Here is a 57,671-nt window from a genome sequence, read left to right as displayed (position 1 = left end):
CGGCGGCGCGGCCGAAATGCCCCTCATCGGCGATGGCCACGACGTATTCGAGGTCGCGAAGCGAGAGACCGGACAGGTTCATAGGCTCTGTCTATCACGGTCTTTGTGACGATGCATTTGCCAATGGGTCATTGGCGGGTCATACCTTCGAGCCAGAATGGTTCCATGCAACGGGCCGCCCTACCGGGCCGGTCGCCTGCGCCGTTGGATTTCCAGGAGAGAGTACCGCATGAGCGAGAACCGCCCGATTCTGACGACCCGCCAGGGCCATCCGGTCCGTGACAACCAGAGCACGCGCACGGTCGGCGAGCGGGGACCCGCGACGCTCGAGAACTACCAGTTCATCGAGAAGATCACCCATTTCGACCGCGAGCGGATTCCCGAGCGCGTGGTGCATGCCCGCGGCGCCGGCGCCCACGGCTATTTCGAGGCCTACGGCAAGATCGGCAACGAGCCGGCCTCGACCTATACCCGCGCCCGCGTGCTGAACGAGACCGGCGTGAAGACCCCGGTCTTCGTACGCTTCTCCACCGTGGCCGGCGCCAAGGAATCGCCCGAGACCGAGCGCGATCCGCGCGGCTTCGCGATCAAGTTCAAGACCGTCGACGGCAACTGGGACCTCGTGGGCAACAACCTCAAGGTCTTCTTCATCCGCGACGCGATCAAGTTCCCCGACATGATCCACGCGTTCAAGCCGGATCCGGTGACGAACCGCCAGGAGGCGTGGCGCTTCTTCGACTTCGTGGCCCAGCACCCCGAGTCGATCCACATGGTGACGCACCTGAAGTCGCCCTGGGGCATCCCGGCCAATTACCGCGAGATGGAAGGCTCGGGCGTCAACACCTACAAGCTCGTCAACGACCAGGGCGAGGCGGTGCTGTGCAAGTTCCACTTCGAGCCCAAGCTCGGTGTGCGCAACCTGACCTCGCAGCAGGCGTCGGAGATCCAGGCCAAGGATGTCGGCCACGCCACCCGTGACCTCTACGACAACATCCAGGCGGGCAACTTCCCCGAGTGGGAGTTCTGCGTGCAGATCATGCCCGACGGCCCGAACGACCATCTGTCGTTCGATCCGCTCGACGACACCAAGCTGTGGCCGGTCGAGGACTTCCCCCTGCTGCCCGTCGGTCGCTTGGTGCTCGACCGGGTGCCGGACAACTTCTTCGCGGAAGTCGAGCAATCGGCCTTCGGGACGGGCGTGCTCGTGGACGGCATCGACTTCTCGGACGACAAGATGCTCCAGGGGCGCACGCTGTCCTACTCGGACACGCAGCGCTACCGCGTCGGCGCCAACTACCTCCAGCTGCCGATCAACGCGCCGCAGCCCGGCGTGAAGGTCTACTCGAACCAGCGCGACGGCCAGATGGCCTATGCGGTGGACGGCACGGGCCCGAACAAGCACATCAACTACGAGCCTTCGACCCTCGGTGAAGGCCTGCGCGAGGCGCCCAAGCCCGCGAAGGATTATCACCAGCCGGTCGAGGGGCGGCTCGGCCGTTATCAGGCCTCGCGCACCGAGGACGACTACACCCAGGCCGGCGTGCGCTACCGTTCCTTCCAGGATTGGGAGCGTGACGACCTGATCGCCAATCTCGTCGCCGACATGAAGCAGTGCCCGGAGCCGATTCAGCTGCGGATGGTCTGGCACTTCTGGCACGCCGACGAGGATTACGGCCGCCGCGTCGCGGAAGGCGCCGGGATCGATCTGGAGAAGGCCAAGGCCCTGCCGCCGCTGCCGGGCCGCGCCGCTCCGGGCAAGCGCCTCCAGGCCGAAACCTACACCGACGGCTCGCAGGCCCATAAGGTCGCCGCCGAGTAAGGCCAACCGACACCCTCGGGCGGTTCGTCCCGCCCGAGGCACCGAGCACCGGCCTGAAAGGGGAGTCACCGTTCGGGCCGATGCGGCACAACACTCTCGTCCAAACGAAAACCCCGCCGGACCGTGAGGTCGGCGGGGTTTTCGTTTGGACAGGAGGCCGGGATCGACCGGCCTCCCGATTTGCCTGTTACGGGCAGGAGCGGCGGACGCCGCCCTTGCCGATATAGGTGCCGGTCGCCGGGTCGTAGGTCTTGAAGCGGCGGGCGCAGTACTCGTCATCGCGCGCGGGCGCGGCTTCCACCACGGTCTCGGTGCCGTAATAGCCGGCCGGAGCGTAGTAGCCGTTGTCGTAGTAGCCACCGTAACCGTAGCCCGGATAGCCGTAGCCGCCGCCGTAATAGGAGCCGCCGGCGAGGCCGAGCCCGAGGCCGAGACCCAGGCCGCCGTAACCGTAGCCATAGCCACGACCGCGGTTCCAGCCGTAGCGGTTGCCGTAGCCTGGGCGGCCGTAGCCGTAGCCGTAACCTGGGCGGCCGCCACCGATGACGCCGTTGCCATTGCCGTAGCCGGGGCGTCCGTCGTAGCCGCCGCCGTAGCTGGGACGACCGACACCGACGCCGTTGGCCGGAATGCCCAGCGCACCAGCTTGGCCGAGGCCGATGCCGACACGGCCCGGACCGCCGACACCCACGCCGGCGCTGCGTGCGAAGCCTGCGTTACCCTGGAAACCGCCGCCGCCGATTCCGCCGCCGCCGATCGCGCCACCGCCAACCCGGCCCCCGCCTCCGCTGAAGCCGCCACCGCCGCCGCCGCCGCCCGAAATTCCAAGGGCGCCGGCACGGCCGAGGCCGATCCCCTGTGCATCCGCGCTCGCCGGTACGAAGGCCAGCGCGCCGACTATGGCTGCTGAGGCCATGAGAATACGCTTCATTGATGTGATTCCCGTTCTCGGAGGCCACGTGGTGCGGTCACGTGACCGTCCGCGCCTCTCTTCAACGACGAGAACGTCTGAGACTGCAATGGGCTCCGACGGCTAAGTGTCTCAGTCGATTGATGAGTGTTGGGATTAAAACCGGGGCTGCCTCAATTTCCGGATCGTCTTGTCAAACTCGGCGAAAACGCCCGATGAGAGCGGCCGCGAAGGCGGCGAGCCACATCAGGGCGAAAGGCAGGTCGCCGAAACGGGCGTAGAAGGTGCGGCCCGGGAGCCGCTGCGGCAGGGCGGAATCGAGCACGCCCTCGGTGCCGAGCGGCAGGCTCGCCAGGATGCGGCCGTGGCCGTCCACCACCGCCGAGATGCCGGAATTGGCGTCCCGCACCAGCGGCAGACCCTCCTCCACCGCGCGCAGGCGCGCCTGGGCGAAGTGCTGGCGCGGCCCCGGCGTGTCGCCGAACCACGCGTCGTTGGTGAGGTTCAGGATCAGGCCCGGCACCGCGGGCGCGGCATCGTCCGGGACGGGCGGCAGGATCGCGCCGGGAAAGATCGCCTCGTAGCAGATCGTCGCCGCCACCGGCGGCAGACCCGGCACGGTGAGGATGCGCTGGCCCTCGCGGCTGCCTGCGGTGAAGCCGCCCGGCACCGCCACGAACTGGCGCAGCCCCACCGCCCGCAAGGCGGCGTCGAGCGGCCCCGGCAGGTACTCCCCGAAGGGCACCAGATGGACCTTGTCGTAGACCTCGCCGATCCGGCCGCCGGGGCCGATCGTCAGGATGGAATTGTGGAACACCGCGTTCTCGCGGGTCAGCGGCTCGCGCCCCCGCGCCGCGCCGGTGACGAGCTGCTTGCCCTCGGGAAGCGCCGCGCCGATCCGCCCGAGCGCCTGCGGGTCGCGCTGGATCAGGAAGGGAAAGGCCGATTCCGGCCAGATCAGGTGGGTCACGTCGCTGATGCCGGTGCGCTCCGGCGAGAGCGCCCGGTCGCTCATCTCCAGATACTTGCCGACGATCTCGTCGCGCATGTCGGCGCGGAAGCGCGCGTCCTGGGGCACGTTCGGCTGGATCAGCCGCAGGCGCACCCCCGCCACGGTCGGGTCCGGGCTTGAGGGAATCCGCGCGGCGCCGTAGCCGGCGAGCAGCGCCAGAGTTGCCAGCGCCGCGAGGGCGGGGGCGAAGCGTCCGCGCACGGTGGTGCCGGTGGCGAGGGTCGCGGGGGCGGCGGCGATCGCCACCGCCAGGAGCGTCAGGCCGTAGAGGCCGACGAGGGAAGCCGCCTGCATCGTCCACAGGTTGCTCCCGAGCGCCATGCCCAGCGTGTTCCACGGAAACCCGGTGAACAGGTGTCCGCGCAGCCACTCGGCGGAGGCGAGAGCGACGGCGAGGGCGGCGATCCGGCCGGAGCCGCGCGACCAGATCAGCCGCGCGGCGGCGAAGCCGGCGGCGAAGAACAGGGCCAGCACGGCGGGCAGGCCGAGCACGCCGAGCGGCATCGCCCAGGCGAACTGGTCCGCCTCCACCAGGAAGGCGGCGCCGAGCCACCACAGGCCGGCAGTGAAGTACCCGAAGCCCCAGGCCCAGCCGATGCCCGCGCAGCTCAGCAAGGTACGCCGGAGCGAACCGCCGACACCCGCGCCGTCGATCAGCCAGACGGCGAGGGCGAGCGAAACGACGAGGGCCGGGAACAACCCGTAGGGCGGCATCGCCACAGCGCCGAGGGCGCCCGCCGCCACCGCCCAGGCGAACCGGCCCCAGCCGTGGCTGAGGATGACCCGATGGGCCAGGGCGTCGAGGAGGCCGGTGCGCGCCGCGGCCGGGCGCGTGCCGTCGTCGGCCGTGCCGACGGAGGCCGTTCTCATAGGCGTCCTCTGGTCGTCCTCGTGGGCCGGGTCATGCCCGGCGGGATCGTCGCGGGGTCAATGACCCGATTCGGCGGCCTGAGGTCCCTCCGGCGGGGACGGCACGCGGGGCGGCGGCAGGGCGAGGGGTACGACGGTGCCGATCTTGGCCGGCGCCCGCTGGAGCTTGATCCGCTTCACCCGACGGGGATCGGCGTCGAGTACCTCGAACTCGATATCGCCGGGGCCGGCGATCACCTCGCCGCGGGACGGCACGCGGCCGGCGAGCGTCACGATCAGGCCGCCGATCGTGTCGATCTCCTCGGCCATCTCGCCCACCGCCGCCACGAGATCGACGCCCGTGGTCTCGGCCACCTCGGCGAGGCCGGCGCGGGCATCGGCCACGAAGGCCTCCGCCTCACCCTCGAGCCGGTGGACGAGGTGACCCTCGGCCACGTCGTGCTCGTCCTCGATGTCGCCGACCACCATCTCGATCAGATCCTCGATCGAGATCAGGCCGTCGGTGCCGCCATACTCGTCGATGACGAGGGCCATGTGGGTGCGGGTCGCCTGCATGCGCACGAGCAGGTCGATCGCCGGCATGGAGGGCGGCACGAACAGCACCGGGCGCTGGATCCGGGTGGAGGCGAGCGTCGCCGAGAGATCGACCTTGCCGAGGTCGAGCCCGCGCAGGGCCCGGGATGCGCTCTGGCGCCGGGGCCGCGGGGCGGGCTTGGCCTCCGCCGCCGCGTCGGGCGCGGCGGCCGTCGCCTGCGCCGCGGCCTGCGGCGATGCGCGGCGCGGGCCGGCCTCGGCCTTGGTGGCGAGGTACTCCACGAAGTCGCGGATGTGGACCATGCCGCGGGGATCGTCGAGCGTCTCGCCGTAGACCGGCAGGCGCGAATGCCCTGCGGTGCGGAACAGCTTGAGCAGATCGCTGAGGCTCGTCTCGACGGCGACGGCAACGATGTCGGCGCGGGGCACCATCACATCGTCGACCCGCACCTTGTGCAGGCCCAGCACGTTCTTGAGCATGGCCCGTTCGAGGGGCGAGAACGCATCCTCGCCGGTATCGGGCTCGGCCAGCGCCTCCTCGATGCCGGCACGCAGGGAATCGCGCGGGCGCAGGTGGAAGACGCTGAGCAGACGATCATACCACGCCTCGCGGGGTGGCGATTCGGCGTCGGCGGTCGGCGCGGCAAGGGCCGCGCCGCGACTTCGGTCGTTGGTCATCGGTCTCTGTGTTGAAGGGGTCGGGACGGCCGGACCGGCCGCGATTCACCCGTCGTAGGGGTCGGGGATGTCGAGAGTACGAAGCGCGGCGATTTCGAGCGCCTCCATGGCCTCGGCCTCTGCCTCGCCGGTCTCGTGGTCCTGTCCGAGGAGATGAAGGGTGCCATGGACCAGGAGATGGGCGAGATGATGCGCCAGCGGCTTCGACTGCTCGCCAGTCTCGCGCACGAGCGTCTCATACGCAAGGACGACATCGCCGAGCGGGCGCGGCGCGCCGGGATGGGAGGGTTGCACGGGCGCAGGGAAGGAGAGGACATTGGTCGCCTTGTCCTTGCCACGCCATGTGCGGTTCAGCACCCGCACGGCCGCGTCGTCGGTCAGCAGGACGCTGACTTCCATGGGGCCGGAGGGCGAATCGGGGGCGATGGCGAGCCCCGCTTCGACGGCGCGGATCACGAAGGCTTCGAGGTCGGGCAAAGCTTCTTCCCAGCGGGGATCCTCTACGGCGACGTCGATCTCGGCTTCGGGTCGGCTCACGGAACGCTCGGCTCGCAGGACAGGAAGCCCGTCTATCATTGCCGCGCGCCGGGCGCGACAGCCCGTGTTGCTCGCGTCCGGCTTCGATGGGCAAGGCTCGAATTCTTCGTCTTCCATGAAATTCCCCGGCTTTGTGCGCCGCAATAACTGCGCTGCACAAAGTGGATATCAATCATTATCGTTCAACTTCGCGGTTGAAGCGGTTCCAAGCTGCGCGGGACGTTTGCGCTCCACGCTGAAGTTTGGCAATCAAGTTCCGCTCTTTCAGGGAGGGCGCCTCAAAGAACCGAGCAACACGTCCCGTGGCCATCCCGGCCAAGCTCGGCAACCATCATCACAATCCAAGGACGCACGAATGACCGCACTCTTGCTGATCATCGTGGGCGGGCTTTGTGCCATCGCCTACGGTGTCGTGACCATCCGCGACGTGATGCGACGGGACGCGGGAACGCAGCGCATGCAGGAGATCGCCGGCGCCATTGCCGAGGGTGCCCAGGCCTATCTCAAGCGCCAATACGCCACGATCGGCCTCGTCGGCATCCTCCTGTTCGCCCTTCTCGCCTACTTCCTCGGGATCAAGGTCGCCATCGGCTTCCTGATCGGCGCGGTGCTCTCGGGCGCGGCGGGCTTCATCGGCATGAACGTCTCGGTGCGCGCCAATGTCCGCACTGCGCAGGCCGCGACGCAATCCCTCGGCGGCGGTCTCGACGTGGCGTTCAAGTCGGGCGCGGTCACCGGCATGCTGGTGGCGGGCCTCGCGCTGCTCGGCGTGGCGCTCTACTACCTCTACCTCACCCGCGGCGCCGGACTGGCGCCGGGCAGCCGCGAGGTGATCGACGCGCTGGTGGCCCTGGGCTTCGGCGCCTCGCTGATCTCGATCTTCGCCCGGCTCGGCGGCGGCATCTTCACCAAGGGTGCCGATGTCGGCGGCGACCTCGTCGGCAAGGTCGAGGCGGGGATTCCCGAGGACGATCCGCGCAACCCCGCCACGATCGCGGACAACGTGGGCGACAATGTCGGCGATTGCGCCGGCATGGCCGCCGACCTGTTCGAGACCTACGCGGTCACCGTCGTCGCCACCATGGTGCTCGCCGCGATCTTCTTCGCCGGCAATGCCGCGGTGCTCGAGAGCATGATGCTCTACCCGCTCGCCATCGGCGCGGCCTGCATCGTCACCTCCATCGCCGGCACCTACGCCGTCACCCTCGGCGCCAACCAGTCGATCATGGGGGCGCTCTACAAGGGTCTGATCGCGGCGGGCGTGCTCTCGGTCGCGGCGATCGCGGCCGTGAACTTCGCCCTGTTCGGCGGCTTCTCGACCACCTTCACGACGAATACCGGACTGACCTTCTCCTCGGGCGGCCTGTTCGGCTGCGCGGTGCTCGGCCTCGTCATCACGGCGCTGATCGTCGTCATCACCGAGTACTATACCGGCACCAACTTCCGGCCGGTGAAGTCGATCGCCGAATCCTCGGTCACCGGCCACGGCACCAACGTGATCCAGGGGCTGGCGATCTCCCTCGAATCGACGGCGCTGCCCGCGATCATCATCGTGGCCGGCATCATCGCCACCTACGCGCTGGCCGGCCTGTTCGGCATCGCCATCGCGGTCACCGCGATGCTGGCTTTGGCCGGCTTCATCGTGGCGCTCGACGCCTTCGGCCCCGTCACCGACAATGCGGGCGGCATCGCCGAGATGTCCGGCCTGCCCTCCGACGTGCGCAAGGCGACCGACGCGCTCGACGCGGTGGGCAACACCACCAAGGCCGTCACCAAGGGCTACGCCATCGGCTCGGCGGGGCTCGGCGCACTGGTGCTGTTCGCGGCCTACACCTCGGACCTGAACTACTTCATCGCCAATGCCAGCCCGACGCAGTACCGCTTCTTCCAGGGCGTCAGCGTCGATTTCTCGCTCTCCAACCCCTACGTCGTCGTCGGCCTGTTGCTGGGCGGCCTGATCCCGTTCCTGTTCGCCGGCATGGCGATGACGGCGGTGGGCCGCGCCGCGGGCGCGGTGGTCGAGGAAGTCCGCCGCCAGTTCCGCGAGAAGCCCGGCATCATGCAGGGGACCGACCGGCCCGATTACGGCCGGGCCGTCGACATGCTGACCCGGGCGGCGATCAAGGAGATGATCATCCCCTCGCTGCTGCCGGTGCTGATGCCGGTCGTGCTGTTCTTCGTGATCCAGGCGATCGCGGGCAAGGGCCAAGCCTTCGCCACGGTGGGCGCCTCCCTGCTCGGCGTGATCCTGACCGGCCTCTACGTCGCGATCTCGATGACCTCCGGCGGCGGCGCCTGGGACAACGCCAAGAAGTACATCGAGGACGGTCATCACGGCGGCAAGGGGTCCGACGCCCACAAGGCGGCGGTGACCGGCGACACCGTCGGCGATCCCTACAAGGACACGGCGGGGCCCGCCGTGAACCCGGCGATCAAGATCACCAACATCATCGCTCTGCTGCTTCTGGCGATCCTAGCGCACGCCTGATCCCGGCGACCGAGGACGAGGGGGCTACCATCGGAGCGGCAGCCCCCTCGCCTGCATCCGGACACGAATCCCTCATGGGAACCGCCCCGCCTCCGGTGGACGGCCCGCCGTTTCGACGAATGGCAGGACCCTGGACGGAGATGACGGTCCCTCCGGGCCGTGGCTCTCCGGTCAGGTCTCGCGGGAGGCCGTCTTCAGGGACGCTCTCCTGGTCGCGGCGCCCCGCTCGTACCAGCCCTGGCTCCGGTTCACGATCCAGACGACCGAGAGCATGACCGGAACCTCGATGAGGACGCCGACCACGGTCGCGAGCGCCGCGCCCGAATTGAAGCCGAACAGGCTGATGGCCGCCGCCACCGCGAGCTCGAAGAAGTTCGAGGCGCCGATCAGCGCCGAGGGGCCGGCGACGCAATGCTGCTCGCCGGCTGCGCGGTTCAGGAGGTAGGCCAACCCCGAGTTCAGGTAGACCTGGATCAGGATGGGCACCGCCAGCAGTCCGATCACCGCCGGCTGCGCCAGGATCTGCTCGCCCTGGAAGCCGAACAGCAGGACCAGGGTGGCGAGCAGCGCCACGAGCGACACGGGGCCGAGCCGGGCGAGAAGCCGGTCGAGGCCGGCCGGCCCGCTCGAGGCGAGGAGGCTCCGGCGCACGAGCTGCGCGATGATCACCGGAATGACGATGTAGAGTACCACCGACAGCACCAGCGTGCCCCAGGGCACGGTGATCGCCGAGAGCCCGAGCAGCAGGCCGACGATGGGCGCGAAGGCCACCACCATGATGGTGTCGTTGAGCGCCACCTGGCTCAGGGTGAAGTGAGGTTCCCCTCGGGTCAGGTTCGACCAGACGAACACCATGGCCGTGCAGGGCGCCGCCGCCAGGATGATGAGCCCGGCGATGTAGCTGTCGATCTGGTCGGCGGGCAGAGAGGGCCGGAACAGGACGCCGATGAACAGCCAGCCGAGGGCGGCCATCGAGAACGGCTTCACGGCCCAGTTGATGAAGAGCGTCACGCCGATGCCGCGCCAGTGCCGGCCGACATGGCGCAGGGAGGCGAAGTCGATCTTCAGCAGCATGGGAATGACCATGAGCCAGATCAGGATCGCCACCGGGAGGTTCACCCGGGCGATCTCGGCGGCGCCGACGGCGCGGAAGACGCCCGGCATGACGTGGCCGAGCGCGATGCCGGCCACGATGCAGAGGGCGACCCAGAGGGTCAGGTAGCGCTCGAAGGTGCTCATGGTGCCTCAGGCAGTGGCGACGCGGCGGCCGTGCTCGTCGACGATGCGCTCGCCGTCCTCCTTCACGAACGCACCCTGCTGGGCCGGGAGCAGGTCCAGCACCGCCTCGGACGGTCGGCACAGGCGCACGCCCTTCGGGCTCACCACCAGCGGGCGGTTGAGCAGGACCGGATGCGCCGCGATGGCGTCGAGAAGCTGGTCGTCGGTCAGCGCCGGGTCGGCGAGGCCGAGTTCGGCGTAGGGCGTGCCCTTCTCGCGCAGCGCGTCGCGCACCGTGAGGCCGGCGCGGGCGAGCAGTTGCCAGAGGAGCGCGCGGTGCGGCGGTGTCTTTAGGTACTCGACCACGTGCGGCTCGATGCCGGCGTTGCGGATCATCGCCAGGGTGTTGCGGGACGTGCCGCAGGCAGGGTTGTGATAGACGACGACGTCGAAGGCCTCAGGCATGGGCGGTGTCTCCGGTCGTGCAATCGCAGGCGGACAGGGCGGCGACGGCCGGGGCGCAGACTTCCGGCCGGCCCCCGCAGCAATCGCGCATCAGGAAGGCGATCAGGTCGGACAGGCCGGCATAGGCGGCGCTGTAGATGACCGACTTGCCCTCGCGCCGGGAGGTGATCAGCCCGGCATGCGAGAGTTCCTTCAGATGGAAGGACAGATTGGTGCTCGCGATCCCGACCTCGGCCGCCAGCGCGCCGGCGGCGAGACCGTCCGGCCCGGCGGTGACGAGGGCGCGCACGACCCGGAGCCGGTGCTCCTGACCGAGGGCGGCGAAGGCCGCGAGGGCTTGCCGTTCATCCATGGATGATCCATCAATCCAACGTTTGTTGAAACGTATGGGATGACCGCAGCGTGGACAAGCCCCAGCAGCCGTTCGCCGACGGGATGCCGAATCTTTCCGAGGCACATGTCGAGGTGCCGACTTCGGAGCGGGTGGAGGCGTCGGCGCCGTTGGCGCACGCACCCCGCTTCTTGATCCTCTACGGCTCGCTTCGGGAGCGGTCCTTCAGCCGCTTTCTGGCCTACGAGGCCGCGCGACTGCTGGAAGCCATGGGCGGCGAGGTGCGCATCTTCCACGCGGACGGGCTGCCGCTGCCCGACGACGCCACCGCCGAGCATCCGAAGGTCCAGGAACTGCGCCAGCTCTCGATCTGGTCCGAGGGGCAGGTCTGGGTCAGTCCGGAGCGGCACGGCACTCTGACCGGCGTCATGAAGAGCCAGATCGATTGGTTGCCTCTCAGCGAGGGCTCCGTGCGCCCGACGCAGGGTCGTACGCTGGCGGTGATGCAGGTCTCGGGCGGCTCACAGAGCTTCAATGCCGTGAACAGCCTGCGCATCCTCGGGCGCTGGATGCGGATGATCACCATCCCGAACCAGTCATCGGTTCCGATGGCCTTCAAGGAGTTCGACGATGAGGGCCGGATGAAGCCGGGCCCGCTCTACGACCGGGTCGTGGACGTCTGCGAGGAACTGACGAAGTTCACGCTCCTGACCCGCGGACGGGCCGATTACCTCGTGGATCGCTATTCCGAACGGAAGGAGCGCGAGCCGGAGCGGTTGAAGGCGGTCGCCGCGGATATCGGCTTCGCCCAGCGCTGATGGCCTGACCGTCCTGGCGCGGGGCCGCCGCATAACCGAATGATGGGACAGGCCTGAACAGACAAGAACCCGCCGCGGTCCTCCGCGGCGGGTTCCTTACGTCAGGACGCCGGAGGTCCCGAAAGATCAGTCGCAGGATTCCTTGGTGACGGTCTTGCGGTCGCCGACGTCGTTCTCCTTCGTCACCGTCTTGCTGGAGCAGCCGGTGCTGGTGCTGTCGCGGCGCTCGACCGTGGTCGAGGAGGTGGTGGCGGGGCGATCGACCACGACCCGATCCGGCGCGTCGCGCTCGATCACGGTGGTCTGAGCGCTGGCGCCGGTGAGGCCGGCGAGGGTCAGGGCGGCGGCGGCGAGAAGAGTGTTCCGCATAGCGTCCTCCGAGAGGGGTGAAAACTGCGCTCTCAACGACGCGGGAACCTCAACCGTTCCAGCCTGTCCGCATCGTCCGTACGCTCGCTCGCCCCGGTCTGTTGCAGCAGAAGGCCTCGGGCTTGGCGCGGCGGAGCGATGCCGACGATCTCCGCCCGTTCCGCCCGGCCCGCAGCCTCGCGGCGCAGCCCCGTCGGGCGCCCGATACGGATGCGTCCCGTGCTCTGTCAGGCCCCCGTTCGGCTCCGCCCGGAGCGCAACCGGATGCGCGAGCGGGGGCTGGGCTCGATGGATCGGATTCCGGTCCGGCGGATGCCAACGCTATCGTGAAGGAGCTTGGCCGGAGAAGCGCCGGTTGCCGGGACGAACGACGTTCCCGCTTCGAGGCTTCCCGCCATGATCAGAACCTCCCTCGCCCTCGCCGCCCTGCTGCTCGCCGGCACGGCGGCCTCCGGTCCGCCCGCCTACGCCCAGGGCGCGGCGGGCGGGGCGCAGCTCACCAAGGTGGCGGGTTTCGAGCATCAGGTGACCGGCGTCACCGTCGCCCGCGACGGGCGCATCTTCGTGAACTTCCCCCGCTGGAGTGAGGACGCCCCGGTCTCGGTCGCCGAGCTGAAGGACGGCAAGCCGGTCCCCTATCCCGACGAGGGCTGGAATTCCTGGCGCAACGCCCGCGCCGACGAACTCTCGCCCAAGGACCATTTCGTCTGCGTGCAGAGCGTGGTGGCGGACGCGCAGGATCGGCTCTGGGTGGTCGATGCGGCCTCCCCCGCCATGGCCCATGTCATCAAGGATGGTCCGAAGCTCGTCGGGATCGATCTGAAGACCAACAAGGTCATCAAGACGATCCCCTTCGACACGAGCGTCGCGCTTCAGGGCTCCTACCTCAACGACGTGCGCATCGCGCCCGACGGCAAGACCGCCTATCTCACCGATTCCGGCGCGGAGGGCGCCCTGATCGTGGTCGATCTCGACAGCGGCGCGGCCAAGCGCCTGCTCGCGGGCGATCCCTCGACCATGCCGGACAAGTCGGTGACCGTGACCTATGACGGCAAGCCCCTGCGCCGGCCCGACGGGCGCGGCGTGAACTTCTCCGCCGACGGCATCGCCCTGTCGGGCGACGGAAAGACGCTGTACTGGCAGGCGATCAAGGGCAAGACGCTCTACAGCCTGCCGACCGACGCCCTCACCGGCTGGGCCGCGTCCTCCCTCGTGCCCGAGGCGCTCTCCGACAAGAGCCTGTCGGGCAAGGTGACGAAGGTCGGCGAGAACGGCGTCGCCGACGGCCTCCTCATCGGCCGCCGCGACGGCCGGATGTACGTGACCTCGCCGCAGGACGATTCCGTGAAGGTGCGCGACCTGTCGAAGGCGGAAGCCCCGCTGACGACGCTGGTGAAGGATCCGCAGCTGCGCTGGCCCGACACGTTCAGCGAAGGGCCCGACGGCACGATCTACGTCACGACCTCGCACATCCAGGATTCGGCCGATTACAAGCCCGGCGCCCCGGTGAGCCTGCCGACCGAGCTGTGGGCGATCAAGCCGGGGGCGGGCGACGCGACCGGTTCGACCGGGCCGGCACGCTGATCGCAGGGGGCTCGTCCCCTCCCCCTTGCGGGGAAGAGAAGGCGGACGGTGGCCGCCTCATACGGCCACCGTCTCGCCCGCCCCGACCAGCCGCGCCCGCAGCGGCTGCGCCCGGCCCGTCAAGGTCACTTCGGTCAGGTCGCCGGGCTCGATCCCGGCGGCGCGGTAGACCGCCTCGGAGACGATGGCCACCTGCCCCATCGGCTTGGTCAGCGCCTCCAGCCGTGCCGCGACATTGATCGTGTCGCCCAGCGCGGTGAAGCGGGCATCGGCCTCGTCGCCGAGTTCGCCGACGATGGCGGTGCCCGCATGCAGTCCGATGCCGTAGCGCAGACGCTCGCCGAGATCGGCGGCGAGCGTCCGGTTCAGCCCTTCGAGTTCCGCGGCGACGGCATCGACCGCGTCGAGGGCGGCGCGGGCGGCCCGGCGCGGGTCGCCGTCGAGGCCGAACAGGGCCATCAGCCCATCGCCGAGATGCCGGTTCACGCTGCCGCCCTGCGCCCGCACCGCGTGGCCGACGGCGCCGAGGAAGCGGTTGATGACGAAGACCGTATCGTAGGCGAGCCGCTCCTCGGCCAGCCGGGTCGATCCGCGCAGGTCGGCGAACAGCACCACGACGAAGCGTTCCTCGCCCGCCCCGGCCCGCTCGGGCGCGCCCGCCTGCGCGCCCTGGGACTGGGGCGTGAACAGGGGCACCACCGTCAGGTCGCGATCCGGCCGGAGCTGACAGGCGAGCCGGATGCCGGGGCTCGCACCGATCCGGTCCAGCACCGCCCGCTCGGTCCGTTCGGGCGGGGGCAGGAACCGACCGCGCTCGCCGTCGACGACGCGGATGCGGCAGGTCGAGCAGCGCCCCCGCCCGCCGCAGATGCTGGCATGCGGGATGCGCCCGCGCCGGCTCGCCTCCAGCACGCTCGCCCCCCGCGGCACCCGCACCATCCGCCCGTCCGGATAGGTGACCCGCACAAGGCCGCCGCGCGCCTCCATCAGCGTGCGCAGGCCGCGGGCGAGGAGGACGAGGACGAGGGCGCCCGCATAGGCGCCGAACACAAAACGGCGGATCGCGGACAGCCGCTCGGCCTGCGCGGCATCGCCGATGTGCCGGGCATCGAACACCCGCTCGCGCCAAGCCGGATCGGCGGCGGCGAGCGCCACAGCCCGTCCACCCTGCACCGCCCCGAGAAGCGCCAGCACCGGCACCAGCACCGCGCCCGCCAGAAGCCAGGGGGCGAAGCGCGGATAGGCCGGCTTCAGTCGGAGCCAGAAATGGAGGCCGAGGCATCCGTGCAGCCAAGCGGCGAGCAGACCCAGCGTCAGCGAGACGCCGCTGCCCCCCGGGCTCGCGACCCAGAACGCCCAGAGCACCTGCGGATAGTCCCGCTCCAGTCCCTCGGCGCTCCAGGCGACGCGGGTGCCGACGACGTGGTTGAGCAGCAGCAGCGGCACCGCGAGTCCGAGGATCAGCTGAGCCGTCTCCCCCGGCCGCAGCCGGAACAGCCGCCGCTCGTAGAGGGCCCGCAGACCGAGGGCGAGATGGGCGAGGAGTGCGCCGTAGAGCAGGAACAGGGCGGGCGGGTTGCGCCAGAGGGCGACCTTCACCGCCAGTCCCGCCTGAAGGGCGCCGAGCGAGACGTTGCCGAGCGCGTGGCAGAGGAGATGGCTGAGCACGTAGGCGAACAGCACGAGGCCGCTGGCCAGGCGGATCTGGCGCAGGGTCGGGCGCCAGCTCGGACGAAGGACGCGGCGCGCCGAGGCCGGCCGTCCGCCCGCCGCGTCTGCCACCTGCCCCACGGCGAAGAACTCCCCTGCCCCTACCCCCCGGTCTGCCACGACCGGCCGGCCCGCGCGAGGGGGCGATCGCGCGGGCCGGCATCCCGCGCGATCCGAGCGGATGCGCGTGAGCCGTCGGCCTCTAGTGAACGCTCGGGGCCGGATGGGACACGGGCGCCTCGTCGCGCGGGCCGACGAAGCGGCCGAGCCCGCGCCCGATCAGGCTCCCGAGGCTGTCCATCAGCAGGAACACCGCCGGCACGAAGACCAGCGAGAGCAGGGTCGAGACGATGAGGCCGGCGATCACCGCCACCGCCATCGGCGCGCGGAACTCGCCGCCGATGCCGAAGGCCATGGCCGAGGGCACCATGCCGGCCGCCATGGCGATGGTGGTCATCACGATGGGCCGCGCCCGCTTGCGACCGGCATCGACGATCGCCGTGACGCGATCGACGCCCGCCCGCATCTCCTCCACGGCGAAATCGACCAGCATGATCGCGTTCTTGGTCACCAGCCCCATCAGCATCAGGATGCCGATGACCACCGGCATCGAGATCGGCATCTTGAAGATCAGGAGGCCGAGGATGGCGCCACCGATGGAGAGCGGCAGCGAGAACAGGATGGTGAGCGGCTGCAGGAAATTGCCGAACAGCAGGACCAGCACCGCGTAGACCATCATGATCCCGGCGCCCATCGCCATGAGGAAGCCGGAAAACACCTCCTGCATGATCTCGGCATCGCCGACCTGGCGGATCGTCACGCCCGGCGGCAGGTTCTTCGCCGTGGGCGTATTCAACGCTTGCTCGATGAGCGAGCCCAACGCGTCGGAGCCCTCCATGTTGGCTTCCACCGCCACGCGCACGACGCGGTCGTAGCGCTCGATGGCGCCCGGCCCCTGGTCGAGTTCGATGTCGGCCACCGCGGCGAGGGGCACGGCGGTGCCGTTCTTGGCCGGTACCTTGAGGTTCTCCAGCCGCGCGACCGCGCCGCGGGCGCTCTCGGGCAGCTGCACCCGGATCGGAACCTGCCGGTCGGCGGCGTTGAACTTGGCGAGGTTCAGACCGATGTCGCCGATCGTGCCGACGCGCACGGTCTCGGCGATGGTGTCGGTCGAGACGCCGAGATCGGCCGCCGCGCCCTCCTTCGGGCGGATCCGCACCTCCGTGCGGTTGAGGGGGGCGGTCGACATCACCGAGACGAGGTGCGGGATCGCCGCCATGTCGCGCTGGAGCCGGGCGGCGACCTCGCTGACCACGGTGACGTCCGGCCCGCCGACGACCAGGGCGAGATCGCGCTGGCCGCTGTCGCGCAGGGTCCAGGAGCGGATGTCGGGCTCGTCGGCGAGCAGGCCGGCGATCTCGGTCTCGAGCGTCCACTGGCGCTTCACGCGCTGGTTCTTCGGCTTGAGATTGACGATCAGCGTCGCGAGCCGCGTCTCCTTCTTGCCGCCGGCCTGCCGTCCGCCGTCGACGAAGACCGAGACCACCTCGGGCAGCGCGCGGATTCGCTCCACCACCCGGTCGGCGACCGCGATCGTATCGGGCAGCCGGGCGCCGGGGGCCAGTTCGAGCATGAACAGGGTGCGGGCGTTGTCCTGCTTGGGGATGAAGCCCGAGGGCAGCAGCTTGGTGGAGGCGAGCGAGCCGACGAACAGCGCGAGCCCGACGAACAGCGTGATCCATTTGTGGCGCACCGACCAGCCGACGAGGCGGCCATAGGCGCGCATCACCGGGCCTTCCTTCTCGTCCGCATGGCCGTGGTCGCGCAGGAAATAGGCGGCGAGCAGCGGCGTGATCAGCCGCGCCACCAGCAGCGACATGAACACCGACACCGCGATGGTGAGGCCGAACTGGATGAAGTAGCGCCCGGCGATGCCGCCCATGAAGGAGACGGGCGCGAACACTGCGATCAGCGTCGCCGTGATGGCGATGACCGCCAGCCCGATCTCGTCGGCGCCCTCGATCGCCGCGCGATAGGGGGATTTGCCGAGCCGCATGTGCCGGACGATGTTCTCGATCTCGACGATGGCGTCGTCGACGAGGATGCCGGTCACCAGGGTGATGGCGAGCAGGCTGATGCCGTTGAGCGTGAAGCCCAGCGCATCCATCGCCCAGAAGGTCGGGAAGACCGAGAGCGGCAGGGCGATCGCCGCGATCAGGGTGGCGCGCCAGTCGCGCAGGAACAGGAACACCACGATGACCGCGAGCAGCGCCCCCTCGATCAGGGTGTGCATGGCGGAATCGTAGCTGCCGATGGTCGCCGCGACCGAGGAATCGATCGTCTCGAAGCGGATGTCGGGATAGCCCTCGCGGAATTCCGCGATCTTCGCTTCCACGCCCTTCGCCACTTCCGCGTCGCTGGCGCCGGAGCCGCGGGAGACCGAGAAGGCGACCACCGGTTCGCCGTTGAAGCGGGCGAAGGTGCGCGGCTCCTCGATCCCGTCCTCGACCGTGGCGAGATCGTCGAGGCGCACCTTGCGACCGCCGGGCAGGACGATGGAGGTGGCCTTGAGATCGCGGATGGTGCGCGAGGCGGCGAGGGTGCGGATCGACTGCTCGCGCCCGCCGATCTCGCCGCGCCCGCCCGCCATGTCGGCGGAGGTGGCGCGCACCTGCCGGTTCACTTCCGCCGCGGTGATGCCGAGCGCCAGCAGCCGGTCGGGCTGGGGCGTGATGCGGATCTCGCGGGCGACGCCGCCGACGCGCTCGACGCCGCCGACGCCCTTCACCCCCTGGAGCGTGCGGGCGACCTTGTCCTCGACGAACCACGACAGCTCGGCCGGCGTCATCGCGGGCGCCGTGACGCCGTAGATCAGGATCGGCAGGCCGGTGATCTCGACCCGCTGGATCACCGGCTCGTCGATGGTGCGCGGCAGGTTGATGCGGATCTTCGAGATCGCATCCTTCACGTCGTTGACGGCGCGGTCGGTGTTCACCTCGAGCCGGAACTCGACCGTCGTGACCGAGGAGCCTTCGGTGATCGCCGAGGTGATGTGCTTGACGCCCCTCACCCCCGCGATCGAATCCTCAACCCACTTGGTCACCTGGGTCTGCAATTCGGAAGGCGCCGCGCCCCCCTGCGTGATGGTGACCGAGACGATCGGCACGTCCACGTTCGGCATGCGCGTGACCGCGAGCCCCCGGAAGCTGACGAGGCCGAGCACGATCAGCACGAGGAACAGGACGAGGGGCGCGATCGGGTTGCGGATCGCCCAGGCGGAGACGTTCAGGCGCATCGGGGCGACCCGTTCAAGGATTCAAGACAGGGGCGGACGCGCGTCAGCGCGCGTCGGCGGTGGCCTGCGGCGCGGGGGCGGCGGCGACTGTCGGCGTTCGTGTGGTGACGGAGATCGGACGGACCCGGTCCCCATCCCGCAAGAAGCTGCCAGCGCGGGCGACGACCCGCTCGCCCTCGTTGAGACCCGCGCGGATCTCGATGTCGTCGTCGTCGGACAGGCCGGTGCGGACCTCGCGCGATTCCACCCGGTCCTCGGCGACGACGAGGACGGAGCTGCGCTTGCCCCCGCCATAGAGCACGGAGGCCTGGGGCACGGTGACGCCGCGGGTGCGGGCGAGTTCGACCGCGCCGCGCACGAAGGTGCCGATGCGCAGGCGCGGATCGGGATCGAGGCGCACGCGCACCTTGCCGAGCCGGCTCGCCCGGTCGACCTCCGGATAGACGACGCGGACGCTGCCCGCGATGCGCTCGCCCTCGCCGATCTCGATGAAGGCGGGCGAGCCCTCGCGCAGGAGCGGCAGCTTGGTCTCGATGACCTCGCCCTCCAGCTCGATCTCGCCGCGGGCGATCAGGCGGAACAGCGGCTCGGCGGACGAGGAGGCCGACATGCCGATGCGGGCCGTGCGGCGGCTGACGATGCCGGCCTCCGGCGCACGGATTTCCGTGCGGGCGAGGCGCAGTTCGAGTTCGGCCTTCACCGCCTGCGCCTGGGCGAGGTCGGCCCGGGCGATCGAGAGGCCGTTGCGGGCGAAGGTCAGCTTGCCCTCGGCCTGGCGCAGCAGGGCGGTGCGGTTCTCCATCACGGCCGCCGTGGCGTTGCCGGTCTGCATGAGCGACTTGGCCCGCTCGAAGGAGAGGCGCGCTTCGGTCTCGGCGGCCTCGGCCTGCTCGATGCTCGCCTGAGCCTGCGGCAGAGCGGCGGACGCCTTCTCGACGAGCGCCGCCTGCTGCGCGAGCTGGCGGTCGATCAGGTCGCGGTTGAGGCGGGCGAGCACCTGACCCTTGGCGACGCGCGTGCCCTCCTCCACCAGCAATTCGACGATGCGGTAGCCGTCGATCTCCGGGCTGACCAGGATCTCGTCGCGGGGCACCAGCGTCCCGGTGACGACGACGCGCTCGACGATCTCGCGGCGCGCCGCCTCGACCACGCTGACCGCGGGCAAGCGCGGCGTCGCGGGTGCCGGCACCTCGGCGCGCGCGGCGGGCGCGGCGGCGATGGCGAGCGCCGTCGCGGTGAAGAGAAACAGGCGGCGGGCGGCTCTCATCAGGCGGCCTTCTCGGCGGCGGGGACCGGACCGGCGAAGCCCGCATCGATCAGGGCGAGCAGCTGCCGGATCGCCGGACCGGCATCGTAGTCGGGAATCAGCGCCCGGCTGACGATCAGCCCCTTCATCAGGGGGGCGACCGCCTCGAACAGGCCGACGGCATCGCATCCCGGCGCGATGGCCGAGAACGTCTCGATGAGCCACATGCGGCCCTCTTCGTCCCCGCGCGCGATCATGGCGCCGATGGCCGGATTGCGCGTCGCCTCCCCCCAGAGATCGAGGCGCAGGATCGCCGCGCCGCGGGTCATCTCGGAGAAATAGGCCGCGAGGATGCCGTTGAGGACGCCGCGACGGTCGCCGGCCCGCTCCAGCATCTCGACCAGGACGGCACCGCGCTCACGGTCGCGCTCAGCGAGGCCCAGGACGACGGCCTCCTTGGAATCGAAGTAGCGGTAGATGTTGCCGGGGCTCATCGCCGCCTCGCGGGCGAGATCCTGCATCGTCGTCCGGTGGAAGCCGTTGCGCACGAAGCAGGCTTCCGCCGCGTCGAGGATGTGCGCCCGCCGCGCTGCCTGCGCGGAGGTCGGCTCGATCGGAGCCGCGGTGACGGCGCCCAGGCTCATGACGCCCGCGCCAAGTCGAGGCCGGCGCGGTCCGCGGCGCCGGGCAGCACGGCGCAGGCGCGGGGCTGGAGGTCGAGATCGGCGCAGAGCCGGGCCTGCCAGCCCGTGGCACCCGCACCGGTCCAGCCGATCAGCGCCAGCCAGCCGAGCGCCACCACGGCGCAGAGGGCGAGGTTGGCCGGGGTGCAGACGTCCCGGACCACGCGCAGGGCCAGCATCCCGAGACGGTTCGGGCGGGCCGAGGGCATTTCCCAACGATGATCGAGAGACGGGCTCACCGGCACCTCCTGCGCTGTGAAGGTTGATAGTGAACGTTCATTCTCATGTCAATGAACGTTCATTCTCATGCTCGGGCATGCGGTGCGGCCGAGCACGTTCGGCATCAGCTGTGGCCGCGATGCGACGCCGGATGAACCCTCGGCGGCAGGCGGGCGGAGCAGGGCCGCCCTCCCCTTTCGCATCGGGGCCGCGTCGGGTTAGGCCGTGCCATGGCGACATCGGAATGGCGCTCGTCGCGCAACGCATCGGCCCGCGCCCGTCTGGAGCGCTCCCTGCACCCGGGCTTTCCGGCCCATGTCCTGCACCATGCGCTCAGCCGGCCGCTGACCCCGCCGACGCCGAGCCGGGCGGTGGCGAGCTATTGGCGCCATCACGTGCTGCGGGCCGACCGCCTCGCCCGCGCCCTCGCCGCCCGCTCCGGTGCGCCCGAAGGCTGGACGTGGCAGGTGGGACGCGGCGAGGGGTTGCCGACGAGCTTCCGGGTGCCGCCCGCCCCCTTTCGCGAGGAGCGTCACGCCCCCGGCCCCGGCGCCTGCCGGATCTGCGGGCAGCCGGTCTTCCGCTTCGGCTGGCACCGAGACCTCGCGGGCGACGGCGCGCCGAGCCGCCGCGCATCCTGGCACGCCGCCTGTGTCGTCGCCTGGGAGTTCTGGTGCGCGCCGAGCGACCACCTCAAGGAATTGAAGGCGCGCCAGCGCCATCGCTGCGCCGTCTCCGGCAAGCGCCTGCTGCGGGGCGCGGAGGTCGATCACCGGCTCCCGCTCTACCGGGTCTGGCGCGAGGAGCGCGACCTGCCCTGGCCGTTCCTGCTGGCCTATTGGGGCGCGCCGAACCTCCAGGTCGTCAACCGCGACGGCCATGTCCTGAAATGCCGCGAGGAATCGGACGAGCGCGCCGCCCTGCGCCGGGGGGCGCTGCTGGCCGCGCCGGACGACGATCTGCCCTGACCGGCAGGACTGCGAGCGCAAGCCCCATCCTCGCCGTCATCGCGAGGCGCTGACGAGCGGTCTCGTCATGATGACGGAGGGAGGAAGGCCGGCCTCCAGACTATCATGCGGCGGCCGGCGCCCTCCCCCGATCCGCTTCCGCCTTGCGTCTCGCCGCCAGCGCCTTATCCCCGTGGCCCCGACGAATCTGCCGCCGCGATGGAGAGCCCTGGATGGCCGTGACGAAGACCGTGAACGGGCTCATCGCCGAGGAACTCGGGGTGCGCGAGGGACAGGTCGCGGCGGCGGTCGAGCTGCTCGACGGCGGCTACACCGTTCCCTTCGTTGCCCGCTACCGCAAGGAGGCAACCGGCTCCCTCGACGATGCGCAGCTGCGCACCCTCGCCGAGCGCCTCGGCTACCTGCGGGACCTCGCCGAGCGGCGCGCCGCGATCATCGAGAGCGTCCGGTCGCAGGGCAAGCTGACGCCGGAGCTGTCGGCGGCGATCGCGGGCGCCGAGACCAAGGCGCGGCTGGAGGACATCTACCTGCCGTTCCGCCCGAAACGCCGCTCCAAGGCGCAGTCCGCCCGGGAGGCCGGCCTCGCGCCGCTGGCCGAGACGCTGCTGGCCAAGCCCGAGACGCCTCCCGAGCGGGCGGCGCAGGGCTACGTCGCCGCCGACAAGGGCGTCGAGTCCGCCGAGGCGGCGCTGGAGGGCGCCCGCGCCATCCTGATCGAGCGCTTCGCCGAGGATGCCGACCTGATCGGGCGCCTGCGCGAGGATTTCTGGAAGTCCGGCGAGGCGGTCTCGCGGGTGCGCAAGGGCAAGGAGGCGGCGGGCCAGAAGTTTTCGGACTATTTCGACTGGCGCGAGCGCCTGGAGCGGATGCCCTCGCACCGGGTGCTGGCCCTCTTCCGCGGCGAGGCCGAGGAGGTGCTGGAGATTGGGCTCGCGGCGGAAGGCGAGGATTCGCCGTCCGGCATCCCCGGCCCGTTCGAGCTGGCGATCTGCCGACGCCACGCCGTCTCGGCCCGCGGACGCCCGGCCGATGCGTGGCTCATCGAGACGGTGCGTGTGGCGTGGCGCACCAAGATCCGCACCGGCATCAAGGCGGACCTGCGCACCCGCCTGTTCGAGCGGGCGGAGGATGCCGCCGTGAAGGTCTTCGCCGGCAATCTCAAGGATCTGCTGCTGGCCGCCCCCGCCGGCGGGCGGGCGACGCTCGGGCTCGATCCGGGCTACCGCAACGGCGTGAAGGCGGCGGTGGTCGATGCCACCGGCAAGGTGCTCGCCGTCGAGACGACCTATCCGCACGAGCCGCAGCGGCGCTGGAACGAGGCGGTCGCGGCCCTGTCGAAGCTCTGCCGCCGCCATAGGGTCGAACTGATCGCGGTCGGCAACGGCACCGCCTCGCGCGAGACCGACAAGCTCGCCGCCGAGATCCTGTCGGCCAACCCCGATCTGTCCATGGCCAAGGTCATGGTCTCGGAAGCCGGCGCCTCGGTCTATTCGGCCTCCGCCATCGCCTCCAAGGAATTGCCCGACCTCGACGTGTCGCATCGCGGCGCCGTCTCGATCGCAAGGCGTCTTCAGGATCCGCTGGCCGAACTCGTGAAGATCGACCCGAAATCCATCGGCGTCGGCCAGTACCAGCACGATATCGGCGAGCAGAAGCTGTCGCGCTCCCTCGACGGCGTGGTCGAGGACGCGGTGAACGCGGTCGGCGTCGACGTGAACACCGCCTCGGTGCCGCTGCTGGCGCAGGTCTCGGGTCTCGGAGAGTCGGTCGCGACCAAGATCGTGGCCCATCGCGACGGCAACGGCCCGTTCCGCACCCGCGCCGCGCTCAAGAAAGTGCCGGGGCTCGGGCCCAAGACCTTCGAGCTGGCCGCGGGCTTCCTGCGCATCCCCGACGGCACCGATCCGCTCGACCGTTCCGGCGTCCATCCGGAGGCCTATCCGGTGGTGCGTCGCATCCTGGAGGCGACGAAGAGCGACATCAAAGTGCTGATCGGCAATGCGGCCGTTCTCGGCGGGCTCTCACCGGAGCGCTTCGCCGACGAGCGCTTCGGCGTGCCGACGGTGCGGGACATCATCGCCGAGTTGGAAAAGCCCGGCCGCGATCCCCGCCCCGCCTTCAAGACCGCGAGCTTTCAGGAGGGGGTCGAGAAGATCTCCGACCTCAAGCCGGGGATGCAGCTGGAGGGCGTCGTCACCAACGTCGCGGCTTTCGGCGCCTTCGTCGATATCGGCGTCCACCAGGACGGGCTGGTCCACATCTCGGCGATGGCGCGCCGCCGCATCGCCTCACCCTCCGAGGTGGTGAAGGCCGGCGACGTGGTGCGGGTGCTGGTGCTGTCGGTGGACGTGCCGCGCAAGCGCATCGGCCTGTCGATGCGCCTCGACGATCCGGTGGACGGGACGCCGGCGGCGCAGCGGAGCGCCGGGCCGCGGCCGGCTCCGGTGGCGCAGCGGCCCGCGCCGCAGGCCTCCCAGCCGGAGCGCGGTGGGGCGCTGGCCGATGCGTTCCGCCGGGCGAAGGGGCAGCCGCCCGGACGCTGAGGCGTCTCTCCTCCCCACGAGGGGGAGGAGACACGCGCCCATCAGTTCGAGCGCGAGACCTCGACGAGGTTGTCCGAGAACGACGGCGCGTGGCCCATGTCGGTGAAGGCGCCCGAGGAGATGCTGTTGACCGTGCCCTCGTTGAGCTGGCGCCAGTAGCCCAGCGTCGCCACCACGATGCCGGCATTCACGTCGTCGGTGATCCGCGCCACGCCCTTGAAGGCGCCGCGGTCGTTGCCGACCTGGACCCGGTCGCCGTCACGGATGCCGCGGGCGTCGGCGTCGGCTTGGTTGATCATCACGAACTGCTCGCCCTGGCCCTTCTGCTTGTCCTCCATGTTCGCGTAGCAGGAGTTCAGGAAGTAGTGGCTCTTGGGCGAGACGATGTTGAGCGGAAAGCGCTTGGCGAGCTCCGGATCGTTCGTGTGGGACTCGCGCGGTCCGAGATAGTCGGGCAGCGGGTCGAGCGCCTCGCCGGGCTGGAAGCCCTCGTACATCTGCCGGAACGGGGGGGCGACGAAGTTCGTAGCGCCCTCGACCTTCAGCATGCACTTGCCGGTGGGCGTCGGGAAGTTGCCCTCCTTATGCGGCGCGCGGTCGTCCGGCGTGCCCACTTTGAGGCGGGCGAAGCCGTGCTCGCGCATATAGGCGAGGTCGATGCCCTCGCAGGCCGGCGACGACCAATCGACGTAGTGCTCGAGGCACTCGCTGTCGCTCCATTTGAAGTTCTCTTCCTCGAAGCCGAGCCGCGCCGCGAGCTGGCGGAAGATCTCGTTGTTCGGGATCGCCTCGCCCGGCGCCTCGGCGCACTTGGTGTTGTAGGTGAGGTAGAGGTGGCCCCAGGACAGGATCATGTCCTCCATCTCCGCGCCCATCGTCGCCGGCAACAGGATGTCGGCGTAGGAGGCGGTATCCGAGATGAAGTGCTCGGCCGAGACCATGAACAGGTCCTCGCGCATCAGCCCCTGGACGATCTTGTCGGTCTCGGGTGCCTGCGTGACGGGGTTCGAGTTCCAGCACATCATCGACATGATCGGCGGGTCGAGCTGCATCTCGCCGGTCAGCGCCCGGCCGATCTGCAGGTTCGAGACGACGCGGGTGCCCTCCGGGATCAGGTCCGGGCGACAGATGACGTCGAATTTGTAGGGGTGCTCCCAGACGCCGAACTGGGTGATGCCGCCGCCGACATGGCGCCATGCGCCGGTCAGCGCCGGGATGCAGGCGACCGCCCGGATGGTCTGGCCGCCGCCGTAATGCCGTTCCAGCGCCACGCCGATGCGGATGCCCACCGGCTGCTCGGTCGCCATCTCCCGGGCGAGCTGACGGATATCGTCGGCGGAGACGCCGGTGATCTCGGCGGCCCATTCGGGCGTGCGGGTGGTGGCGCGCTCCTTCAGCTCCTCGAAGCCGACCGTGTGGTTGTCGACGTAATCCTGATCGACGAGCCCCTGCTCGATGATCGAATTGATGAGCGCCATGGCGAGCGCGCCGTCGGTGCCGGGCTTCGGCGCGATGTGCCAGTCGGCGGCCTTGGCGGTGCGTGAGGCGTAGGTGTCGATCACGACGACCTTGGCGCCCTTCTTCTGGGCATCCTTCACGATGGCCCAGTGGTGCAGGTTCGTGCTGATCGAGTTGCAGGCCCAGATCACGATGTATTTCGAGTGGATGTAGCTGTCCGGGTCGAGGCCGGCGGTCGGGCCGACCGTGAGGAGCCACGCGGTGCAGGAGCCCTCGCCGCAGAAGGTGCGCTCGGTCACGGTCGCGCCCAGGCGGTTGAAGAAGGCGTCGCCGCCGTTCAGCCCGTGCACCAGACCCTGGTTGCCGAGATAGCTGTAGGGCGCGATGGCCTGCGGACCGTACTGGTCGATGATGGCCTTCCAGCGCGTGACGATGGTGTCCAGCGCCTCGTCCCAGCTGATGCGCTCGAACTCCTTCGAGCCCTTCGGGCCGACCCGCTTCATCGGGTAGAGTAGCCGGTCGGGATGGTAGTGGCGCTTCTCGTAATCCTTCAGCTTCACGCAGAGGCCACCGCGGGTCATCGGGTGGTCCGGATTGCCGCGCACGCCCTGAAGCTGTCCGTCCTTGACGTCGAACAGCATCGAGCAGGTATCGGGGCAATCGTGCGGGCAACCTCCGAAGAACGTTTCCGTCAGGCTCTCGGCCTCGGCGACGATCAGGGAGTCCGGCTTGACGATCTCGTTCATGTGTCCTCCGCGCTCGAGCCGGGCCTCGTTCGACGGGCCGGTTTTCGATGGCTGGAGGCAGCATGCCTCATTTCAAGAATAATTCAAAACGGGCATCCGGCGCCGGCACGATAGCGCATGGTGACGTGACGAGGATCGGGACCGCGGCGACGCGGTCCCGGAGCGTGACGGGTCAGCCCTCGCGCACGAGGATCAGCGTGGCCAGCGGCGGCAGGGTCAGGCTGAGCGAATGGGACTGGCCATGGCTCGGCTCGGCGTCCGCCTGGACGCCACCCATATTGCCGACATTCGAGCCGCCGTAGCGCTCGGCATCGGAGTTGATCGCCTCGCGGTAGCGCCCCCCGCTCGGCACGCCGACGCGGTAGCCTTCCCGCACCACGGGGGTGAAGTTCGAGACCACGATGGCGATCTCGCCCTCGTTCTTCCCCTTGCGGGCCCAGGCGATAACCGAGTTGTCGGAATCGTCCGCCACCAGCCACTGGAAGCCGCCGGGCTCGACGTCGCGGCTGTGGAGGGCCGGCGTCGACGTGTAGACGTGGTTAAGGTCGCGGATCAGATCCTTGAGGCCGCCATGGAGCGGATCCTCGAGCAGGTGCCAGTCGAGCGACTGGTTGTGGTTCCACTCCCGCTCCTGGCCGAACTCGCCGCCCATGAAGAGCAGCTTCTTGCCCGGATGGCCCCACATGAAGCCGAAATAGGCGCGCAGGTTCGCGAATTTCTGCCAGCGGTCGCCGGGCATCTTGCCGAGCAGCGAGCCCTTCCCGTGCACGACCTCGTCGTGGGAGAGCGGCAGCACGAAGTTCTCGGAGAAGGCGTAGAGCAGCCCGAAGGTCAGGTTGTGGTGATGGTAGCGCCGATGGATCGGATCCTCCGACATGAACTTCAGGGTGTCGTGCATCCACCCCATGTTCCACTTGAAGCCGAAGCCGAGGCCGCCTGTATAGGTCGGGTGCGAGACCCCGGGCCAGGAGGTCGATTCCTCGGCGACCGTGATCGTGCCCGGGGCGTGGCTGTAGGTCGCCTCGTTGGTCTTGCGCAGGAAGTTGATGGCGTCGAGATTCTCGTTGCCGCCATACTGGTTCGGGATCCACTCGCCCGCCCGGCGCGAATAGTCGAGGTAGAGCATCGAGGCGACCGCATCCACGCGCAGGCCGTCGAGATGGTAATGCTCCAGCCAGAACCGGGCGTTGGCGGTGAGGAAGGCCGAGACCTCGTCGCGGCCGAAATTGTAGATGTAGGTGCCCCAATCCTGGTGGAAGCCCTGGCGCGGGTCCGCATGCTCGTAGAGATGCGTGCCGTCGAACAGGCCGAAGCCGTGGGCGTCGAGGGGGAAGTGGCCCGGCACCCAGTCGAGCAGCACGCCGATGCCGGCCTCGTGCGCGGCGTCGACGAAGGCGCAGAACTCCTCCGGCGTGCCGAAGCGGCTGGTCGGCGCGAAGAGCGAGACCGGCTGATAGCCCCAGGAGCCGTCGAACGGGTACTCCGTGATCGGCAGCAGCTCGATATGGGTGAAGCCGAGGTCCTTGACGTAGGGGATCAGCCGCTCGGACAACTCCTTGTAGGTCAGGTAGCGGTTGCCCTCGCCGGGCACCCGCGCCCAGGACCCGAGATGGACCTCGTAGACCGACATCGCGGAGTGGCGCGGATCGCCCTTGCCGCGGGATTCCATCCATGAGGCATCGTTCCAGGCCGGCTCTCCCAGACCGTGCAGGATCGAGGCCGTCTGCGGCGGATGCTGCGCCCGGAAGGCGAGCGGATCGGCCTTGAGCGGCTGCAAGGCGCCGTCGGGACCGCGGATCTCGAACTTGTAGTTCTGACCGGCGGTGAGGCCCGGCACGAACAGTTCCCAGATGCCGCCGTTGCGCCACAGGCGCATCGGGTGACGGCGTCCGTCCCAATCGTTGAAGTCGCCGACCACGCTGACCCGGCGGGCATTCGGCGCCCAGACCGCGAAGCGGTAGCCGTCGATGCCGTCGAGGGTGCCGGCATGGGCTCCGAGCACGCGGTAGACGAGGTTGCTGCCGATCTCGCGCAGGCCGTCGATCTCGTGCTGCTCCAGCGAGGGGCCGAAGCCGTAGGGATCGTGGCGGCGCGCCGTCGAGCCGTCCCAGGCCTCGACCTCGATCTCGTAGAGCGGGCGGCCGTCGCTCTTCACGCTGGCGACGTAGAAGCCGTCGGGATGCACGCGCTCGAACGGCAGCCTCTGGCCGCCGGTGAGCAGCCGGGCGCCCTTGGCCTCGGGCAGGATCGCGCGGATTTCCCAGGCGCCGGGACCGACCTGATGCGGTCCGAGCACGCCGAAGGCGTCGCCGTGATCGGCAGCCATCACCGAGGCGACGGCCTCGGGGGACAGGTGCGTGTCGCGGGGCTGGGAGACGGGGCGACCGGCGCGCGGTGCGCCGCCCTCTCCGGCCGACGATTCAGGAGACCGGGGGGCTGACGCCGCCTCGGCCACGCCTGACCTGTTCGGGACGTCGGCGGCCGCGCGGCCCTCGTTCGAGGCTGCCGCCGGGGAGGTCGCCTTGTCGTCCAGAGCCGTCATGCAGTCACCTCTTCCGATGCGCCGTCTAGGTCTGCTTCGATGTGACAACGAGCCGGGGGGCTTCGCGCTCCGCCCCGCCCGTCGCTTCGTTCAGTCTCTTGAGCCGGACCGGCATGGGGCCGGTCCGGCCCTCACGCGGCAGAGATCAGGCCGAGGCGCGGTCGCGCTTGGCCTCGTCCAGCATGTTGAGAACCCCGCGTGCCGGGATTTCGATCCAGTCGGGTCGGTTGTTGACCTCGTAATCGACCTCGTAGAGCGCCTTCGCCAGGAGGCTCAGACGCAGCAGCCGCCGATGGGTGTCGGCGTCCTCGACCGCCGCTTGGCTGCCGGCGACGGCCTGACCGTACCCGTCGAGGAACGCTGCATCGATCATGCCGCGCCACGCGATCGAGGCGTTGCGGGCCCGCTCCGCGCTGTCGCCGAAGCGGGCGGCGATCTCGCGCACCACCGTCTCGGCCCCGTAGGCGAAGGAGCGCAGCATGCCGGCCACGTCCCGGAGCGGCGTCGATTTGGCCCGGCGCTGCTCGACCGGCCGCGAGGGCTCGCCCTCGAAATCGACGATGATGAGATCCCCCTCCGAGGCCAGCACCTGGCCGAGATGGTAGTCGCCGTGGATGCGCGTCTTGGTGGCGCCCCGCAGCGGCCCGGAGGCCAGGTCTCCGATCAGCGCCTCGACCTCGCCGCGCCGCGCCGCGAGCGCCTCGGCGGCCGAACCCGGCGACCAGGCGGTGATCGCGTCGAGCCCGCGGAAGGCGCGGGAGGCCTGATGGCGGGCGTCGTCGGCCAGGGCCTTGAGGTCGGATTCCGTGAACGGCTCGACCGCGAAGGCCGGGTCGTCGGTCGGGGTGGCGAAGGCCTTGTGCAGCTCGGCCGTGCGCTGCCCCAGCAGGATCGCCCAGCGCAGATGCGAGGCGAACGCTTCCTCCGGCGTCGGCGCCTCGCTCTCGGGGGCGAGCACGACGGTGTCGAAATCGCGCCGCAGCCCCTCCAGCATCAGGGTCCAGGCATCGCCCTGATTGAGGACGAATTTCTGAAGGAGCGCGAGCGCCGTGCGGGTGCCGTCCTCGGCAACGTGCTCGACCACGCCGAGCAGCGCCGGCGTGTTGGCGAAATGGGCCTCCTCCGTGAGGAAGCGGCCGATCTCGATCTCCGGATGCGTGCCGGGCTGGAGGCGGCGCAGGAGCTTGAGCATCATCCGGGCGCCGATGGCGATGGAGGTGTTGCTCTGCTCCGCCGAGAGGCGGCGCACGTCGGCGGCCTCGAACGGCACCTCCGGATCGTAGGCCGAGGTCGTCGAGAAGACGATCTGGCCGCGCTCCGAGGGGATCGTCGCGCCGTCGCGCATCGCCTCGATCAGGGCGATCGCGAAGGGCGCGGCGGCTGCGGCCTCGTAGAGCAGGCCGGTGCGCGGGCCCCGCCGCACGCGGGCGACGGCGTGATCAAGCAGGGATTCGTCCTCGCGGCCCTCGTCGACGGCGAGCGGCACGAAGTAGTCCTGGCGCTCGCCATTCGCCAGCGTCACGGCGACCCGCGGCAGCAGGAACTTGCCCTCGCCCGCATCGTCCTTGACGATCGCGCTGTCGTCGACCTGCACGGCCTTGATGCGCGAGCCCTTGGCCCCGAACCAGCGGCGCGAATTGATGAAGGCCGGGGCGACGGTGCGCTCGAAGGCGGTGCGCTCGCGACCCTTGATCAGGGTCTCGACGCCGCCGGTGAGCACCAGCGTGAACAGTTCGGGCGTCGCCGGCTGCGGGCCGATCTCGCCGGTATTCGCCGCCGAGAGCGAGAACCAGTAGAAGCCGTAGGCCGGCAGCGTCAGCAGGTAGGGCAACTCGCCGATGGCCGGGAACTGGCTGCCGCCGGTGAGCTCGACGGGGATCGCGCCGCGCAGGTCCGACAGGTCGAGCTGCACCGCCTGCGGCGCCCGCGAGAGGTTGGCGACGCAGAGGATGCGCTCGCCCTCGTGCTCGCGCAGCCACGCCAGGACCTTGCGGTTCGTCGGATACAGGAACTGGATCGCGCCGCGCCCGAGGGCGACGGAGTTGTTGCGGATCGCGATCATGCGCCGCGTCCAGTTCAGCAGCGAGGTCTGGGCCTGGGTCTGCGCCTCGACGTTGATGGCGTCGTAGCCATAGATCGGGTCCTGGATCGCGGGCAGGAACAGCTTCTGCGGATTGGCCCGCGAGAAGCCGCCGTTGCGGTCGGGCGACCATTGCATCGGCGTGCGCACGCCGTCGCGGTCGCCGAGATAGATGTTGTCGCCCATGCCGATCTCGTCGCCGTAATAGAGCACCGGCGTGCCGGGCATCGACAGGACGAGGGACTTCATCAGCTCGATCTTGCGCCGGTCGTTCTCCAGGAGCGGCGCGAGGCGGCGGCGGATGCCCAGATTGATGCGGGCGCGCCGCTCGGCGGCGTAGAACGACCAGAGATAGTCACGCTCTTCGGCCGTGACCATTTCGAGCGTCAGCTCGTCGTGGTTGCGCAGGAAGATCGCCCATTGGCAGCCCTCGGGGATCTCCGGGGTCTGGCGCATGATGTCGGTGATCGGGTGCCGGTCCTCGCGGGCGATCGCCATGTACATGCGCGGCATCAGCGGGAAGTGGAATGCCATGTGGCATTCGTCGCCGTCGCCGAAATACTGCGCGGTCTCCTCCGGCCACTGGTTGGCTTCCGCCAGGAGCATCCGGTCGGGATAGCTCTCGTCGAGGGCCGCGCGGATCGCCTTGATGACGTCGTGGGTCTCGGGGAGGTTCTCGCAATTCGTGCCGTCGCGCTCGATCAGGTAGGGGATCGCGTCGAGGCGCAACCCGTCCACGCCCATGTCGAGCCAGTAGCGCATCACCTCGATCACGGCCTCCAGCACGGCCGGATTGTCGAAGTTGAGGTCGGGCTGGTGGCTGTAGAAGCGGTGCCAGAAATACTGCTTGGCGACCGGGTCCCAGGTCCAGTTCGAGGCCTCGGTGTCGAGGAAGATGATGCGCGTATCGCCGTACGGCTCGTCGGTGTCCGACCAGACGTAGAAATCCCGCTCCGGCGAGCCGGGAGGGGCCTCGCGGGCGCGCTGGAACCAGGGATGCTGGTCCGAGGTGTGGTTGATGACGAGCTCGGTGATGACGCGCAGGCCCCGCTCATGCGCCGCCGCCACGAAGGCCCGGAAATCCTCCATCGTCCCGTAGGAGGGATTGATGTCGCGGTAATCGGCGATGTCGTACCCGTCGTCGCGCAGGGGCGACGGGTAGAACGGCATCAGCCAGATCGCCGTCACGCCAAGGTCGCGGACATAGTCGAGCTTCTGGGTCAGGCCCTCGAAGTCGCCGATCCCGTCATTCGTCGAGTCGAAGAACGACTTGACGTGGATCTGGTAGATGATGGCGTCACGGTACCATTGCGGATCGCTGCGATCGATCATCGCGTCGCTGCCTCACGTCACTTCGAGAGCGGGGCCGGCGCGCACGACGCCGGGCTGCGAGCCTGCTGAGCCCGCTTCTTGGCGAGAACGCGACGGACACGCCGCTTTCTGCCGATCTCACGTCGGAGCCGGTTCAAACAACCCGGCGCGGGCGGATGCGCCAGACGATCGCCGAGCGTTCGGCGGGGTCCAGCGCGATGCGGTGGCTCTTGCCGTAGAGCTCGAACGTGTAGCCCTGCAGCAGATCCTCGACCTCGACGGCACCGTCGTCGGGCAGGCCGAACAGCCAGAGCGGCACCTCGTAGGTGCATTCCTGGCGGTTCTTCGGGTCGAGATTGACCATCACGAACACGCAATTGTCCCGCTCCGGCGTCACCTTCGCGTAGGCGATGATGTTGTCGTTGAACGCGCCGGTGAAGTGGATATTGCGGAAGTCCCACAGGGCCGGGTTGTCCCGGCGGGCCTGATTGAGCTTGATGATGTGCTCGCGAATGTTGCCGGGGCGGTGGTAGTCCCACGCCTTCAGCTCGTATTTCTCCGAGTCGAGATACTCTTCCTTGCCCGGATACGGCGCGGCCTCGCACAGTTCGAAGCCGTTGTAGATGCCGTAGATCGATGAGAGCGTCGCCGCGAGCGTCGCCCGCACGATGAAGCCCGGCCGGCCGCTCGTCTGGAGATAATACGGATTGATGTCCGGCGTGTTCGCGAAGAAGTTCGGGCGGTAGTACTCGCCCATCTCGCCGGCGAGTTCGAGCGCGTACTCGGTCAGCTCGGCCTTCGTGTTGCGCCACGTGAAGTAGGTGTAGCTCTGCTGGTAGCCGGCCTTGGCGAGCTTCTTCATCATCTTCGGCCGGGTGAAGGCTTCGGCGAGGAAGATCGCGTCGGGATAGGCCGCGTTCACCTCCCCCAGCATCCACTCCCAGAACGGGATCGGCTTGGTGTGCGGGTTGTCGACGCGGAAGATGCGGGCGCCGTGGGCGCACCAGCCGAGCACGATGTCGCGCAGCTCGATCCAGAGCGAGGGCAAGGCCCCGCCGTAGAAGTGGACGTTGGAGATGTCCTCGTACTTCTTCGGCGGATTCTCGGCGAATTTCAGCGTGCCGTCGGGCCGCCACTCGAACCATTCGGGATGGTTCTTGATCCAGGGATGGTCCGGCGAGCACTGGATCGCGAAGTCGATCGCGACCTCCATGCCGTGGGCGTGGCTCGCCGCGACCAGCTGGCGGAAATCCTCCAGGGTGCCGAGTTCCGGGTGGACGGCCTCGTGGCCGCCCTCCTCCGAACCCACCGCGTAGACCGAGCCGACATCCCCCTCCAACGCCTTGAGGGTGTTGTTCTTGCCCTTGCGGTTGGTTTTCCCGATCGGGTGGATCGGCGTGAAGTAGAGCACGTCGAAGCCCAGTTCGCGGATCTCCGGCAGGCGCGCGATCACGTCCTTGAAGGTACCGTGGCGGTTCGGGTCGCCCGATTGCGAGCGCGGGAAGATCTCGTACCAAGCGGAGAAGCGGGCGGCCAAGCGGTCGGCGATGACCGGGACATTCACCGGATAGCGCGAGAGGTTCACCCGCTCGGCGTTGCGCCGGACCAGCGAGGCGGCCTCGGGCGCCAGGATCTTCTGCAGGATCGCGGGCGAGCCCTCGGGCTCCGCCGCGAGCGACGCGATCAGGGCTTTGAGACGCTCCTTGTCGCGGCCCTCCGCGAGGTCGGCGGCGATCTGGACGAGCTCGACGCCCTCGATCGTCTCCAGCCGCACGTCGACGCCCGCGTCGCGCTTCTTCAGCGTGTCGCGGACCCAGGACGAGAAGCCGTCGCGCCACGCCTCGATGGTGAACTCGTAGCGGGCGTTCTTCTCCAGTGGGAAATGGCCGGCCCAGCGGTCGTTGTCGACGAAGATCATCGGGTCGCGCCGCCACGTCGCCGCGCCGACGACGCGGGAGAGGATCGCCGCGTTGATGATCTCGTGGCCGTCGGAGAAGATGTCGGCCTCGACCCGCACCTGCTCGCCGACGACGCGCTTGACCGCCGAGCGGCCGCCGTCGATCTCGGGACTCACCGCCTCGATGACGACGCGGCCCTGGCCGTCGGGCGTGGTGGAGGGCGGGGGCGCGGCGACCTTGGCGCGCTCTGCCACGAGAATGCGCAGCTCGCCGGGCGTCAGATCGATGCTGGCGCCGGGATGGAAGGCGATCGGCTCGGCATCCGGTGTGCGGTCGAGGAAGCTGCCGAGCAGGCCGCCGGTTCGGGCGATCAGCGCGCCGGCATCGACGGGCGCGGGCGTCTCCCCGGGATTGTAGAGCACCAGCGTCGCCGAGTTCGCGGAGGCCGCGTGGCCGGTATCGGTGCGGAACAGGGCGACGAAGGGGGCGTCGGGCGCCGAGAGACGCATCTGCGCCCCCTCGACATTGGCCGCCGGGACCTCGGCCTTCAGGGCGTTGATCGCGGCGATGGTGCCGGAGATGTCGATGCCGGTCTCGTGCTCGCGCGAGCCGGGGCTCGTCTCGACCACGTGGAGCGCGCGGCGATAGCCCCATTCGTAGCCGATCGGCATCAGCACGCCCGCCGAGAAGAAGGCGGCGAGCGCGTAGCGGGCCTTGAGCCGGGCGGCCACGGCCTCGGGCCCGCCGGGGATCTCGGCGGCCAGCCGCGCCATGTCGTGATTCTCGGGGAAGGCGATGGAGGGCGCCACCACCCGCAGGCGCTCGTACTGCTCCAGGGCCCAGGGCGCCTTGAGGTTCCACCAAGCGAAGGAGTTGAACAGGTAGTCGAAGCCCGCGCCCGCCGTCGCCTGCGCCTCCTCGAAGGTGCAGCCGAGCGTCTCGGCGGCGAACAGGGTTTGCGGCTCGCGCGCCTTGGCGGACCGGATCAGGGCGCGCCAGACATCCGGCGGCACCTTGTAGGCGGCGTCGCAGCGGAAGCCGCGCACGCCGAGCGTCTGCAATTTGGCGATGTAGCCATCGAAGATATGCGTCAGCTCCGAGCGCGCGTGCTCGGAATGATAGTCGAGTTCGATCAGGTCGCCCCAGACCGTGCGCTTGCTCGGATCGTCGGGATCGATCGCCGCCGGACTGACCGGCTTGCCCTCGCTGTCGCGCACGAACAGGTCCGGCCGCTCGTGGAGCAGGCGGGCGTTGTCGGCGGTGTGGTTGATGACGAGGTCGCTCATCACCGCGATGCCCTGCGCGGCGGCTTCCCTGCAGAAGCGGGCGATCTGCTCGTCGTCCGGTGTCCCGTCCTGATCGCGGAAGCGGTCGTCGAGCCGGTCGAGATCGGCCACCGCGTAGAGGCTGCGCGAGCCGCCGGTCTGGTGGAAGGGGTTGAGGTAGATCCAGTCGAAGCCGAGCCCGGCGATCCGCGGCAGCTCCGCGGTCCAGGCCGAGACCGTGCCGACGAGGAGCGGGAACAGGTTGTAGATGCGCGGTCCCTCGGCGCGGGGCGCGAAGGCGGCGGGCAGCGCCACGGTTCCCGCGTCGGTCCGCGCTGCGGGCGTCACGGCGGTGTTCGGTGCGTTCATTCTCGCCTCCGTCTTCTGGCTCGGGCGTCGTTTCGCGTGATGGTCGGCGGTTCAGTCGTGAGACGGGCCGTCAGGCGGTCCGTCGCAGCACCAGATAGGGCAACGTCCCGAAGTGCCGACCGAGATCGAGCCGGCCGTCGGCCGCCTCGACGGTCTCGCCGCCGATCACGTCGGTCCAGCGGCTGCCCTCGGGCACGGTCAGCGTCGTTCCGGCGAAGGCCTTGCCGTCCCACGCCCCCTCCGGCGTCAGCCGGGCGACGAGGCGGGGCACGGCCACGATCAGGTCGTCCTCGCCGGAGGTCGCCGCCGAGCGGGTGAAGGCAATCACGTGCTCCGCGCGCTCACCCTCGGCGGCGAGCGGCCGGTAATCGGCATCGGCGTAGAAGGCGGGCCGCGCGGCGCGGTCGATGAGGAGCCGCGCCAGCGTCGCCTGCTTGACCCGGCCGTCGGCCCAGGATGCCATCAGCGCGGCGGGCGCGGTGCCCGCCTCCAGGGACCGTTCGCGGGCCGGATAATCGACCAGCCGTCGGTTGTCGGGATCGACGAACGAGAAGTCCCAGAACTCCGTGCCCTGGTAGGTGTCGGGGATGCCCGGCAGGGTGCATTTGAGCACCGTGCGGCCGAGGCCCGCGATCATGCCGAGATAGGCCAGACGGCGGGCGAAGGGCCGCAACCGCGCGAGGCAGTCCGAGCCTGGGGCCACCAACGCGGCGAACAGCCCGTGGACCGCCCCCTCATAGGCCTCGTCCACGTTGACCCAGCTCGACCGGCGCTTGCTCTCGCGGAGCGCCTTCTCGGCATAGGCGTCGAGGCGCTTGCGGAAATCCTCGATCTCGCCCGCGTCGTCGCCCTCCAAGAGTTCCAGGGGCCATGCGCCGAGGATCGCCTGGAGGAACATCCACTGGTCGTTGGCGTCGGGCGCCGCCTCGCCCTCGACCTGGCGGATGTGGGGCGCGGAGGCGCGCCGCCACGTGTCCCAGGCGCGGGCCCACTCCTCCGGCAATTCCGACAGGGCGAGCTGGCGCGAGCGGGCATCCTCGCCGCGCTTGGTGTCGTGGGTGGCCGTGGTGATCATCGCGTTCGGCCAGTCGCGCGCCCGCGCCGTCTGGAGCGCGTGGAAATGCTCCAGATCGATCCCGTACTCGCCGGGATCGCCCCCGACCTCGTTGAGCGCCAGCAGGGGCACGTAGCGGTAGAACAGGGTGTCTTCGAGGCTCTTGGCCATCACCGGGCCGGTGAGCTGCTGGAAGCGGCGGCGGAAGCGCAGGACCACGCCCGGGTCCGGCTGGCCGGCGCCGCCGACATCGATCCGGCCGAGCAGGGCATTCGCGGCGAAATCGTGCACCGAGCGGTCCGGCAGGGCGCTCCAGCGCTTGGCCTTGCGCACGGCGCCCTCGATCAGGGCCACATCCTCGTCCTCGACTTCGGTCTCGTCGAGATCCCCCGGCAGATACGAGCGGTAGACGGGGAAGCGCGCCACGATCTCAATCAGCGCCCGGCGGATGGCGTTGGTCGAGAAGTCGCGGGTGCGCCGGTCCGCATCGGCGATCTGCTTGAGGTCGCCGGTCATCACCTCCAGTTCGGAGGCGAAGCTGATCTCGAGGATCTCGGCCTTGGCGGCGCGGAACTGGAAGCCGTAGGGCTCGTCCACCTCCGTCGCCCAGGCGTAGAACTTCTCGATCCGCGATCGCAGTTTCTGATCGACGAGGATGCCGTCGAGCTGGTTCAGAACGTCGTAGCCGGTGGTTCCGGCGACCGGCCAGTCCCGCAGCTTCTCGCCGGGTTCCAGGATCTTCTCGACCACGATGTAGAAGCCGGGGCCCACCGCCGCCTGGAGCGCGCGGGCATAGCCGAGCGGATCGGCCAGCCCGTCGATGTGATCGATGCGCAGGCCGTCGATGCGGTCCTCGCGGATCAGGCGGAACAGCAGTTCGTGCGACTTCTGGAAGACGTCCGACAGCTCGACGCGCAGGCCGGCCAGCGAGTTCACGTCGAAGAAGCGGCGGTAGTTGATGTCGCTCGACGCGATCCGCCAATGGGCCAGTCGGTAGCTCTGCTGCTCGAGCAGCCGATGCAGCGGCCCGAAGGAATCCGGATAGTCGCGGTTGCCGTTGAGCAGGTGCAGCGCCCGGTCGATCGCCGCGGCGATCTGCGGCGAGGCGCGCACGGCCCCGGCGAGGTCGCGCTTGAGCGCCTCGGCCGCCTCGGGCAGGGCGCGGCGGCGCTCGGGGTGCGTCTCCTCCCCCATGGCGCGCAGCTGCTCGGAGATCTTGAGCACGTCCGCCGACATGTCGTCGCCGATCTCGCCGAGCGCGGCGAGCGCCCGGTTGAGAATCGTCGGATAGTGGAGCGGGCAGATCGGGAATTGATGCTCGTAGTGCCAGACGCTGAAGGCGCCGGCCGCTTCGTCGAACTTCAGTTCCAGCGTGCCCTTCTCCAGCGCCTCGCCGTAGCGTTCGCCGAGGAAGGGAATGACGAGCTTGCCGTTGGCGCCGAGGCGCTCCCAATCGATGTCGTAGGCGTTGGCATCCGGCGACAGGCCGCCCCATTCGAGGACCGACAGCCACCAGGGATTGTCCGCCCCGCCGACGCCCATGTGGTTCGGCACGATGTCGAGCAGGAGCTTGAGGCCGTGCGCGTGCAGGGCGTCGGTGAAGCTCCGGAATCCCTCTTCGCCGCCGATCTCCGGGTTGATCTGCGAATGGTCGACGATGTCGTAGCCGTGGGTCGAGCCGGGCCGCGCCCTCTGGAGCGGCGAGGCGTAGACGTGGCTGACCCCGAGCTTGGCGAGATAGGGGACGATCTTTTCCGCGTCCGCGAAGGTGAAGCCCTCGTGGAATTGCAGGCGGTAGGTCGCCCGCGGCGGGGCCGAACTGAGCCGTGCGGCGCCCGAGCGGGGGCCCCGTTCCTCGGCGGAGAGGGCGGCGGCCAGCTTGGCGAGCGGCCCGCCCGGCGCGGCGATGGCCTCCAGATTCCGGTCGAGCTTGCGCCGCCAGTTCGGGTAACCCTCGGTCGAGCCCGGCACGTTGGCCTGGGACAATTCCCCGACCACGTCCTCGTACTGGACGGCGGTGAGGATCGAGGGCGCGCGGGCAAGGTAGCGCGCGGCGGCCTCGAAGGGAGCGTGCTCCGGCGGCTCGGCGCTGGGGAGAAGCTGCTGCGAGGCCAGGGCCTCCGCGAGGCGCCAACGCTCGGTGACGCGCTCGACGCGCTCGGCCTCGGCCCGTTCGGCGTCGTAGAGGCCGAGCGACTGGCGCGTATCGGTGTCGACGCCGCGCCACCAGCCGACGAAGGTCGGCAGGTCGTGGGTGGTGATCGCGGTGAGCGCGTCCTTCGGGTAGGCGTCCGGGCTCTTGAAGGCGCCGCCATGCTCGCGCTCGAAGGCGAGGATGCGATAGCTGAGGATGCCGGACGCCATCAGGGCGTCGGAGAAGCCCTCGGGCGCCGTGCCGAGATCCTCGGCGATGACGAGGCACTTGGCGCGGTGGCTCTCCAGCCGCAGGACGGCGAGCATCGGCTCGAACGGCATCAGGACGTAGGCGCCTTCACGGGCCGATTTGCCGAGCGGGATCAGGAACAGGCGGGCGAGCTGGAAGGCGTGGTCGATGCGGATGGCGCCGGCATGGCGCATATTGGCCTTCACCAGCGCACGGAACGCCTTGAGGCCGTCGCGCTCCATCTCCAGCGGATCGAAGGCGGGCAGGCCCCAATCCTGCCCCTTGGGCGCCAGCAGATCCGGCGGGGCGCCGATCGACACGCCGTTGGCGAAGCGCTCAGGGTGAGACCAGATCTCGGAGCCGCCGCGATCCGCGCCGACGGCGAGGTCGCGGTAGAGGCCGAGCCGCATGCCGGTCGCCAGCGCGAGTTCGGAGGCCGCCTTCAGCTGGCTGTCGGCGAGGTATTGCAGGAAGACATGGTAGCCGATCCGGTCGGCGTTCTCCGCGGCGAAGGCCGTGACGGCTTCCGTCCCCGCGCGGCGGAACGGCTCCGGCCAGTCGCCGAGCCAGTGGGCGCCGTTCTGGCGGAAATGTTCGGACAGGGCGTCGAAGGTCGCGTGCGATTCGAGGTCCTCGCCGCCCTCGCTGCGGAAGGCGGCGAAGTCGGGATCCGCGCCGCGCCGGGCGTCCGAATCCTCCCAGTAGGTCTCGAGGATGGGGGCCAGCACCTCCCAGACGCCGGCATGATCGACGAGGGCGGTGTCGCGCAGGGTCTCGATCCGGGAGCGGTGGCTCTCGAGCAGGGTGCTGGCGCGGCTCCCGGCGAAACCCGGCAGGACGCCGGGCTCGATATAGAGCGTCTCCAGGAACAGCCGCGAGGACGGCGAATACGGGGAGATCTTGCCGCGATCCGACGGAAACAGCGCGTGGGCCGGGCTCAGACCCAGGAACGAGGCCCCGCGCAGGCCCGCGTCCCGGGCGGCGCGCCCGGCATCGGCGTACGTGCCGATGCCGAGATTGTCGGGCGAGCGAAGGCCGTAGAGCTGGGTCGCGAGGCCCCAGTCGCGGGCCCCGTCCTCGGCATAGGCGCGCGGGCGCCAGCAGCGCTGCGGGGCCGAGACGATCCAGGTATTGGCCTTGCGCTCGCCGAAGGACACGGTGAGACGATGATAACCGGGCGTCAGCGGCGGGAGATCGAAGCCGATTCCCTCCGCGCCGGGCGTCAGCGCCGCGCGGCCCTCGCGGGCACGGTCATGCTCGTCCACGAGGCGCCACGTCACGGTGCCGCCGGTGGCCTCGATCCGAAGCGGCACGCGCAGGGTCCGGCGCGCCTCCGCCGCGAGCAGCGGCGGCGCGATGGCGGCGCGCACCGCCTCCACCGCTTCGAGGCTGCGCGCGATCGCGCCGTCATCGCCCGCGGGGAAGCCGAGGGCTTCGAGCATCCCGCGGCGGACCTCCAGCGGCGTGTCGACCCGTTGCCCGAAGGCGTCGGTGAAGCCGTCGGCGATGCCGACGAGGGTGGCGAGTTGTTCGAGGAGACTCACGTCGGACACGCCCACCTTCTCTGTCGCTTGATCAGTCACGCTGGGCCGCTCCGAGAAGGAACACGCCCGTCCAGGATGGGAGCTGGCCGGATTGCCGCGAAAGGCCGTTCGACCAGATCACCTGCTCGCCCGCGAACGTCACGGCGTGGTCGTCGTCGCCGAAATTGGCGATGAAGCGCAGGGTGCCGCCCGCGTAGCGCCACGCGACGTCGATCACCCCCGGTGCCGGCAACGTCGCGGTCGCGCCGCGATAGGCGGTCTTGGTCAGCGGCACGACGTTCTGGTGGCGGATCTGGAGCAGATTGCGGGTGTCGGCCCAGACCGCGCGATGCGGCTCGCGTTCCGCCTCGTCCCAGTCGATCTTCGAATCCGTGAAGGTCTTCTCCTCGGTGGGATCCGGGATCACGGAGGTGTCGTCGGCGAACGCCGCGAAGCTCTTGAACTCGCGCCGCCGCCCCTCGCGCACCGCCTTGTTCAGCTCTTCGTCCGGCGCGAAATCGACGAAGAACAGGAACGGCGCAGAGGCCGACCATTCCTCGCCCATCCACAGCATCGGGATCTGCGGCGCGAGCAGCAGCCCGGCCCGGGCCAGCGCCAGCCTCGCGGGATCGGCGAGGTGGTTCAGCCGCTCGCCCAGCGCCCGGTTGCCGACCTGATCGTGGTTCTGAAGGAAGGTGACGAAGGCCGAGGGCGGCAGATGCGCCGAGGGTTCGCCGCGGGGATGGTTGTCGAGCGTCGGGAATGGCTCGCCCTGATAGGCGAAGCCCTCGGCGAGGCTGCGGGCCAAGTGTTCCAGCGGCCTGTCCGCGAAGCTCGCGTAATAGCCCGCATCCTCACCCGTCAGCAGGACGTGCCAGCCGTGATGCAGGTCGTCGGCCCATTGCGCGCTGTGCAGGATCGGCTTGGCCGACGCGTCGCGCTCCAGCCAGGAGGCTTGGTTCGCCTCGTTCTCGAGGATCAGGTGGACATGCCGGTCCGGGAAGGTCTTCCGGATCGTCTCGCCGAGCTCGGCCAGGAAGTGCTTCTCGGAATCGTCGAGGATGGCGTGCACCGCGTCGAAGCGGATGCCGTCGAAATGGTACTCCTCCAGCCAGTACAGCGCGTTCTCGATGAAGTAGTCGCGAACGATCCGGCCCGATTCCTTGCCGTCGAAATTGATCCCGGCGCCCCAGGGGGTCTGGTGCCGCTCGGTGAAGAAGGTCTTGGCGTAGGAATGAAGGTAATTCCCGGCCGGACCGAAATGGTTGTAGACGCAATCGATCAGCACCATCAGCCCCTTGGCGTGGGCGCTGTCGATCAGGCGCTTCAGATCCTCCGGGCGTCCGTAGACGGAATCCGGTGCGTAGGGCAGCACGCCGTCGTAGCCCCAATTGCGGGTGCCCTTGAAGTCGGCGAGCGGCAGCAACTCGATGGCGGTAATGCCGAGATCGGCCAAGTCGTCGAGGCGCTTCTCCAGGCCGGCATAGGTGCCTTCCGGCGTCGCGGTGCCGACATGCACCTCGTAGACGACGGCCTCCTCCCAGGGGCGCCCGGTCCACGCCGCATCGGTCCAGTCGAAGGCGTTCGGGTCGATCACCTCGGAGAGGCCCGAGACGTCGTCCGGCTGGAAGCGCGAGGCAGGGTCGGGCACGACGAAATCGCCGCCGATCCGGAAGCCGTAGCGGGCGCCGGGCTTCACGCCGGGCAACGTCGCCACACGCCAGCCTTCGCCGGCCTCCGGAATCGGGTGATCCGATCCGTCGACCACGAGGGTCACGTCGTCCGCGGTGGGGGCCCAGAGGGCGAACCGCACTCCGTCCTCGGCAAGCTCGCTGCCGAACCGCATCGCATGGGCGCGCCGCATCAGGCCACCGCTCTCCGCTGGAAGGTCAAAGGTCATCCGGCCCGGCGGGCGTGTCCTCGTGTCTCACAAGGCGCCGCGCCAACGCTTGTTCCCAGAAGCGGCAGTTATGGCGGTCCCGGCCCGCGACAACCGGGCATGGCCCGGGAATCGCTGCACTGCACGCAAAATGCTTCAGACATGCGAAGGGCGCCCCGCCGGTTCCGGCGGGGCGCCCTTCGCGAAGGCCATGCTCTCGATGGAGGGAGTTACGCCTCGATCGTCGGGCCGCCGCCCTCGGAGCGGCGCTTGGCCATGAACGCATCGAACTGCTCGCGGTCCTTGGCCCGCTTCAGCTCCTCGACGAAGTCGGCGAAGGCTTGGCTCTCCTCTTGGAGCGCCCGGCGGCGCGCCTCGAGCCGATCCAATTCGGCCTTGCGGTACTCTTCGAAGGCCCAGTTGCCGCTGGGGGCACGGTAACCGGTGCCCCCCTTCGCCGCCTCGAAAGCGCGGGCAAAGCGCGACTGACCGTTGGTGCTGCCCAGGCTCCAGGCGCCGCTGCGGGCGAATTCCCGCATCTGATCGAGGGCGGGATAGCCCGCGATCTTCCAGGCCACATAGGCGACGGCGACCGGCCAGAAATAGATGAAACTCACCACGATCGCGCCGATCTCGATCGAGCGCTTCGGAAACGGGCCATTGCGGTGCGATGCGCCGCTGGACCAGGGAGACGTAGAGGACGTGTTCACGGCTGAAGGCTCCGGGGTGTGAATGTGAACAACATTCACATGCGGGGCCGCCTCGGCGGTTTCAAGGGGCGGGCTTCACCCTTTCGCCGGCTCCATGCACGAGAGCGAGCACGCCCGCGCGCAGCAACTCGTACTTGTCCGGTCCGCTCTTGGGCAATTGGCCGGCGGCCGAGAGGGTGGCGATGCCGTGGGAGAGCGCCCAGACCTCGAGTGCCAGGAAGCGCGGATCGACGCCGTTGAACCCCTCGGGGAAGGTCGCCCGCAGGGCCTCGACCAGGAGGTCGAACGGGTTCGGCCGGTCGGGCGCGGGCGCCGGGGCGGCGGCACCCCGCACCTCGAAGATCGCCGCGTAGTAGCCCGGCTCCTCCTCGGCGAAGGCCAGATAGGCTTCGCCCATCCGGGTGAAGCGCTCCAGCGGCGTGCCCCGGCCGGCCAGCGCCCGCGCCAGACGCTCGGCGAGGTCGGAGAAGCCGCGGCCGGCGACCTCTTCGAGCAGAGCCTCGCGCCCGCGGAAATGGCGGTACAGGGCAGCGGGCGTCACCCCGACGAGACGGGCGGCGTCGACCAGGGTGAATCCACCGATGCCGCGCTCGGCGATGAAGCGGCGCGCGGCCTCGATCAGCGCCTCCTTGAGGTTGCCGTGGTGGTAGCTGCGCCGGTCGCCCGGTCCCTCGCGCCAGGGTCGCACCCCGTTCCTCCTCGCTCCGCCGGCCACCGGGGCCGCTCACGGGTACGCGCGTCACCCGTTCCCGGTTTCGGCAGGGCCGCGCGAAAGCGCCTTTTCTCGCGACTCGGCCGGTGAGTCGACCGCTTTCCGGGTCCGTACCAGCCACTGACCGCGCCGGATGACCGATTGCCCGGCCCACGGGCGCTTTTGAGGCTTGACGAGGCCAGGATATGAAACGTTATAAAGTTACATATCACAGGAGTTCCAATGTCCTCGACCGACACCCGCCTCCCCGTCACGGTGCTGTCCGGCTTCCTCGGCGCGGGAAAGACGACCCTGCTCAACCACGTCCTCAACAACCGCGAGGGCCGCCGCGTCGCGGTGATCGTCAACGACATGAGCGAGGTGAATATCGACGCCGACCTCGTCCGCGACGGCGGCGCGAACCTGTCGCGCACCGACGAGCGGCTGGTGGAGATGACCAACGGCTGCATCTGCTGCACCCTGCGCGACGATCTCTTGGCCGAGGTGCGCCGCCTCGCCGGTGAGGGCCGCTTCGATTACCTCCTGATCGAGGGGACCGGCATCGCCGAGCCGCTGCCCGTGGCCTCGACCTTCTCGTTCCGCGACGAGGCGGGCCGCGCACTGAGCGACGTCGCCCGGCTCGACACGATGGTCACCGTGGTCGACGCGATGAATCTCCTGAAGGATTACGGCTCGAACGCGTTCCTGCGCGATCGCGGCGAGATCGCGGGCGAGGACGATGCGCGGACCCTGGTGGATCTCCTCGTCGAGCAGATCGAGTTTGCCGATGTCGTCGTGATCAACAAGGCTGGGGATGTGAGCCCCGCGCAGCGCGACCTCGTCCGCTCGGTGGTGCGCTCGTTGAACGCTGATGCCCGCATCGTCGAGGCCACGCAGGGCCGGGTGCCGCCGGAGGCGATCCTCGATACCGGCCTGTTCGACGAGGAGAAGGCCCAGGAGCACCCGCTCTGGTTCAAGGAACTCTACGGCGCACACGAGCACGTCCCGGAAACCGAGGAATACGGCATCACCTCCTTCGTCTACCGGGCGCGTCGGCCCTTCGACCCCGCGAAGTTCCAGGCCTTCGTCGACACGACCTGGCCGGGGCTGATCCGGGCGAAGGGCCATTTCTGGCTCGCCACCCGGCCCGACTGGGTCGGCGAGTTCTCCCTCGCCGGCGCGGTGGCGCATGTCGGCGCCATGGGCTTCTGGTGGGCGGCGGTGCCGCGCCGCCGCTGGCCCGAGGAGGAGGTGTTCCGCGAGCGGCTGCATTCGGTGTGGACCGACAATTGGGGCGACCGGCGCCAGGAACTCGTCTTCATCGGCCGCGAGATGGATCAGGCGGCCATTCGATCGGCGCTGGATGCCTGCCTCGTGGGGACGGAAGAGGCCCGGTTCGACGCGGAGGCCTACCGCACCCTGTCCGACCCGTTCCCGGCCTGGCGCCGGGAGGCCGCCTGACGCTCGATGGGCTTCGTCAGCCTCAAGGATTGGCGCGCCCGCTCCGCCGCGCTTGCCGAAGCGGCGCGGCGGGCCAAGGCGCTGCTCGCCCCGGCGCTCGGGCTGACCGAGGAGGATGCGCTCTCGGTCAACGAGATCGCCTGTAACCATTCCACCTGCCCCGGCGTCGAGACGGTGGTGCTGATCATGCGCTGGGGCGAGCCGACCCGTGCCCTGCGCCGGCCCTGCGGTCTCGCCGCGATCACCGAGGCCGACGTCGCGGCACTCGTGGCGGAGGAGGCGGCGCTGCGCGGCGCGTGAAGGCGGAATGCCTCAGCGCCCGCTGCCGGCACGATGTCCGGCATCGTCCGGTTCCGGGAGCAAAGCCGGCTTTCATCATTCCGTCGTGGGCGCCGTGGGAGTAGGCCTGGGCGAACGCTCCCGCAGCAGCCCCGGCCGAGCACGGACATGACCATCAAGCTGAGACCGCTGGAGCGCGAGGATCTCCTCTTCGTGCATCAGCTCAACAACAACGACAGCATCATGCGCTACTGGTTCGAGGAGGCCTACGAGTCCTTCGCCGAATTGGCGCAGCTCTACGAGCGCAACATCCACAACCAGACCGAACGGCGCTTCATCATCGCCACCGAGCGCGGCGAGCCCGCCGGGATGGTCGAGCTCGTCGAGATCAACCACCTGCACCGGCGCTGCGAATTCCAGATCGCGATCCACCCCGATCATCAGGGGAAGGGCTACGCCAAGCGCGCCACCCGCATCGCCATCGATTACGCGTTCAAGGTGCTCAACATCCACAAGCTGTACCTGCACGTGGACAAGGACAACAAGCGCGCCGCCGGCATCTACGAGAGCTGCGGCTTCCGTCCGGAGGGCATCCTCAGGGACGAGTTCTTCGTGAACGGCCGCTACCGCGACGCGGTGCGCATGTGCCTGTTCCAACCGCACTATCTCGCCGAGCGCGGCGCCGGCGCGGTGACCGAACCCGTGCTCAAGACCTGAAAACGGGATCGGCCCCCACCCGGAACGGATGAGGGCCGACATCACGAAGAGTGGTGGACGCCGCGCCCCAACCTTTCGGAGGGGCGCGACCGTGAGGGCCCGTGTTACCGGCCGCCAGCGCCGCCGCGGCCGGCTTCCGAGCCACCCGTCGAGCCGCCGCTCTTCATGCCGCCGGCCTCACCCCCGCGCATGTTGCCGCCCATCGAACCGCGGTCGGCACCCCGGTCGGCTCCGCCCTTGTCCGAGGCGTTGCGGATGTTGTTGCCGCCGCGATCGCCCGACTCGCCACCGCGCATGCCGGCATTGCGCATGCCGTCGCGCTCCATGCCCTTGTTCTCGCCCCGGGCCTCGCCCGTCGCCTTGTTGCGCGCCTGCTCGTTGCCGCGCATCTCGTTGCGCTCGTTGCGCTCCGCCCCGCGGGTCTCGGAACGGCTGGAGCTGCGCACGTCCGTGCGGCTGGAACGGCTCTCGCTGTAGCCAGCATTGATCGCCCCGCCGCTCCGCTCGGTGGTCGAGACGGTGGTGGAGAGACGGCGGTATTCCGGCGAACCGTAGAGGACGCGCTGGCCGCGGATCGTCACGTAACGGCGCTCTTCGCTGACGCTGACGAGACGGCGGTATTCCGGCGAGCCGTAGATCACCCGCTGGCCGCGGATGGTGACGTAGCGGCGCGGACCGCTCGACCGGCGCTCAGTGACGATCAGGCGACGATACTCGGGCGAGCCGTAGACGACGCGCTGGCCGCCGATGAACACGTAGCGACCCTCGCGGCGGTAGCCGCCATCGACCGTGGTCGAGGTCGAGCGCACGTCGGTGCGGCTGCTGACCCGGCTGCGGTCGCTGTCGCGCAGGTTGGTGCGCTCACTGCGGGACTCGCCCCGCATCCGCTCGCCGCGATCCCCCCGCTCGGCCGTGTCGCGTCCGGCGCGCCCGTCCATGCCGCGCTCGCCGCGACCGTCGCGGGCCATCGCGCCCTTGCTGTCATCCTTGCCCGACTCACGGCCGGCCGTCTCGCCCCGTCCGGCCCTGTCGGCGCCTTTGCCCATCTCCTTGCCGGACATGGCATCGCTGCCGCGGGCTTGCATGTCGCCGCCACGGGTTTGGGTGTCGCCGCCGCGGTTCTGCATGCCGCCTGAGGACGCGCCCCGCTCGCTGCCCGCCTGCATGCCGCCGCGCTCGCCCGCACCGGCCGCGCCCTGCGCGTAGACCGAAGTGCTCATCAGCAACGCAGCAAGACCAAGTGCAACCGTTCTCATTGGCGTAACCTCCGAATTCGAAAGACGCCATCAAACGCGGCAAGTGTCGAAACGGTTCTCCGAAAAAACTCAGTAGCCATGGAATGATTTTCGCCAGCACTTGCGGCAATGTACGTAGCTGAAAGCTTGGCCTTAAGGATGCGATGTCGAGTACAGGGGGTTTGCATACTGTCCGGGCAGCGTCTTCGAGGGCGACGGCGGGCGGGCGTGGCCGCCCCGATGCGTTCGCCAACGGCATCGTTTGCGGGGTCCGCCGCGCGTCCACCGGGGCGCGAAAGGTCGAATCGGTCCAAAAGTCTTGCATCCGCCCGATTTTCTGCCGATGAGGCGCCCTCACCGGGCAGGGTCGCCGGATCGAGCGGCAACGGCCGCGCACAGTATCGTTGAGCGGGGAGCGTTGAGACCGATGAGCGAAGCGCCGCGGGAGTTGGGATCGGCCGATATCCAGAAGGTTCTGGAGCTGCTGCCCCACCGCTACCCGTTCCTGATGATCGACAAGATCATCGAGATCGATCGCGACGAGAGCTGCATCGGCATCAAGAACGTCACCGCCAACGAGCCGCAATTCACCGGACACTTTCCGGGCATGCCGGTCTTCCCCGGCGTCCTGCTGATCGAGGCCATGGCCCAGACCGCGGGCGCGATCTGCTGCCGCCACATCATCGGCGACCGCGCGGCGGAGCTGAAGACCAAGCAGGTCTTCTTCATGACCATCGACAAGTGCAAGTTCCGCAAGCCCGTCGTCCCCGGCGACCAGGTGCGGCTGCACATGACCAAAATGAAGCAGCGCAAGACGATGTGGTGGTTCCGGGGCGAGGCCCGCGTCGACGGTATCCTCGTCGCCGAGGCCGAGATCGGCGCCATGCTGGTGACGGAGTGAGCGCCTTGGTGAGCCCTTCGCGAGACGGCATCCACCCGAGCAGCGTGATCGAGGACGGCGCCCGCCTCGGCGAGGGCGTGCGGATCGGGCCGTTCTGCCATGTCGGCCCCGAGGTGACGCTCGGCGATGGCTGCGAACTGATCAGCCACGTGGTCGTCGCGGGGCGCACGACGATCGGCGCGCGGACGAAGATCTACCCGTTCGCCTCGATCGGTCACCCGCCGCAGGACCTGAAATATCGCGGCGAACCCTCGACGCTCGCCGTCGGCTCCGATTGCCTGATCCGCGAGGGTGTCACCATGAACCCCGGCACCGCGGGGGGCGGGCTGGAGACCACGGTCGGCAATCACTGCGCCTTCCTGGCCAACAGCCATGTCGGCCATGATTGCCGCGTCGGCGACCACGTCATCTTCTCCAACAACGTGATGCTGGCCGGCCATTGCACGGTCGGCAACTACGCGATCCTGGGTGGGGGCGCGGCGGTGATCCAGTTCGCCCGCGTCGGCGACCACGCCTTCGTCGGCGGGCTGTCGGGCCTGGAGAACGACTGCATCCCCTACGGGATGGTGCTGGGCAACCGCGCCTATCTCTCGGGCCTCAACATCATCGGCCTCCAGCGGCGCGGCTTCTCCCGCGAGGACATCCATGCCCTGCGCCGCGCCTACCGGCTGCTCTTCGCCCAGGAGGGCACGCTGATGGAGCGCGTGGAGGACGTGGCCGCCGAGTTCGACACCCATCCGGCGATCCACGAGATCCTGTCCTTCATCCGCGAGGGCGGCAAGCGCTCGATCTGCACGCCCCGCGCCGTCGCTGCGGCGGTCTAGGGCATCGGCCCGGACCGTGGGCACCGGCTTTCGGGCAATGCCGATGCGGCACGCTGACTCCGCCATGCAGGGGACGGCCCGACCGCTCGCGCTGGTGGCCGGGGCCGGTCGCCTGCCGGATCTCGTCGCCGCGTCCCTGGAGCGGGCGGGCCGGCCGTTCCGGGTGCTCGCCGTGCGCGGCTTCACCGAGCGGTCGATGCGGCGCCGGGCCGACGCGGTGGTCGATCTCCTCGACATTCCGGGCACCCTGCGCATCCTGAAGGACTGGGCCCCGGAGGCCGTGGTGCCGGCGGGCGGCGTGGCCCGCCCGAGTCCGGCGGCCTTGCTGAACGCCGCCCATGCCGTGAAGAACCGGGACATCCTGCGGGGGCTCGCGGGCGGTGACGACCGGCTGCTGCGCGCCGTGCTGTCGCTCCTCGAAGAGAACGGCCACCGGGTGCTCGGCGTCCACGAGGTCGCCCCCGACCTGCTCGGCCGGCCCGGCCGCCTCGGCCGGCACGCTCCCGACCCGGATGCATCGCTGTCGATCGCCACCGGCCGGGCCATGCTCGGGGCGCTGAGCCCGTTCGATGTCGGGCAGGCGGCGGTGGTCGCCGCCGAGCGGGTCGTCGCCGTCGAGGGCCCCGAGGGCACCGACCGGATGCTGATCCGCGCCCGCGCGCTCAACCGCAGGCCGCTCGGCTACGGTCGTCCGCCCAAGGGCGCGGTCCTGGTCAAGCTGCCTAAGCTCGGCCAGGACCTGCGCATCGATCTGCCGGCGATCGGACCGCGCACGGTGCATCGGGCGGCCGCGGCGGGCTGCGTCGGCATCGCCATCGGCGCCGGCTACACCTTGGTGATCGATTCGGAGGAGACGGTGGCGGCCGCGGATGCGGCCGGTCTCTTCCTGATCGGCCTGGAGGTGACGCCGTGAACCCCCACCAAAAAATCTGGCTGGTGGCGGGCGAGGATTCCGGCGACCAGCTCGGCGCCAAGCTGATCCGGGCCCTGCGCGGCCTCTCGCCCGCGCCCCTGACGCTGGGCGGCGTCGGCGGCGAGGCCATGGCGGCGGAAGGATTCGGATCGCTCTTTCCGATCGACGACGTGGCGGTGATGGGCTACCTGCCGGTGCTGGCCCGTGCCCGCACCCTGCTGCGGCGCATCCGCGAGACGGTCGAGGACATCGTGGCAGCCCGGCCCGACGTTCTCGTCATCATCGACAGCCCCGGCTTCACCCACGCGGTCGCGACCCGCGTGCGCAAGCGGCTGCCCGGCCTGCCGATCGTGGATTACGTCTCGCCGAGCGTCTGGGCATGGCGGCCGTGGCGGGCCAAGGGCATGGTGCCCTTCATCGATCACGTGCTCGCCCTGCTGCCGTTCGAGCCGGAGGCGCATCGCCGCCTCGGCGGCCCGCCCTGCACTTATGTCGGCCATCCGTTGATCGAGCGCCTTTCGGACCTGCGCCCCTCCACCGAGGAGCAGGCGATCCGCGACGGGCGCCCGCCGGTGCTGGCCGTGCTGCCGGGCTCGCGCCGCTCCGAGATCGAGCGGCTGATGCCGGTCTTCGGCCGTGCGACCGCCGAGCTGGTCCGGCGGGTTGGCCCGTTCGAGATCGAGCTGCCGGCGGTGAGCCGCCACCGGGCGCTGATCGAGCGGCTCGCGGTCGCCTGGGAGCGCCAGCCCCGCATTGTCCACGGCGAGCCCGCCAAGCACGCGACCTTCCGCCGGGCGCGGGCGGCGCTAGCGGCCTCGGGCACGGTGACCCTCGAACTCGCCCTCTCCGGCGTGCCGATGGTGGTGGCCTACAAGGTCTCGCGGGTCGAGGAGGTGATCGCGCGCCGCCTGATCCAAGTGCCGACCATCGTCCTGCCGAACCTGATCCTCTCGGAAAACGCCATGCCGGAATACGTGCAGGCCGACTGCACCCCCGAGCGTCTGGCCGATACCTTGGCGCCGCTCATGGCCGGCGGCCCGGCCCGCCGGACCCAGCTCGACGCCCTCGGCCGCATCGACGACAGGATGCGTCTGCCCGGCGACGAGGAGCCGAGCCGGGCGGCGGCCCGCATCGTCCTGTCCGCGAGGCGAGCGGCATGACGACGCCCGACCCGATCCGCATCTACGTCGATGCCGATGCCTGCCCGGTGAAGGACGAGGTTTTTCGCGTGGCGGCGCGCTACGGGCTTCATGTCTTCGTCGTTGCGAACGCCTTCCTGAACCTGCCGCGCGAGCCCTGGATCGAGCGTGTCGTCGTCGGGGACAAATTCGATGCCGCCGATGACTGGATCGCCGAGCGGGCGAGCCCCGGCGCCGTCGTCATCACCGCCGACGTGCCGCTGGCGAGCCGCTGCGTGAAGGCCGGTGCGGTGGCCCTGAGTCCGACGGGCAAGGCCTTCACCGATGCCTCCGTCGGCATGGCCCTCGCCACCCGCAATCTGATGCAGGAATTGCGCGAGGCCGGCGCCATCACCGGCGGCCCGAAGCCGTTCTCCAAGAGCGATCGCTCGGCCTTCCTCGGCGCCCTCGACCGCGCGATCGTGCGGTTGCGGCGCGAGCGGGGTTTGTAGCCCGGCCCGGCGGGCCGGGCAGGAGTCAATGCCGGTCGTCCGGCGCGGGCGGCAGCGGCATGACCGGGATGCCCTCCTCGGCAAGCTCCTGCGCCTCGTTCAGGGTCGCCTCGCCGTAGATCGGCCGCCCTTCGGCATCGCCGTAATGGATCGCCCGCGCCTCCTCGGCGAAGCGGTCGCCGACATGCTCGGCGCTCGCGACCACCTGCTCGCGCATCGCGTTGAGCAGGGCGCGCAGGCGTCGCTCCGGCTCGGCGATCATCGGCACGGGCGCGGTGGGCGGCGGGCTCGGGACTGCCGGGAGGCCGGCCGCGCCGGGGGGCCCGGCGGCGGGCCGGCGCTCGCGGTCGGTGCGCGCCACCGCCGGGGCCATCGGCGCCTTGGTCACCTTCGCCGAGTTGCAGAACGGGCACGTCACGAGCCCGCGGGCGGCCTGCTCGTCATAGGCCGAGCCTGAGGGGAACCAGCTCTCGAAGTCGTGACCGGAATCGCAGACGAGGGTGAAGCGGATCATGGGGCATGGGCCTCGGGTCCCGGCTCGGGGCCGCGTCCGCAGGCGAGAGGTGACGGGAGGTCAGACGCGGCGCACGTCGAAGGGGCGTGCGTGCGACAGGGTGGGGATGCGCGCGCGCGCCTCGGCGACGCGGGCAAGATCGATCTCGGCGAGGATCACACCCGGCGCGTCGCCCTCGGCCTCGGCCAGGATCACGCCCCAGGGATCGATGATGAGAGAATGGCCGAAGGTCTCGCGCCCGTCCTCGTGTCGCCCGCCCTGCGCCGCCGAGATCATGAACGACCCGGTCTCGATGGCGCGGGCCCGCTGGAGCACGTGCCAATGCGCCTCGCCCGTCTGCCGCGTGAAGCAGGCCGGGGCCGTCAGGACCGTGGCGCCCGCCTCGGCCAGGGCCCGGTAGAGCGCGGGGAAGCGCAGATCGTAGCAGATGGTGATGCCGAAGGCGGCGAGCGGCGTCTCCGCCACGACGGCGCAGGCACCGCCGGAATAGGTTGCCGATTCGCGCCAGCTCTCGCCGTTCGGCAGATCGACGTCGTAGAGATGCAGCTTGTCGTAGGCCGCCCGGATCTCGCCCTCGGCATCGATTAGGAAGGCGCGGTTGGCGATTTTGTCCCCTTCGCGGATCGCCAGCGACCCGATCTGGAGGACGATCTTCTCCGTCCGCGCGACCTCGCGCAGCGCGGCGAGCGTCGCGTCCTGATCCTGCGGCCCGACATGGGCGAACAGGGCGGTCCGATCGCGCTCAATCAGCGAGGTGGTCTCGGGTGTCTGGACATAGGCCGCGCCCGCCCGCGCCGCCTCGCGCACGGCCATCACGGCTGCAGCGCGGTTGGCGGCAGGATCGCGCCCACCCCGCATCTGGACACAGGCGGCGATGAAGCGGGTGCCGTCGCTCATGCAGCGAGCAGCGGATCGAGTCCGCCCGCCCGGTCCAGGGCGTAGAGGTCGTCGCAGCCGCCGACATGGCGGTCGCCGACGAAGATCTGCGGCACGCTCGTGCGCCCGCCGGCCCGCTGGACCATCGCTGCCCGGGCGCCCGCCGTCTTCTCGACGTCGATCTCGGTGAAGGCCACGCCCTTGTCGCGCAGCAGGCTCTTGGCCGCCGAGCAATAGGGGCACCAGGCCGTTGTGTAGAGGGTGACCGGCTGCATGGTCGCTCGCGCGCCCGAGGAGATGAAGCAGCCGATATAGGTGACCGGCGCCGATCTTCCTACTGCGGGGAAGACACAGCGCTCATTCGACCCTCCGCCCTCATCCTGAGGTGCGGAGCGTAGCGAAGCCTCGAAGGAGGCTCCGGCGTATCGCGCGATCCCTGGAGCCTCCTTCGAGGCCCGCTGGCGCGGGCACCTCAGGATGAGGGCGCTGGTGGGAAGGGCCGATCCGGCCGCGTCTCAGGCCGCGGCGAGCAGCTTCTCGACCTCGTTCACGAGCTCGCGCAGGTGGAACGGCTTGGAAAGGACTTTCGCGTCCTTGGGAGCCTTGGAGTCGGGATTCAGCGCCACGGCGGCGAAGCCCGTGATGAACATCACCTTGATGTCCGGATCGAGTTCGGTGGCGCGGCGCGCCAACTCGATCCCGTCCATCTCCGGCATCACGATATCTGTCAGGAGAAGCTCGAACGGCTCCTCGCGCAAACGGTTATAGGCAGAGAGCCCGTTGTCGAACGACAGCACGTCGTAGCCGGCGTTCTGCAACGCCTTGGCCAGGAACCGGCGCATGTCGTTATCGTCTTCCGCGAGCAGGATCTTCATCGAACGGCGTCCCGGTGCCTATGCGCCCTGTGGTGTTCATTCCATAAAGCCGTCGCATGGTAAACACGGGGTTAAGGTCGCGGCCAGGGCCGGACCCCCATCGATGGCGCGGGACGCAGTAGACAGGTCGGCTCCGCCGCCCCAAAGTGGTCCGATGTCATCCATCCGCCACAGATCGGCGTCCGCGACGCGATGAGCCCCCTCCCCGCCGACGGCTGCGAGACGTTCGATCCGCCTTTCCTCGTGGACGAGCCCGCCGAGCACGTCTTTCCCTTCGTGTTCAACGCGCCCCATTCCGGGGCGCATTATCCGCCGGCCTTCCTCGCCGCCTCCCGCCTCGACGCGCTGACGCTGCGCCGCTCGGAAGACGCCCATGTCGACCGATTGTTCGCCTCCGTGGTCGGGCTCGGCGCGCCGCTCATGCGAGCGTGCTTTCCCCGTGCCTATCTCGACCTGAACCGCGAGCCCTACGAGCTCGACCCCCGCATGTTCACCGGGCGGTTGCCGTCCTACGCCAACACCCGGTCGATGCGGGTCGCGGGGGGCTTGGGCACCGTGCCGCGCATCGTCGCGGACGGGCAGGAGATCTACCGGGAGCGTCTACCGGTCGAGGAGGCGGTGACGCGGATCGAGACCCTCTACAAGCCCTATCATCGGACCCTGCGCGGCCTGATCCAGCGCACGGCGCGGACCTTCGGCAAGGCGATCCTGATCGATTGCCACTCGATGCCCTCGTCGAGCCTCGGGCGCGACGAGAGCGCCCAGGCGGATTTCGTGCTCGGCGATCGCTTCGGGACGAGCTGCAGTCCCGGTCTCACCGAGAGCGTGGAGGATCGTCTGCGGGCCCTGGGGTACCGGGTGGTACGCAACAAGCCCTATGCCGGCGGCTTCATCACCGAGCATTACGGCGAGCCCGGTCTCGGACGGCACGCGCTTCAGATCGAGATCAATCGGGCGCTCTACATGAACGAGCAGTCGTTGGCGCTGACCGCGGGGTTCGCGCCCCTCAGCCGTCACCTCGCCCAGGTGATCGCCGAAGTCGCCGCCGAGACCATCGACACATCGCCCCTCCGCATCGCCGCCGAGTAGACGCACCACGGCCCGACGGGGCCGGGCGGAAGGATCGGGAACAGAGCCGGGGTTCAGGCCACAGGTGGCGCGAGGCACAGCGTCCAACCGCGGGCGTCGCCAAGAAAAAAGGCCGCCCCGATGGAGGGCGGCCCGAAGTCTAGGGAGGAAACGCCCAAGAAGGGCTGCGGGACCGCGACGCCATCGCGATCTCGCAATGCACAATTCGCATCGCGACGCACAAAACGCAAGAGCTATGAGATCGTTTTCACCTGCGCTGTGTGCATAGCTCGCACGCTCTCGCGCATGGAACCGCTCAAAATTGGTGGAATCTGGAATGTGGAATCCCAGATTCTCGTCTTAACGTCCTGATCTCACTCGATTTTCGAGATTCAAAGAAAATTCGCCGGTTTTGAGCCCTTACCCGAGAAGAGCGCGGATTTCAGCCTTCAGCGCCTCGGACAGTTCCGGGCGTTCCAGGCCATAGGCGAGATTGGCGGTGAGGAAGCCGATCTTCGAGCCGGTGTCGTAGGTACGCCCGTCGAAGCGCATGCCGAAGAACTTCTGCTGCTCGGCCAGCCGGATCATGGCGTCGGTGAGCTGGATCTCGCCGCCGGCCCCCTTCTCGCCCCGCTCCAGGATCGAGAAGATTTCGGGCTGGAGGATGTAGCGGCCGGAAATGATGTAGTTCGACGGCGCGGTGCCCTGCTTGGGCTTCTCGACCATGCCGGTGATCTCGAAGGTCTGACCAAAGGTCTCGCCCACGGCGACGATGCCGTATTGGTGGGTCTCTTCGGGCTTGACCTCCTCGACGGCGATGACGTTGCCGCCATGTTGCTCGTAGGCCTTGAGCATCTGGCCCATGCAGCCGCGGCTCAGCATGTCCGGAAGCAGCACCGCGAACGGCTCGTCGCCGACGATCTCGCGGGCGCACCATACGGCGTGGCCGAGGCCGAGGGGAGCCTGCTGACGGGTGAAGCTGGTCTGTCCGGCCTTGGGGAGATCCCGCTTCAGCTCTTCGTAAGCCGCGGTCTTGCCGCGCTCCTGCAGGGTGTGATCGAGTTCGAAGGCGATGTCGAAATGATCCTCGATCACCGCCTTGCCGCGGCCGGTGACGAAGATGAAATGCTCGATGCCGGCCTCGCGGGCCTCGTCCACCACGTGCTGAACGACCGGGCGGTCGACGACGGTGAGCATCTCCTTAGGTACCGCCTTGGTGGCCGGCAGGAAGCGCGTGCCGAGGCCGGCGACGGGGAGGACGGCCTTGCGAATCGGTTTCATCTGACGGAACCCGTGGATGGTGTGGGGCGGGGCGACCATCGTCGGCCGCGCTGTCAATGAAATAGTACGCGCGCGTCCGGCAACAGCCCCGCTTGCCGCATAGCATGACACTTTTCGCGATTAATCGGACCTGAAACTTTATCCGCTAGAGCCTCCGGCCCGAGAGACGGCCGCCGGTTTTCGAAAATTATCAATAAGACTCAAGAGCCTGGGGCATCGCCACGGATACGGTATTTCGGGCGGGGCTTTCGCGTTCGGGGCGATCATCAAGGGGAATATTCATGGCGGTTCTGGTCACGGGCGGCGCTGGTTACATTGGCAGCCACATGGTGTTGGCGCTGGTCGATGCCGGCCATGAGGAGGTGGTCGTGCTGGACGACCTCTCCACCGGCTTCGATTGGGCCCTGCCGCCGGAGGTGCGTCTCGTCGTCGGCGACGTCTCGGATCAGGCGCTCGTCACCGAGACGATCCTGCGCCACCGGATCGACGCCATCGCCCATTTCGCGGCCAAGATCGTGGTCCCGGATTCGGTGTCCGATCCGCTGGGGTACTATCTCGCCAACACGGTGAAGACGCGCGCGCTGATCGAGACCGCGGCCCGCACCGGCGTGAAGCACTTCATCTTCTCCTCCACCGCCGCCGTCTACGGCGAGCCCGAAACCGTGCCGGTGCCCGAGACGCTGGCGACGAACCCGATCAACCCGTACGGCCGCTCCAAGCTGATGAGCGAGTGGATGCTGGCCGATGCGGCCAAGGCCCACGGCTTCTCTTACGTGGTGCTGCGCTACTTCAACGTCGCCGGTGCCGATCCGCGCGGGCGCACCGGCCAGTCGACGCCCAACGCCACCCATCTCATCAAGGTCGCGACCCAGGCCGCTCTCGGCCAGCGGA

General features: G+C 69.5%; 44 protein-coding genes (2 of these 44 cut by a window edge). 16 read left to right on the top strand and 28 right to left on the bottom strand.

Features of this window, described 5'->3' with window-relative positions; all coding sequences use genetic code 11:
- Positions 1-82, bottom strand: the 5' end (the start) of a protein-coding gene (locus tag OWC43_RS10015) for a LysR substrate-binding domain-containing protein (RefSeq protein WP_393956548.1). It extends 899 nt beyond the left edge of the window; the window shows 82 of its 981 coding nt (coding positions 1-82); the start codon lies at positions 80-82; its stop codon lies beyond the left edge, outside the window.
- 147 nt (positions 83-229) lie between these two features.
- On the opposite strand from OWC43_RS10015, the gene OWC43_RS10010 reads away from it, so the two are divergent.
- Positions 230-1,819 carry a catalase gene (locus OWC43_RS10010; RefSeq protein WP_137829354.1) on the top strand — a complete coding sequence of 530 codons (1,590 nt, stop codon included), beginning with the start codon at positions 230-232 and terminating at the stop codon, positions 1,817-1,819.
- Positions 1,820-2,006: 187 nt separating this feature from the next.
- Here OWC43_RS10010 and OWC43_RS10005 read toward each other — a convergent pair whose 3' ends face one another.
- The 4 genes from OWC43_RS10005 to ybeY form a co-directional block, all read right to left on the bottom strand.
- Entirely contained in the window at positions 2,007-2,735 is a 729-nt protein-coding gene (locus tag OWC43_RS10005; protein ID WP_393956546.1) for a BA14K family protein, read from the bottom strand.
- Between the two features lie 187 nt (positions 2,736-2,922).
- Positions 2,923-4,611, bottom strand: a complete 1,689-nt coding sequence (gene lnt / locus OWC43_RS10000; protein ID WP_393956544.1) for an apolipoprotein N-acyltransferase — start codon at positions 4,609-4,611, stop codon at positions 2,923-2,925.
- Positions 4,612-4,668: 57 nt separating this feature from the next.
- Positions 4,669-5,823, bottom strand: coding sequence for a hemolysin family protein (locus OWC43_RS09995; RefSeq protein ID WP_393956542.1), 1,155 nt, complete (start codon positions 5,821-5,823; stop codon positions 4,669-4,671).
- Between the two features lie 45 nt (positions 5,824-5,868).
- Positions 5,869-6,360, bottom strand: coding sequence for an rRNA maturation RNase YbeY (ybeY, locus tag OWC43_RS09990; RefSeq protein ID WP_238308512.1), 492 nt, complete (start codon positions 6,358-6,360; stop codon positions 5,869-5,871).
- A gap of 355 nt (positions 6,361-6,715) precedes the next feature.
- Here ybeY and OWC43_RS09985 point away from each other — a divergent pair, with 355 nt between their 5' ends.
- Positions 6,716-8,848, top strand: coding sequence for a sodium-translocating pyrophosphatase (locus tag OWC43_RS09985; protein WP_393956540.1), 2,133 nt, complete (start codon positions 6,716-6,718; stop codon positions 8,846-8,848).
- 171 nt (positions 8,849-9,019) lie between these two features.
- Here OWC43_RS09985 and arsB read toward each other — a convergent pair whose 3' ends face one another.
- The 3 genes from arsB to OWC43_RS09970 are packed head-to-tail and all read right to left on the bottom strand — an operon-like array spanning position 9,020 to position 10,883.
- Positions 9,020-10,087, bottom strand: coding sequence for an ACR3 family arsenite efflux transporter (gene arsB / locus OWC43_RS09980; protein ID WP_393956538.1), 1,068 nt, complete (start codon positions 10,085-10,087; stop codon positions 9,020-9,022).
- A gap of 6 nt (positions 10,088-10,093) precedes the next feature.
- A complete protein-coding gene (arsC, locus tag OWC43_RS09975) occupies positions 10,094-10,531 on the bottom strand; it encodes an arsenate reductase (glutaredoxin) (RefSeq protein WP_393956537.1) in 438 nt (145 codons plus the stop codon).
- Positions 10,524-10,883 (bottom strand): ArsR/SmtB family transcription factor, encoded by a 360-nt coding sequence (locus tag OWC43_RS09970; RefSeq protein WP_393956535.1) that lies wholly within the window; start codon positions 10,881-10,883, stop codon positions 10,524-10,526. The genes arsC and OWC43_RS09970 overlap by 8 nt, the downstream gene beginning before the upstream one ends.
- 50 nt (positions 10,884-10,933) lie before the next feature.
- On the opposite strand from OWC43_RS09970, the gene arsH reads away from it, so the two are divergent.
- Complete coding sequence (arsH, locus tag OWC43_RS09965) at positions 10,934-11,680, top strand: arsenical resistance protein ArsH (protein WP_393956534.1); 747 nt, start codon at positions 10,934-10,936, stop codon at positions 11,678-11,680.
- A gap of 126 nt (positions 11,681-11,806) precedes the next feature.
- On the opposite strand, the gene OWC43_RS09960 is transcribed toward arsH, so the two are convergent.
- Positions 11,807-12,049 (bottom strand): hypothetical protein, encoded by a 243-nt coding sequence (locus OWC43_RS09960; RefSeq protein WP_137831670.1) that lies wholly within the window; start codon positions 12,047-12,049, stop codon positions 11,807-11,809.
- A 396-nt stretch (positions 12,050-12,445) separates the two neighbouring features.
- On the opposite strand from OWC43_RS09960, the gene OWC43_RS09955 reads away from it, so the two are divergent.
- Positions 12,446-13,633, top strand: coding sequence for an L-dopachrome tautomerase-related protein (locus tag OWC43_RS09955; protein WP_393956532.1), 1,188 nt, complete (start codon positions 12,446-12,448; stop codon positions 13,631-13,633).
- A gap of 57 nt (positions 13,634-13,690) precedes the next feature.
- On the opposite strand, the gene OWC43_RS09950 is transcribed toward OWC43_RS09955, so the two are convergent.
- The 5 genes from OWC43_RS09950 to OWC43_RS09930 form a co-directional block, all read right to left on the bottom strand.
- A complete protein-coding gene (locus tag OWC43_RS09950; RefSeq protein WP_393956530.1) occupies positions 13,691-15,424 on the bottom strand; it encodes an adenylate/guanylate cyclase domain-containing protein in 1,734 nt (577 codons plus the stop codon).
- A 121-nt stretch (positions 15,425-15,545) separates the two neighbouring features.
- Positions 15,546-18,638 (bottom strand): efflux RND transporter permease subunit, encoded by a 3,093-nt coding sequence (locus tag OWC43_RS09945; protein ID WP_238308510.1) that lies wholly within the window; start codon positions 18,636-18,638, stop codon positions 15,546-15,548.
- Positions 18,639-18,681: 43 nt separating this feature from the next.
- Positions 18,682-19,905, bottom strand: a complete 1,224-nt coding sequence (locus OWC43_RS09940) for an efflux RND transporter periplasmic adaptor subunit (RefSeq protein WP_137830652.1) — start codon at positions 19,903-19,905, stop codon at positions 18,682-18,684.
- Positions 19,905-20,528, bottom strand: a complete 624-nt coding sequence (locus tag OWC43_RS09935; protein WP_393956528.1) for a TetR/AcrR family transcriptional regulator — start codon at positions 20,526-20,528, stop codon at positions 19,905-19,907. Before OWC43_RS09935 ends, OWC43_RS09940 begins: the two co-directional genes overlap by 1 nt.
- A complete protein-coding gene (locus OWC43_RS09930; RefSeq protein ID WP_373324516.1) occupies positions 20,525-20,776 on the bottom strand; it encodes a hypothetical protein in 252 nt (83 codons plus the stop codon). Before OWC43_RS09930 ends, OWC43_RS09935 begins: the two co-directional genes overlap by 4 nt.
- A gap of 240 nt (positions 20,777-21,016) precedes the next feature.
- Between OWC43_RS09930 and OWC43_RS09925 the strand changes: the two genes are divergently transcribed.
- Both OWC43_RS09925 and OWC43_RS09920 read left to right on the top strand, forming a co-directional pair.
- A complete protein-coding gene (locus tag OWC43_RS09925; protein ID WP_393956526.1) occupies positions 21,017-21,754 on the top strand; it encodes a hypothetical protein in 738 nt (245 codons plus the stop codon).
- A gap of 212 nt (positions 21,755-21,966) precedes the next feature.
- Complete coding sequence (locus tag OWC43_RS09920) at positions 21,967-24,297, top strand: Tex family protein (RefSeq protein WP_393956525.1); 2,331 nt, start codon at positions 21,967-21,969, stop codon at positions 24,295-24,297.
- Between the two features lie 41 nt (positions 24,298-24,338).
- On the opposite strand, the gene OWC43_RS09915 is transcribed toward OWC43_RS09920, so the two are convergent.
- The 8 genes from OWC43_RS09915 to OWC43_RS09880 form a co-directional block, all read right to left on the bottom strand.
- Positions 24,339-26,501, bottom strand: coding sequence for a molybdopterin-dependent oxidoreductase (locus OWC43_RS09915; RefSeq protein ID WP_393956523.1), 2,163 nt, complete (start codon positions 26,499-26,501; stop codon positions 24,339-24,341).
- Positions 26,502-26,673: 172 nt separating this feature from the next.
- Positions 26,674-29,043: a 1,4-alpha-glucan branching protein GlgB gene (glgB, locus tag OWC43_RS09910; protein ID WP_393956521.1), complete on the bottom strand. Its 2,370-nt coding sequence runs from the start codon at positions 29,041-29,043 to the stop codon at positions 26,674-26,676.
- Positions 29,044-29,188: 145 nt separating this feature from the next.
- Entirely contained in the window at positions 29,189-32,455 is a 3,267-nt protein-coding gene (gene treS, locus OWC43_RS09905) for a maltose alpha-D-glucosyltransferase (protein ID WP_137830646.1), read from the bottom strand.
- Positions 32,456-32,588: 133 nt separating this feature from the next.
- Positions 32,589-35,966: a maltotransferase domain-containing protein gene (locus OWC43_RS09900; protein ID WP_393956520.1), complete on the bottom strand. Its 3,378-nt coding sequence runs from the start codon at positions 35,964-35,966 to the stop codon at positions 32,589-32,591.
- Positions 35,967-36,036: 70 nt separating this feature from the next.
- Positions 36,037-40,962 (bottom strand): malto-oligosyltrehalose synthase, encoded by a 4,926-nt coding sequence (locus OWC43_RS09895; protein ID WP_393958535.1) that lies wholly within the window; start codon positions 40,960-40,962, stop codon positions 36,037-36,039.
- 16 nt (positions 40,963-40,978) lie between these two features.
- Positions 40,979-42,790, bottom strand: coding sequence for a malto-oligosyltrehalose trehalohydrolase (treZ, locus tag OWC43_RS09890; protein ID WP_393956519.1), 1,812 nt, complete (start codon positions 42,788-42,790; stop codon positions 40,979-40,981).
- A gap of 245 nt (positions 42,791-43,035) precedes the next feature.
- Positions 43,036-43,515 (bottom strand): DUF2852 domain-containing protein, encoded by a 480-nt coding sequence (locus OWC43_RS09885; RefSeq protein ID WP_137830643.1) that lies wholly within the window; start codon positions 43,513-43,515, stop codon positions 43,036-43,038.
- 61 nt (positions 43,516-43,576) lie between these two features.
- A complete protein-coding gene (locus OWC43_RS09880; RefSeq protein ID WP_393956518.1) occupies positions 43,577-44,203 on the bottom strand; it encodes a TetR/AcrR family transcriptional regulator in 627 nt (208 codons plus the stop codon).
- Positions 44,204-44,449: 246 nt separating this feature from the next.
- Between OWC43_RS09880 and zigA the strand changes: the two genes are divergently transcribed.
- From zigA to speG, 3 genes are all read left to right on the top strand, one after another.
- Positions 44,450-45,667: a zinc metallochaperone GTPase ZigA gene (gene zigA / locus OWC43_RS09875; protein ID WP_393956517.1), complete on the top strand. Its 1,218-nt coding sequence runs from the start codon at positions 44,450-44,452 to the stop codon at positions 45,665-45,667.
- 6 nt (positions 45,668-45,673) lie between these two features.
- Complete coding sequence (locus OWC43_RS09870; RefSeq protein WP_137830640.1) at positions 45,674-45,967, top strand: hypothetical protein; 294 nt, start codon at positions 45,674-45,676, stop codon at positions 45,965-45,967.
- Between the two features lie 147 nt (positions 45,968-46,114).
- The gene (gene speG / locus OWC43_RS09865) at positions 46,115-46,663 is read left to right on the top strand and encodes a spermidine N1-acetyltransferase (RefSeq protein ID WP_137830639.1); all 549 of its coding nucleotides are present in this window, start codon (positions 46,115-46,117) and stop codon (positions 46,661-46,663) included.
- Between the two features lie 104 nt (positions 46,664-46,767).
- Here the strand turns inward: speG and OWC43_RS09860 are convergent, their stop codons facing one another.
- Entirely contained in the window at positions 46,768-47,919 is a 1,152-nt protein-coding gene (locus tag OWC43_RS09860) for a hypothetical protein (RefSeq protein WP_393956516.1), read from the bottom strand.
- 406 nt (positions 47,920-48,325) lie between these two features.
- Here OWC43_RS09860 and fabZ point away from each other — a divergent pair, with 406 nt between their 5' ends.
- From fabZ to OWC43_RS09835, 5 genes are all read left to right on the top strand, one after another.
- Positions 48,326-48,799, top strand: a complete 474-nt coding sequence (gene fabZ / locus OWC43_RS09855) for a 3-hydroxyacyl-ACP dehydratase FabZ (RefSeq protein WP_393956515.1) — start codon at positions 48,326-48,328, stop codon at positions 48,797-48,799.
- An 8-nt stretch (positions 48,800-48,807) separates the two neighbouring features.
- A complete protein-coding gene (gene lpxA, locus OWC43_RS09850; RefSeq protein ID WP_393956514.1) occupies positions 48,808-49,623 on the top strand; it encodes an acyl-ACP--UDP-N-acetylglucosamine O-acyltransferase in 816 nt (271 codons plus the stop codon).
- A 64-nt stretch (positions 49,624-49,687) separates the two neighbouring features.
- Positions 49,688-50,536 carry an LpxI family protein gene (locus OWC43_RS09845; protein WP_393958534.1) on the top strand — a complete coding sequence of 283 codons (849 nt, stop codon included), beginning with the start codon at positions 49,688-49,690 and terminating at the stop codon, positions 50,534-50,536.
- Complete coding sequence (gene lpxB, locus OWC43_RS09840; RefSeq protein ID WP_393956513.1) at positions 50,533-51,696, top strand: lipid-A-disaccharide synthase; 1,164 nt, start codon at positions 50,533-50,535, stop codon at positions 51,694-51,696. Before OWC43_RS09845 ends, lpxB begins: the two co-directional genes overlap by 4 nt.
- Entirely contained in the window at positions 51,693-52,166 is a 474-nt protein-coding gene (locus OWC43_RS09835) for a YaiI/YqxD family protein (protein ID WP_137830634.1), read from the top strand. Before lpxB ends, OWC43_RS09835 begins: the two co-directional genes overlap by 4 nt.
- A 25-nt stretch (positions 52,167-52,191) precedes the next feature.
- On the opposite strand, the gene OWC43_RS09830 is transcribed toward OWC43_RS09835, so the two are convergent.
- The 4 genes from OWC43_RS09830 to cpdR all read right to left on the bottom strand — a co-directional run bounded on the left by OWC43_RS09830 (position 52,192) and on the right by cpdR (position 54,431).
- A complete protein-coding gene (locus tag OWC43_RS09830; protein WP_393956512.1) occupies positions 52,192-52,680 on the bottom strand; it encodes a DUF1178 family protein in 489 nt (162 codons plus the stop codon).
- Positions 52,681-52,740: 60 nt separating this feature from the next.
- Positions 52,741-53,577 carry a carbon-nitrogen hydrolase family protein gene (locus OWC43_RS09825; protein ID WP_393956511.1) on the bottom strand — a complete coding sequence of 279 codons (837 nt, stop codon included), beginning with the start codon at positions 53,575-53,577 and terminating at the stop codon, positions 52,741-52,743.
- Positions 53,574-53,831: a glutaredoxin 3 gene (grxC, locus tag OWC43_RS09820; RefSeq protein ID WP_091946073.1), complete on the bottom strand. Its 258-nt coding sequence runs from the start codon at positions 53,829-53,831 to the stop codon at positions 53,574-53,576. Before grxC ends, OWC43_RS09825 begins: the two co-directional genes overlap by 4 nt.
- Before the next feature lie 240 nt (positions 53,832-54,071).
- Positions 54,072-54,431: a cell cycle two-component system response regulator CpdR gene (cpdR, locus tag OWC43_RS09815; RefSeq protein WP_056242220.1), complete on the bottom strand. Its 360-nt coding sequence runs from the start codon at positions 54,429-54,431 to the stop codon at positions 54,072-54,074.
- 192 nt (positions 54,432-54,623) lie between these two features.
- Between cpdR and OWC43_RS09810 the strand changes: the two genes are divergently transcribed.
- Positions 54,624-55,520: an N-formylglutamate amidohydrolase gene (locus tag OWC43_RS09810; protein WP_393956510.1), complete on the top strand. Its 897-nt coding sequence runs from the start codon at positions 54,624-54,626 to the stop codon at positions 55,518-55,520.
- A 399-nt stretch (positions 55,521-55,919) separates the two neighbouring features.
- Here the strand turns inward: OWC43_RS09810 and galU are convergent, their stop codons facing one another.
- The gene (galU, locus tag OWC43_RS09805; protein WP_137830630.1) at positions 55,920-56,780 is read right to left on the bottom strand and encodes a UTP--glucose-1-phosphate uridylyltransferase GalU; all 861 of its coding nucleotides are present in this window, start codon (positions 56,778-56,780) and stop codon (positions 55,920-55,922) included.
- 281 nt (positions 56,781-57,061) lie between these two features.
- Between galU and galE the strand changes: the two genes are divergently transcribed.
- Positions 57,062-57,671, top strand: partial view of a UDP-glucose 4-epimerase GalE gene (gene galE / locus OWC43_RS09800; RefSeq protein WP_393956509.1) — the 5' portion only. The gene runs 383 nt beyond the window's last position; the window shows 610 of its 993 coding nt (coding positions 1-610); it begins with the start codon at positions 57,062-57,064; the stop codon falls past the right edge of the window.

The sequence above is a fragment of the Methylorubrum sp. POS3 genome (genome assembly GCF_043352485.1).
GTDB lineage: Bacteria > Pseudomonadota > Alphaproteobacteria > Rhizobiales > Beijerinckiaceae > Methylobacterium > Methylobacterium suomiense.
Note: the sequence above shows the minus strand (reverse complement) of the source record. Positions and strands in the feature narration are given on the sequence as shown.

Coding starts and splice junctions, on each gene's coding strand:
- OWC43_RS10010 (WP_137829354.1), top strand. CDS start 230: ATGAGCGAGAACCGCCCGATTCTGACGACCCGCCAGGGCCATCCGGTC.
- OWC43_RS10005 (WP_393956546.1), bottom strand. CDS start 2,735: ATGGCCTCAGCAGCCATAGTCGGCGCGCTGGCCTTCGTACCGGCGAGC.
- lnt (WP_393956544.1), bottom strand. CDS start 4,611: ATGAGAACGGCCTCCGTCGGCACGGCCGACGACGGCACGCGCCCGGCC.
- OWC43_RS09995 (WP_393956542.1), bottom strand. CDS start 5,823: ATGACCAACGACCGAAGTCGCGGCGCGGCCCTTGCCGCGCCGACCGCC.
- OWC43_RS09985 (WP_393956540.1), top strand. CDS start 6,716: ATGACCGCACTCTTGCTGATCATCGTGGGCGGGCTTTGTGCCATCGCC.
- arsB (WP_393956538.1), bottom strand. CDS start 10,087: ATGAGCACCTTCGAGCGCTACCTGACCCTCTGGGTCGCCCTCTGCATC.
- arsC (WP_393956537.1), bottom strand. CDS start 10,531: ATGCCTGAGGCCTTCGACGTCGTCGTCTATCACAACCCTGCCTGCGGC.
- OWC43_RS09970 (WP_393956535.1), bottom strand. CDS start 10,883: ATGGATGAACGGCAAGCCCTCGCGGCCTTCGCCGCCCTCGGTCAGGAG.
- OWC43_RS09960 (WP_137831670.1), bottom strand. CDS start 12,049: ATGCGGAACACTCTTCTCGCCGCCGCCGCCCTGACCCTCGCCGGCCTC.
- OWC43_RS09955 (WP_393956532.1), top strand. CDS start 12,446: ATGATCAGAACCTCCCTCGCCCTCGCCGCCCTGCTGCTCGCCGGCACG.
- OWC43_RS09945 (WP_238308510.1), bottom strand. CDS start 18,638: ATGCGCCTGAACGTCTCCGCCTGGGCGATCCGCAACCCGATCGCGCCC.
- OWC43_RS09940 (WP_137830652.1), bottom strand. CDS start 19,905: ATGAGAGCCGCCCGCCGCCTGTTTCTCTTCACCGCGACGGCGCTCGCC.
- OWC43_RS09935 (WP_393956528.1), bottom strand. CDS start 20,528: ATGAGCCTGGGCGCCGTCACCGCGGCTCCGATCGAGCCGACCTCCGCG.
- OWC43_RS09930 (WP_373324516.1), bottom strand. CDS start 20,776: ATGCCCTCGGCCCGCCCGAACCGTCTCGGGATGCTGGCCCTGCGCGTG.
- OWC43_RS09925 (WP_393956526.1), top strand. CDS start 21,017: ATGGCGACATCGGAATGGCGCTCGTCGCGCAACGCATCGGCCCGCGCC.
- OWC43_RS09920 (WP_393956525.1), top strand. CDS start 21,967: ATGGCCGTGACGAAGACCGTGAACGGGCTCATCGCCGAGGAACTCGGG.
- OWC43_RS09915 (WP_393956523.1), bottom strand. CDS start 26,501: ATGAACGAGATCGTCAAGCCGGACTCCCTGATCGTCGCCGAGGCCGAG.
- glgB (WP_393956521.1), bottom strand. CDS start 29,043: ATGACGGCTCTGGACGACAAGGCGACCTCCCCGGCGGCAGCCTCGAAC.
- treS (WP_137830646.1), bottom strand. CDS start 32,455: ATGATCGATCGCAGCGATCCGCAATGGTACCGTGACGCCATCATCTAC.
- OWC43_RS09900 (WP_393956520.1), bottom strand. CDS start 35,966: ATGAACGCACCGAACACCGCCGTGACGCCCGCAGCGCGGACCGACGCG.
- treZ (WP_393956519.1), bottom strand. CDS start 42,790: ATGCGGCGCGCCCATGCGATGCGGTTCGGCAGCGAGCTTGCCGAGGAC.
- zigA (WP_393956517.1), top strand. CDS start 44,450: ATGTCCTCGACCGACACCCGCCTCCCCGTCACGGTGCTGTCCGGCTTC.
- OWC43_RS09870 (WP_137830640.1), top strand. CDS start 45,674: ATGGGCTTCGTCAGCCTCAAGGATTGGCGCGCCCGCTCCGCCGCGCTT.
- speG (WP_137830639.1), top strand. CDS start 46,115: ATGACCATCAAGCTGAGACCGCTGGAGCGCGAGGATCTCCTCTTCGTG.
- OWC43_RS09860 (WP_393956516.1), bottom strand. CDS start 47,919: ATGAGAACGGTTGCACTTGGTCTTGCTGCGTTGCTGATGAGCACTTCG.
- fabZ (WP_393956515.1), top strand. CDS start 48,326: ATGAGCGAAGCGCCGCGGGAGTTGGGATCGGCCGATATCCAGAAGGTT.
- OWC43_RS09845 (WP_393958534.1), top strand. CDS start 49,688: ATGCAGGGGACGGCCCGACCGCTCGCGCTGGTGGCCGGGGCCGGTCGC.
- OWC43_RS09835 (WP_137830634.1), top strand. CDS start 51,693: ATGACGACGCCCGACCCGATCCGCATCTACGTCGATGCCGATGCCTGC.
- OWC43_RS09830 (WP_393956512.1), bottom strand. CDS start 52,680: ATGATCCGCTTCACCCTCGTCTGCGATTCCGGTCACGACTTCGAGAGC.
- OWC43_RS09825 (WP_393956511.1), bottom strand. CDS start 53,577: ATGAGCGACGGCACCCGCTTCATCGCCGCCTGTGTCCAGATGCGGGGT.
- grxC (WP_091946073.1), bottom strand. CDS start 53,831: ATGCAGCCGGTCACCCTCTACACAACGGCCTGGTGCCCCTATTGCTCG.
- cpdR (WP_056242220.1), bottom strand. CDS start 54,431: ATGAAGATCCTGCTCGCGGAAGACGATAACGACATGCGCCGGTTCCTG.
- OWC43_RS09810 (WP_393956510.1), top strand. CDS start 54,624: ATGAGCCCCCTCCCCGCCGACGGCTGCGAGACGTTCGATCCGCCTTTC.
- galU (WP_137830630.1), bottom strand. CDS start 56,780: ATGAAACCGATTCGCAAGGCCGTCCTCCCCGTCGCCGGCCTCGGCACG.